Origin of the sequence: Tamlana crocina (genome assembly GCA_040429635.1) — a bacterium.
GTDB classification, from domain to species: Bacteria; Bacteroidota; Bacteroidia; order Flavobacteriales; family Flavobacteriaceae; genus Flavisericum; species Flavisericum crocinum.
This window is the reverse complement of the sequence record CP158972.1, coordinates 3568871-3626541: the sequence shown is the minus strand read 5'-3', so window position 1 is coordinate 3626541 and position 57671 is coordinate 3568871. Positions and strand designations below refer to the sequence as shown.

Annotated in this window: 43 protein-coding genes (2 of these 43 running past the window's edge); 23 read left to right on the top strand and 20 right to left on the bottom strand. The window is 39.2% G+C overall.

Features of this window, described 5'->3' with window-relative positions:
- Positions 1-280, top strand: partial view of a LuxR C-terminal-related transcriptional regulator gene (locus ABI125_15780; protein ID XCF06166.1) — the 3' end only. Its footprint begins 494 nt before the window's first position; only the last 280 of its 774 coding nucleotides appear in the window; its start codon lies off the left edge, out of view; its stop codon occupies positions 278-280.
- 140 nt (positions 281-420) lie between these two features.
- On the opposite strand, the gene murF is transcribed toward ABI125_15780, so the two are convergent.
- Positions 421-1701 (bottom strand): UDP-N-acetylmuramoyl-tripeptide--D-alanyl-D-alanine ligase, encoded by a 1281-nt coding sequence (gene murF / locus ABI125_15775; protein XCF06165.1) that lies wholly within the window; start codon positions 1699-1701, stop codon positions 421-423.
- Between the two features lie 90 nt (positions 1702-1791).
- Positions 1792-3477, bottom strand: coding sequence for a gliding motility lipoprotein GldJ (gldJ, locus tag ABI125_15770; GenBank protein XCF07918.1), 1686 nt, complete (start codon positions 3475-3477; stop codon positions 1792-1794).
- A gap of 262 nt (positions 3478-3739) precedes the next feature.
- On the opposite strand from gldJ, the gene porU reads away from it, so the two are divergent.
- The 10 genes from porU to ABI125_15720 all read left to right on the top strand — a co-directional run bounded on the left by porU (position 3740) and on the right by ABI125_15720 (position 19989).
- The gene (porU, locus tag ABI125_15765; GenBank protein XCF06164.1) at positions 3740-7630 is read left to right on the top strand and encodes a type IX secretion system sortase PorU; all 3891 of its coding nucleotides are present in this window, start codon (positions 3740-3742) and stop codon (positions 7628-7630) included.
- Positions 7631-7663: 33 nt separating this feature from the next.
- Positions 7664-8923, top strand: coding sequence for a type IX secretion system outer membrane channel protein PorV (gene porV, locus ABI125_15760; protein ID XCF06163.1), 1260 nt, complete (start codon positions 7664-7666; stop codon positions 8921-8923).
- A gap of 152 nt (positions 8924-9075) precedes the next feature.
- On the top strand, positions 9076-9558 hold the full coding sequence (gene cdd, locus ABI125_15755; GenBank protein XCF06162.1) for a cytidine deaminase: 483 nt from the start codon (positions 9076-9078) through the stop codon (positions 9556-9558).
- A gap of 207 nt (positions 9559-9765) precedes the next feature.
- A complete protein-coding gene (pdhA, locus tag ABI125_15750; GenBank protein ID XCF06161.1) occupies positions 9766-10764 on the top strand; it encodes a pyruvate dehydrogenase (acetyl-transferring) E1 component subunit alpha in 999 nt (332 codons plus the stop codon).
- Positions 10765-10767: 3 nt separating this feature from the next.
- On the top strand, positions 10768-12405 hold the full coding sequence (locus ABI125_15745) for a 2-oxo acid dehydrogenase subunit E2 (protein ID XCF06160.1): 1638 nt from the start codon (positions 10768-10770) through the stop codon (positions 12403-12405).
- An 87-nt stretch (positions 12406-12492) separates the two neighbouring features.
- On the top strand, positions 12493-13473 hold the full coding sequence (locus ABI125_15740; protein XCF06159.1) for a M20/M25/M40 family metallo-hydrolase: 981 nt from the start codon (positions 12493-12495) through the stop codon (positions 13471-13473).
- Positions 13466-14149: an SDR family oxidoreductase gene (locus tag ABI125_15735; GenBank protein ID XCF06158.1), complete on the top strand. Its 684-nt coding sequence runs from the start codon at positions 13466-13468 to the stop codon at positions 14147-14149. Before ABI125_15740 ends, ABI125_15735 begins: the two co-directional genes overlap by 8 nt.
- Before the next feature lie 243 nt (positions 14150-14392).
- Positions 14393-17047 carry a gliding motility-associated C-terminal domain-containing protein gene (locus tag ABI125_15730; protein XCF06157.1) on the top strand — a complete coding sequence of 885 codons (2655 nt, stop codon included), beginning with the start codon at positions 14393-14395 and terminating at the stop codon, positions 17045-17047.
- A 10-nt stretch (positions 17048-17057) separates the two neighbouring features.
- The gene (locus ABI125_15725) at positions 17058-17969 is read left to right on the top strand and encodes a type IX secretion system membrane protein PorP/SprF (GenBank protein ID XCF06156.1); all 912 of its coding nucleotides are present in this window, start codon (positions 17058-17060) and stop codon (positions 17967-17969) included.
- Position 17970: 1 nt separating this feature from the next.
- A complete protein-coding gene (locus tag ABI125_15720) occupies positions 17971-19989 on the top strand; it encodes an OmpA family protein (GenBank protein ID XCF06155.1) in 2019 nt (672 codons plus the stop codon).
- 30 nt (positions 19990-20019) lie between these two features.
- Here ABI125_15720 and ABI125_15715 read toward each other — a convergent pair whose 3' ends face one another.
- On the bottom strand, positions 20020-20664 hold the full coding sequence (locus ABI125_15715; protein XCF06154.1) for a DUF1801 domain-containing protein: 645 nt from the start codon (positions 20662-20664) through the stop codon (positions 20020-20022).
- 210 nt (positions 20665-20874) lie between these two features.
- Here ABI125_15715 and ABI125_15710 point away from each other — a divergent pair, with 210 nt between their 5' ends.
- The 3 genes from ABI125_15710 to ABI125_15700 are packed head-to-tail and all read left to right on the top strand — an operon-like array spanning position 20875 to position 24086.
- The gene (locus ABI125_15710; GenBank protein ID XCF06153.1) at positions 20875-21468 is read left to right on the top strand and encodes a SprT-like domain-containing protein; all 594 of its coding nucleotides are present in this window, start codon (positions 20875-20877) and stop codon (positions 21466-21468) included.
- A gap of 59 nt (positions 21469-21527) precedes the next feature.
- Positions 21528-22607, top strand: coding sequence for a mannose-1-phosphate guanylyltransferase (locus ABI125_15705; GenBank protein ID XCF06152.1), 1080 nt, complete (start codon positions 21528-21530; stop codon positions 22605-22607).
- 3 nt (positions 22608-22610) lie between these two features.
- Complete coding sequence (locus ABI125_15700) at positions 22611-24086, top strand: DUF389 domain-containing protein (GenBank protein XCF06151.1); 1476 nt, start codon at positions 22611-22613, stop codon at positions 24084-24086.
- A gap of 6 nt (positions 24087-24092) precedes the next feature.
- On the opposite strand, the gene ABI125_15695 is transcribed toward ABI125_15700, so the two are convergent.
- Together ABI125_15695 and ABI125_15690 are read right to left on the bottom strand one after the other, a co-directional pair.
- Complete coding sequence (locus ABI125_15695) at positions 24093-24863, bottom strand: ATP-binding cassette domain-containing protein (protein ID XCF06150.1); 771 nt, start codon at positions 24861-24863, stop codon at positions 24093-24095.
- Complete coding sequence (locus ABI125_15690; GenBank protein XCF06149.1) at positions 24863-25600, bottom strand: ABC transporter permease; 738 nt, start codon at positions 25598-25600, stop codon at positions 24863-24865. Before ABI125_15690 ends, ABI125_15695 begins: the two co-directional genes overlap by 1 nt.
- A gap of 106 nt (positions 25601-25706) precedes the next feature.
- On the opposite strand from ABI125_15690, the gene pafA reads away from it, so the two are divergent.
- Positions 25707-27362: an alkaline phosphatase PafA gene (gene pafA, locus ABI125_15685; protein XCF06148.1), complete on the top strand. Its 1656-nt coding sequence runs from the start codon at positions 25707-25709 to the stop codon at positions 27360-27362.
- Entirely contained in the window at positions 27362-28168 is an 807-nt protein-coding gene (locus ABI125_15680; GenBank protein ID XCF06147.1) for a DNA/RNA non-specific endonuclease, read from the top strand. Before pafA ends, ABI125_15680 begins: the two co-directional genes overlap by 1 nt.
- Positions 28169-28290: 122 nt before the next feature.
- On the opposite strand, the gene ABI125_15675 is transcribed toward ABI125_15680, so the two are convergent.
- Together ABI125_15675 and ABI125_15670 are read right to left on the bottom strand one after the other, a co-directional pair.
- Positions 28291-29139 carry a glycosyltransferase family 2 protein gene (locus ABI125_15675; GenBank protein XCF06146.1) on the bottom strand — a complete coding sequence of 283 codons (849 nt, stop codon included), beginning with the start codon at positions 29137-29139 and terminating at the stop codon, positions 28291-28293.
- Positions 29136-29915, bottom strand: coding sequence for an FkbM family methyltransferase (locus tag ABI125_15670; GenBank protein ID XCF06145.1), 780 nt, complete (start codon positions 29913-29915; stop codon positions 29136-29138). The genes ABI125_15675 and ABI125_15670 overlap by 4 nt, the downstream gene beginning before the upstream one ends.
- A 214-nt stretch (positions 29916-30129) precedes the next feature.
- Here ABI125_15670 and ABI125_15665 point away from each other — a divergent pair, with 214 nt between their 5' ends.
- Entirely contained in the window at positions 30130-32469 is a 2340-nt protein-coding gene (locus ABI125_15665) for a T9SS type B sorting domain-containing protein (GenBank protein ID XCF06144.1), read from the top strand.
- A gap of 2 nt (positions 32470-32471) precedes the next feature.
- Here the strand turns inward: ABI125_15665 and ABI125_15660 are convergent, their stop codons facing one another.
- Both ABI125_15660 and gcvP read right to left on the bottom strand, forming a co-directional pair.
- Complete coding sequence (locus ABI125_15660; GenBank protein ID XCF06143.1) at positions 32472-33530, bottom strand: ketoacyl-ACP synthase III; 1059 nt, start codon at positions 33528-33530, stop codon at positions 32472-32474.
- A gap of 101 nt (positions 33531-33631) precedes the next feature.
- Positions 33632-36481, bottom strand: coding sequence for an aminomethyl-transferring glycine dehydrogenase (gene gcvP / locus ABI125_15655; protein XCF06142.1), 2850 nt, complete (start codon positions 36479-36481; stop codon positions 33632-33634).
- A gap of 20 nt (positions 36482-36501) precedes the next feature.
- Between gcvP and ABI125_15650 the strand changes: the two genes are divergently transcribed.
- Positions 36502-37437, top strand: a complete 936-nt coding sequence (locus ABI125_15650; GenBank protein ID XCF06141.1) for a hypothetical protein — start codon at positions 36502-36504, stop codon at positions 37435-37437.
- Here ABI125_15650 and ABI125_15645 read toward each other — a convergent pair.
- The 5 genes from ABI125_15645 to ABI125_15625 all read right to left on the bottom strand — a co-directional run bounded on the left by ABI125_15645 (position 37434) and on the right by ABI125_15625 (position 42230).
- Positions 37434-37649, bottom strand: a complete 216-nt coding sequence (locus ABI125_15645; GenBank protein ID XCF06140.1) for a hypothetical protein — start codon at positions 37647-37649, stop codon at positions 37434-37436. The genes ABI125_15650 and ABI125_15645 overlap by 4 nt on opposite strands.
- A gap of 50 nt (positions 37650-37699) precedes the next feature.
- Positions 37700-38254, bottom strand: coding sequence for a sigma-70 family RNA polymerase sigma factor (locus tag ABI125_15640; GenBank protein XCF07917.1), 555 nt, complete (start codon positions 38252-38254; stop codon positions 37700-37702).
- A gap of 33 nt (positions 38255-38287) precedes the next feature.
- On the bottom strand, positions 38288-40351 hold the full coding sequence (locus ABI125_15635) for a M3 family metallopeptidase (protein ID XCF06139.1): 2064 nt from the start codon (positions 40349-40351) through the stop codon (positions 38288-38290).
- A gap of 157 nt (positions 40352-40508) precedes the next feature.
- Complete coding sequence (purE, locus tag ABI125_15630; protein ID XCF06138.1) at positions 40509-40988, bottom strand: 5-(carboxyamino)imidazole ribonucleotide mutase; 480 nt, start codon at positions 40986-40988, stop codon at positions 40509-40511.
- Between the two features lie 87 nt (positions 40989-41075).
- A complete protein-coding gene (locus ABI125_15625; GenBank protein XCF06137.1) occupies positions 41076-42230 on the bottom strand; it encodes a 5-(carboxyamino)imidazole ribonucleotide synthase in 1155 nt (384 codons plus the stop codon).
- A 140-nt stretch (positions 42231-42370) separates the two neighbouring features.
- Between ABI125_15625 and ABI125_15620 the strand changes: the two genes are divergently transcribed.
- The 3 genes from ABI125_15620 (at position 42371) to ABI125_15610 (ending at position 45291) form a co-directional block, all read left to right on the top strand.
- A complete protein-coding gene (locus tag ABI125_15620) occupies positions 42371-43480 on the top strand; it encodes an adenylate kinase (GenBank protein ID XCF06136.1) in 1110 nt (369 codons plus the stop codon).
- Positions 43481-43565: 85 nt separating this feature from the next.
- On the top strand, positions 43566-44564 hold the full coding sequence (gene obgE, locus ABI125_15615; GenBank protein ID XCF06135.1) for a GTPase ObgE: 999 nt from the start codon (positions 43566-43568) through the stop codon (positions 44562-44564).
- Positions 44557-45291, top strand: coding sequence for an ion transporter (locus tag ABI125_15610; protein ID XCF06134.1), 735 nt, complete (start codon positions 44557-44559; stop codon positions 45289-45291). Before obgE ends, ABI125_15610 begins: the two co-directional genes overlap by 8 nt.
- 269 nt (positions 45292-45560) lie before the next feature.
- On the opposite strand, the gene ABI125_15605 is transcribed toward ABI125_15610, so the two are convergent.
- Genes ABI125_15605 through radC form a run of 4 tightly spaced genes read right to left on the bottom strand, consistent with a single transcriptional unit; the run spans position 45561 to position 49187 of the window.
- Positions 45561-46418, bottom strand: coding sequence for a hypothetical protein (locus tag ABI125_15605; GenBank protein ID XCF06133.1), 858 nt, complete (start codon positions 46416-46418; stop codon positions 45561-45563).
- Between the two features lie 29 nt (positions 46419-46447).
- Complete coding sequence (locus tag ABI125_15600) at positions 46448-47140, bottom strand: YjjG family noncanonical pyrimidine nucleotidase (protein ID XCF06132.1); 693 nt, start codon at positions 47138-47140, stop codon at positions 46448-46450.
- Positions 47130-48431, bottom strand: coding sequence for a polysaccharide deacetylase family protein (locus tag ABI125_15595; protein XCF06131.1), 1302 nt, complete (start codon positions 48429-48431; stop codon positions 47130-47132). The genes ABI125_15600 and ABI125_15595 overlap by 11 nt, the downstream gene beginning before the upstream one ends.
- Positions 48432-48488: 57 nt before the next feature.
- On the bottom strand, positions 48489-49187 hold the full coding sequence (gene radC, locus ABI125_15590) for a DNA repair protein RadC (GenBank protein ID XCF06130.1): 699 nt from the start codon (positions 49185-49187) through the stop codon (positions 48489-48491).
- Between the two features lie 86 nt (positions 49188-49273).
- Here radC and ABI125_15585 point away from each other — a divergent pair, with 86 nt between their 5' ends.
- Positions 49274-49639 (top strand): DUF2200 domain-containing protein, encoded by a 366-nt coding sequence (locus ABI125_15585; protein XCF06129.1) that lies wholly within the window; start codon positions 49274-49276, stop codon positions 49637-49639.
- A 119-nt stretch (positions 49640-49758) separates the two neighbouring features.
- Here ABI125_15585 and ABI125_15580 read toward each other — a convergent pair whose 3' ends face one another.
- Positions 49759-51114 (bottom strand): Mur ligase family protein, encoded by a 1356-nt coding sequence (locus tag ABI125_15580; GenBank protein XCF06128.1) that lies wholly within the window; start codon positions 51112-51114, stop codon positions 49759-49761.
- Positions 51115-51182: 68 nt separating this feature from the next.
- Positions 51183-51923, bottom strand: a complete 741-nt coding sequence (locus ABI125_15575) for a tetratricopeptide repeat protein (protein ID XCF06127.1) — start codon at positions 51921-51923, stop codon at positions 51183-51185.
- Between the two features lie 256 nt (positions 51924-52179).
- On the opposite strand from ABI125_15575, the gene ABI125_15570 reads away from it, so the two are divergent.
- A protein-coding gene (locus tag ABI125_15570; protein XCF06126.1) for an MG2 domain-containing protein crosses the window boundary here: on the top strand, positions 52180-57671 show its 5' portion. The gene runs 643 nt beyond the window's last position; only the first 5492 of its 6135 coding nucleotides appear in the window; the start codon lies at positions 52180-52182; its stop codon lies off the right edge, out of view.

Genomic DNA, 57671 nt, shown 5'->3' with positions numbered 1-57671 from the left:
AACAGCATCTGCTAAGTTGCTAAACAGCAAAAATGAATACGAAACAGTGTATTATAGCAACCTTTCGCAAAAACTTCTGTCGGATGGAGTAAGTCATAGAGAGCGCGACATTATCCGGTTGTTGGCGTTGAATTATTCCAGTAAACAAATTGCTGAAAAACTTGGCATAAGCCCCAATACGGTTGATACGCACCGAAGAAATATTTTAAAGAAACTGAATATTTCATCTACGGGTGAATTGGTAGGCATGCTAAAATCCAACAAAACGTTTTTATTCTGATAAAAATACTCAAATTGAGTATTGCCTCCTGTTCAATATTTGCGGATCTTTGTTCTGCTATTAATTAATTTCTTAGGGAGATTATTTTCTGAAGTGTCTTAAAAAGTGAACCCGCTTTTTGGGGCACTTTTTCCTTTAGGTTAAATAATATCCAAAACCCGCTCCAAAGCCATCCCGCGAGAACCTTTAATTAAAATTGTACCGTTTTTAATTTGTGAAATACTGAAATCAGATTCAAAATCTGAAAAGGATTTGTACTGTTTTGCTTTTTTGGAATCGATGGCGGATTTATAAAAATTCTCACCCACAAAGAAAATAGAATCAATATCCATTGAAACAGCTAAATCCGCAATGTTTTGGTGTTCTTGTTTGGCTTCGTTGCCCAATTCAAACATATCGCCCAAAATGGCTATTTTGTAGCCTTCTTGTTTTTCAAAATTGTTCAATGCGGCGGTCATGCTGGTCGGGTTGGCATTGTAGGCATCTAAAATAATTTTATTTGTACCTTTTACAATAATTTGAGAACGGTTATTGGATGGGATATAATTTTCAATCGCTTTTTTTATCAGTTGATCTTCCACTTTAAAATAATGGCCAATGGCAATGGCAGCAGATATATTATTAAAATTGTAATCGCCAATAAGTTTGCTTGCTATATCCAAGTCGTTAAAAGTGGATTTTACAAAAGGTTGGGCGTTTTTGAATTCAATAGTGACGTCAGAAATGTCGTTTAAATGTCCAAAAGAAAATATCGAGGCCTTTTTGGTTTTTTCAACTTGTATGGCATCATTGGCATTCACAAAAATGGTTTTGTGGTTCGCGATAAGATAATTATACATTTCACTCTTGCCTTTTATAACTCCATCAACGCCCCCAAAACCTTCTAAATGGGCTTTGCCGAAATTAGTGATGTAGCCATAGTCCGGTTGGGCAATGCTGCATAAAAACTCAATTTCTTTTTGATGATTGGCGCCCATTTCAACAATACCTATTTCAGTATCCTTGGTCATAGAAAGTAAGGTTAACGGAACGCCAATATGGTTGTTTAAATTACCTATGGTGGCCGTAGTCTTGAATTTTTGTGAAAGTACCGCGTTTATCAGTTCTTTGGTGGTGGTTTTGCCGTTACTTCCCGTCAAGGCAATAATAGGAATGTTCAAAAACGCTCTGTGGAATGAAGCCAATTGTTGTAGTGTTTCCAAGACATTGTCGACTAAAACCGTTTTTTCTGAAGAAAGGAATTCTTCTTCATCAATGATAGCGTAAGCAGCGCCAAGTTCCAATGCTTTTTCTGCGTAACTGTTACCATTAAAGTTTTCGCCTTTTAGGGCAAAAAACATATCGTTGGGTTTTATTTTCCGTGTATCGGTATTGGCGGCGTTGCAGTTTAAAAATAGGCGGTGGATTGCTTTTATTTCCAATGATGATGCGGTTTTATTTGTGGATTTAAATGTATAAAAAAAGTCCTGATACATCATCAGGACTTTTTGGTATATTTTAAAAAACTTGGTTTAGTTTTTCTTTTTGTTGGTCATTTTACTTTTTGAACCTACACGAGACATCGCGCATCTAAACCCGATATAATCGGTAGCCATATCTTGTGGGAAGTAGCGTCTTTGAGCTGGGTCTAACCAGTATTCTCTGTCTTTCCAAGAACCACCTTTGTAAACTCTTACCTCGTCGTTAATCAATGATGTTCTGTTGTTGCTTTGGTCGTACTCTCTCACAATGTTTCCAAGCGAATCTCTTGTGATTCTGTGCTTTGGAGAGTTGTACATGCCCCTAGTTTCAGATGAAGCACCATCAGCACCTTCATCATCATTAAAACTTTGATAGCCTCGTGATGAACGCTTATCGCCATCTCTAAAGTTGATTTGGTTACTTCTGTCGAAATTGGTTCTTAAGTACGTCTCGTTTTCATCGATAGCCACTTGCTTGATTTCTCCAGGTAAGTTTCTGGCAATTACTTTTCCGTTAGAAAGTGTGTCGTAAACAATATCGTCGGCAGTTACCACTTTAACTGTGCCATCTTCGTTTAAGGCGTTTTTGGTGTAAACGTTTCCGCGGTAGTAGTTGAAATCGTTAAACTCGTCATCAACAATTGGTCTGTAAACATCGGCAACCCACTCGGCTACGTTTCCAGCCATGTCGTATAAACCGTAATCGTTTGGTTCGTATGATTTCACGGCATTGGTAATGTCGGCACCATCGTCAGACCATCCAGCGATTCCGCCGTAATCACCTTTTCCTTGCTTGAAGTTGGCTAATTGGTCTCCACGGTATTTACGTGAACCATTACGGGTGTACTGTCCTTCCCATGGGTATTTTTTACGACCACGGTACAAGTTGTAGCTTCTTATTTCGCTTAATCCTAAAGCGGCGTATTCCCATTCGGTTTCGGTTGGGAGTCTGTATTTTGGTGGGATAACACCTGTTGAGCGTGTAGCATAAACACCAGATTCGTTACCGTCAGCATCCACTCGTATGTTTCTATTTCCTCGTTCTGGTCTTGTGATTTCTTCGTTACCTCCAAAAGCTTCGGTAGGTGCATTAATGTAAGTATCGGTACTAAAAGTTTGATCAGCATCCACTTCTAAGTGTGAATCGCGTTTTAGATACCCTTCCAATTGCAGTGCTCTCTGAGCTACTTGATCAGATCTCCAATTCGCAAATTCTACAGCCTGAATCCAGCTAACTCCAACTACAGGATACTCACCATAGGCAGGGTGACGCAAGTAATTTTCTGTCATAACTTCGTTATAGCCTAAACGGTTTCTCCAAACTAAAGTGTCTGGTAAAGCACCGGTATAAATGGCTTTGTACATGTCTTCAGAAGGTGGGTAAACACGCTTAAGATAATCTAAATACTCCACATACATCATGTTGGTAACTTCAGTTTCGTCCATGTAAAAAGACTGTACATGCTGTTGGGTGGGGCTGTTATTCCAATCGTGCATCACGTCGTCCTGTACACGACCTTTGGTAAACGTTCCACCTTCAATAAATACCAGTCCTGGTGAAGTTTCCTGTTCTTTAAAGTCTGTGTTATATTGAAAACCGCCTTCCCTTTTATTGATATCCCATCCGGTTGCCCTGGAAGTGTTTTTGGAGCTCGATGATTTTTTACAACCAGTTGCAGTAACTGTTAGCGCAACAACTAACAGAAATTTTAACGCTACTACTTTTTTCATATCCATACTTTTAAGTAAGCTAATATTGTTTTGGTGGTGCAATATAATAATTAAAGCCAATAACGCAAGCTATTTTTTGCATTTTAACCAAAAAAATGTGTATTTCACCCTGTTTTTTAAACCTTACGTCGATGTTTTTGTCGTTTTCCGACAGTGTTTTGTGTTGTATTAACGCTCGTATTACAAATTTATTATTGTATTTTTGGTCTAGTTTACCAAATTGTTGGTTTTTTGATAATAACAGGGCTTTATTGGCGTTAATTTAGCAATGAAAAAGAAAATACTACTTACGCTGTTGTTGGTTCCGATTGTAACCTTTGCGCAACAGAAAAATTATAAAATAACTTGGAAAGGGGCGCAAAGTCTCTCTGTAGGAGAGATTATCGTTGAGGTGCCCGCTTTTGATGAGGCTAATTTCGTTTTCGATTTTAACGACGGATTGCAGTTTGTCGATCAATGGAATGAAAAAACAACGGTTGACGAAAATTCGGTAAGCCTAACCAATGTGTCGTATCAACCCATTTCAAAGAGTGAACTGAATGATGTAGATGTTGCCACAATTCCAAGTACTTTAAAGTATAGTCTGAAAAATTCAAAAGCACGAGATAAAAATCACATTTCGTTTCGTTTAACGCCTATTGTTAAAGATGAAAACGGACAGTTTAAAAAAGTGCTGTCTTTTCAATTAAATTATAAAACAGGTAGAAGCAGTAGTGTGCAAAACCGCAGATTGGCGAGTAAGTCTTCGGCTGTAGCCTCCATTTCAAATTCGGTGTTGAATTCGGGCGAATGGTATCGGTTTTACATCGATACCACGGGTGTTTTCAGATTGTCAAAAAGCTTTTTACAGCGTTTAGGGGTAAATGTGAATAGTGTGGATCCGCGTAATATAAAGTTGTTTGGGCATGGCGGCCGTATGGCGCCCCATTCTAATACCGTTTCTTATCCGTTTGATGTGCCCGAAAATGCGATTAAATTTATTGGCGAGGAAGATGGCGTTTTTAACGATAGCGATTATATTTTATTTTATGGAGAAGGGCCAAAAGGCTATAACAGCGATAGCCGAACACACATAAATTGCTATACCGATAAGACCTATTATTATATCAATGTTGGGGCGGGAAATGGAAAGCGTATTCAGGCATTCGCCCAACCTACGGCCACGGCGGATATGGTGATAGATACTTTTGAAGATTATCAATTTCATGAAATAGACGAGTATAATTTGGTGTCGTTGGGTAGGCGTTGGTTTGGAGACCGCTTTGATGTAGAAAGTAAAAAAGCCTTCGATTTTGATTTTCCAGATTTGGTTACCGATGAATCCATAAGATTGAGCGTGGTTGCTGCAGCCACGGGAAGTGTAGGTAGCGCCATGAACGTTAGGGTAAACGGCAACAACCAAGTGGCATTGGCGTTTTCTGGGGTGAGTAGTCCAACCTATGCGAGTGGAGCGACTTTCAATGGGAATGTTAATGTCACTTCACCAAGTGTTTCTGTGGAATTGGAATTTGATAACCGTGGAAATCCCAGTACTTTGGGGTATTTGGACTATGTGTCGGTTGAAGGCACGAGGCGTTTAAATTTCAATGGCAAGCAATTTAAGTTTAAAAACAGTGCCGTGGCATTGGCTTCGGGTGTTGCCCAGTACAATATTGCCAATGCGGAGAATCTTTCGGAAATTTGGGATATTACCGATATTTATAATGTTTCAAATTTTGTGAATACCGATAACAGTTCTTCCTTAAGTTTTAAATCCGCAATGGGAAGTTTAAAAACTTATGTGGCTTTGTCGCCTTCTGATTATTTCACCCCACAATTCGATAGGACCACTACGGTGGCCAACCAAAATATAAAAGGCACGGTATTTCAGAACAGTCAAGGGCAATTTCAGGATGTAGATTATTTAATTGTCGCTCCCGACAATATGCTGAACCACGCCGAACGTTTGGCACAAATAAACCGAAATCAGTACGGTTTAAACGTAAAGGTGTTCAGTCTTACCGAAATTTACAACGAATTTAGTTCTGGAAACCCTGATATTGCTGCCATCCGAAATATGGTGAAATATGTTTACGATAATGCCAGTTCGCCAGAAAACAGAGTGAAATATCTGTGTTTGTTTGGCGATGCTTCTTTTGACTATAAAGACCGAATTCCGAATAATACCAACGTGGTGCCGTCGTGGTATTCCTATAATAGTTTCAGTTTAGCCAGTTCGTTTGTTTCGGACGATTTTTACGGAATGATGGATGAAAATGAGGGCATGATGGGGACTTCAGAAGGACTCGATATCGCCGTAGGAAGAATATTGGCCGATACCCCACAGCGCGCCCAGCAATTGCTAGATAAGATAGAGTCGTATCACGCGAAGGACGCTTTAGGAAGCTGGCGCAATAATTTTGTGGTCATATCAGACGATGTAGACCAAGATTGGGAAGGCTTGCTTCAGGAAACTACCGATGAAATCGGGAATCTGGTTACCGAATCAAAGCCTTTTATGAATGTGGTTAAAATACATTCCGATGCATTTAAACAGGAATTTTCGGCAGGTGGAGAACGGTATCCGGCAGTAACCACCGAAATCGCGAATGCCGTTGATAACGGGGCTTTGGTGGTTAATTACTTTGGTCACGGCGGAGAGGACGGGTTGGCCGAAGAACGTATTTTGCTCAAGCCCGATATCGAAGGGTTTCGCAATTTTGGTAAATTAAACTGTTTTGTTACGGTAACCTGTGAGTTTACAAGGTTCGATAATCCTTTTAGGGAGACGGCCGGCGAATTCACCTATTGGAACGAAAGAGCGGGAGCTATTGGTTTGATTACTACCACGCGACAAATTTTTGTGAGTTTTGCCATTAATTTTAATAGCATTTTGGGGCAATATTTGTTTTCTTATAGTGATAATGATGCTTACGGCGATTACGAGTACCCCTCGATGGCCGAAGCGCTAAGGTTGGCAAAAAGTGACCCCGCGGTTTCAGGTTCCAGTCAAAAACGCTTAATATTTTTTATTGGCGATCCAGCCATGAAATTGGCGTTTCCGCAGCCAAGTATTCGGCTAACCGAAATAAACGATGTGCCCATCGCGCAAGCCACCGATACTTTAAAAGCCTTGAGCTATGTTAAGCTAGCGGGAGAAGTTACCGACCTTTCGGGTAATTTGCTTTCCGAATACAACGGTACGCTTTCAACCACCATTTACGATAAAGATATTGAGCGCCAAACCTTAGCGAATGATGGAACTACATTAAACGGTGAGCTTATAAAACTCGATTTTAAAACGTTGGGTGAAATTATTTTTAGAGGGCAGGCTTCGGTGAAAAACGGACAATTTGAGTTCGATTTTGTAGTACCAAAAGACATCGGCATTCCGGTCGGTTTCGGTAAGGTGAGCTTTTATGCCAAAAATCAAGAGTTGACGCAAGACCGCTCTGGCGCAAGCGTTAATACCGTGAAAATTGGCGGACTGAATGAAAATGCAGAAGAAGACAATATAGGGCCGATGATTACCCTTTACATGAACGACGAAAGTTTTGTTTCCGGTGGAATTACTAACGAGTCCCCCACCTTATTGGCTAAGCTGGAAGACGCCAACGGCATAAATACGGCCAGTGGCATTGGGCACGACATTGTGGCTATTTTAGATGGCGATGAAACCAACCCCATTATTTTAAATGATTATTACCAAACTGAAGTGGACGATTACACAAAAGGTCTCGTTAATTTTCCAATGCGCGATTTAGAACCCGGTTTACACACCTTAACCCTCAAGGCTTGGGATGTTTACAATAATTCGGCAACTTCCGAAATTCAATTCATCGTATTCGATAAAGATGAGGATTTGGTGATTAATAATGTGCTAAACTACCCCAATCCGTTTGTAAATTATACAGAATTTTGGTTCAATCACAATAGTTCAGAGCCTTTAGACGTTTCTATACAGATATTCACCGTTTCCGGGAAATTGGTGAGAACCCTAAACGGACAAACCTCGGGTGGGGCCATTACCAATAGCTCCCTGTCCCGCGATTTGGTGTGGGACGGTCGCGACGATTTTGGCGATAAAATAGGAAAAGGCGTTTATGTTTACAAATTGCGGGTAAGCTCCAATGTGCTGAACAAAACCGTTGAAAAAATTGAAAAACTTGTAATACTCTAAAAAAAATTATATTTGCTAACTAAAAATGAATTCATGAAGAATAGATTATTGCTATTATTAGCATTTGCTTTTGCCCTAAAAACCAATGCGCAAACCACAATAAGACCCAGTGATGATAGAAGAGTTGTTTCTTCAGGCTTGCCTTTTGTTACAATTGCGGCAGATGCTAGAGCAGCCAGTATGGGCGATATGGGTGTGGCCACTAGCGTTGATGCCTTTTCACAACAATGGAACTCATCAAAATATGTGTTTTCAGAAACCAAATCGGGAGTAGGGGTAAGCTACACGCCTTATTTAAGTAAGCTGGTGAACGATATCTTTTTAGGAAACCTAACTTATTTCAATCGCTTGGATGAACGTAGTGCTTTTGCGGCTAGTTTTAGATACTTTTCGCTTGGAGATATTGAATTTATTTCAGAAGCTCAAGCGCAACAGCCAGAATTTCTGCCAATTATTGAAAGGCCAAATGAATTGACCATTGATGCATCTTATGCTTTGCGTTTATCCGATCAATTCGCGATGTCGGTAGCTATGCGCTATTTACGTTCTGACTTAAGATTGAATAATGCCGAAGATAGCGATGCGAAAGCGGCCAATACTTTTGGAGTGGATATTTCGGGGTATTACCAAAGTGAAGAGCAAGCTTATTCAGACTATAATGGAAGATGGCGTGGAGGTTTTGCCATCCAAAACATTGGCCCTAAATTTAAATACGATGAAGGAGGGGAAGATAGCTTTCAGCCTACTACTTTAAGATTGGGAGGAGGTTTCGATTTTATTTTTGACGATTACAATAAAGTTTCTGTTACAGCAGAAATAGCAAAAATGCTTATACCAACGCCACCGCTTTATGGAGATGAATATAATTACACAGATAACAACAATAATGGCACATACGAAGAAGATGTTGATGATTTAGGAACTCTTGTTGAAGAAAATGCTGTTATCTTAGAAGGAAATAATCCGGCAGATGTTAATTTCCTGTCAGGGATATTCCAGTCTTTCGGTGACGCACCGGGCGGCTTTAGTGAAGAATTAAAAGAGTTTACTTGGGCTTTGGGTGCTGAATATACCTATCAAGATTCTTTCGCCTTCCGTGGTGGTTATTTCAACGAAAGCGAAGAAAAAGGTGCCAGAAAGTTTTTAGCGTTGGGTGCCGGGTTTAAGGCCAACGTGGTAAATATCGATTTGTCGTATCTGTTCTCGGCTTCAAAAGTGCAAAGTCCGTTAGAAGGTACATTGCGTTTTTCACTGACGTTCAATATTGGGGCTGGAGAGTATTATGAATACTAGAGACTATTGTCGTGCTGAATTGTCATCCTGAGCGGAGTCGAAGGGTTATTTCAGCATCTCAATATGTACAGTTAGATGCAAAAAAAACTATGGCTTCGGCGATAGTTTTTTTGTTTAACAGAGTTTGTTATTTTTACTGAATACACGCCTATATGAAAGAAATAAAAATAGAAACGATACTAAGGCTTTTTGATGATTTGGAAGAACTGCCTTTTGAGGTATTCCAACTCATGCAAAGTGCCACTGAAGCCAGAGCAAGGGCCTATGCGCCTTATTCCAATTTTAGTGTAGGGGCCGCCATTCTGCTCGATAATGGTGAAGTGGTTACGGGAAACAACCAAGAAAATGCGTCTTACCCCTCAGGACTATGTGCCGAGCGTACGGCAATTTACGCGGCTGGAGCACAGTACCCCGATGCTAAAATCTTAAAAATAGCTATTTGTGCGGGCTCAAAAACCAATGTAACCCAAACGCCCATTCCGCCTTGTGGCGCCTGCAGGCAGGCCATTTCAGAATACGAAATTAAACAGGATGCACCCATCGAAATTTATTTTATGGGAGAAACGGGGCAGATTGCCCAATCCCATTCCCTAAAAAACCTCTTGCCTTTTATGTTCGACAAGTCTGTGCTTTAGGCTGTTTTACGTAGTTTTAGTGTTTGCTTAATCGATTGAAATTTTGAATAAATCTACAATAGCTTAAAAATTATTGTTAAATATTTAAAGAAGAAAGGAAGAAGTAAAATATTTGCATTTTTTTTACTTTAATGAAATTGGGTTTTTCCAATACGGCACAATGTGTTACTTTTGTATTTCGCTTATAAAAAATTATAAAAGTATTCCATGCAAAAAATCACAAAAGAGGTTTACCTCAAATGGTATGAAGACATGTTATTCTGGAGAAAGTTTGAAGACAAGCTAGCTGCAGTATATATTCAACAAAAAGTAAGAGGATTTCTTCACTTGTACAATGGTCAGGAAGCAGTATTGGCAGGAGCCTTACACGCCATGGATTTGACCAAAGATAAAATGATAACCGCCTACCGTAACCACGTACAGCCTATAGGAATGGGTGTGGATCCAAAACGCGTTATGGCCGAATTGTATGGAAAAGGCACAGGTACTTCACAAGGTTTGGGAGGATCGATGCACATCTTCTCAAAAGAGCACCGTTTTTATGGTGGTCATGGTATTGTTGGTGGACAAATTCCTTTAGGAGCAGGTATTGCTTTTGGCGATAAGTACCACGGTAGCGATGCCGTTACTTTATGTTGTTTTGGTGATGGTGCTGCCCGTCAAGGGTCGCTTCACGAAGCGTTTAACTTGGCTATGCTTTGGAAATTGCCAGTAGTATTTGTTTGTGAAAATAACGGGTACGCTATGGGAACTTCTGTGGAAAGAACGGCCAATCACACCGAAATCTGGAAATTAGGTTTGGGCTACGATATGCCTTGTGGTCCGGTTGATGGCATGAATCCTATTAAAGTGGCTGAAGCATTTGATGAAGCCATCCAAAGAGGACGTCGTGGTGAAGGCCCAACATTCTTGGAACTTAAAACATACCGTTATAGAGGTCACTCTATGAGTGATGCCCAGCATTACAGAACAAAAGAAGAGGTAGAGGAATACAAGAAAATAGACCCGATAACTCAGGTTAAGGACGTTATTCTTGAAAAGAAATACGCTACCGAAGACCAAATAAAAGAAATAGATAAGCGAGTAAAGGCACGCGTTTCAGAATGCGAAAAATTTGCAGAAGAATCACCTTGGCCAGAGAAAAGTGTGATGTATGATGCTGTTTACGAGCAAGAAGATTATCCATTTATTCAACACAAAATATAAGCTATGGCAATAGTAGTAAATATGCCGCGTTTAAGCGATACCATGGAAGAAGGTACCGTTGCGGCTTGGTTAAAAAAAGTAGGAGATAAAGTAGAGGAAGGCGATATTTTAGCTGAAATTGAAACCGATAAAGCCACTATGGAGTTCGAATCTTTTAACGAAGGAACGTTGCTTCATATTGGGGTTCAAGAAGGAGAAACCACAAAAGTAGATGAGCTTTTAGCCATTATTGGTGAAGAAGGTGAAGATATTTCTGGTTTGTTGAATGGTGGAGGTGCTTCCACGGAAGCAAAAGAAGAAACCACTGAAAGTGCTGTCACTCCGAGCGCAGTCGAGGAGTCTCAACCAACTGAAACTCCAGCACAGGAATTGCCTGAAGGCGTTATTGTAGTTACCATGCCGCGTTTAAGCGATACCATGGAAGAAGGAACGGTGGCCACTTGGTTGAAAAAAGTAGGTGACAAAGTAGAGGAAGGCGATATTTTGGCTGAAATCGAAACCGATAAAGCCACTATGGAATTCGAATCGTTCCAATCGGGTACCTTATTGGAAATTGGGTTGCAGGAAGGCGAATCGGCAAAAGTAGATTCTTTATTGGCAATCATTGGCCCAGAAGGAACCGATGTTTCTGGCGTAGCTGCTAATTTTTCTGCTGGACCTGTTAAGAAGGAAGATGCTCCAAAACAAGAAGCGCCTAAAAAAGAAGCACCGAAAGCGTCAGCTTCTAAATCTGAATCAAAATCCAGTGCGCCAAAACCAACGCCTGTTACAGAAAACGGACGCGTGTTTGTGTCGCCATTAGCGAAGAAATTAGCCGACGAAAAAGGCATTAACTTAACAAAGGTTCAAGGGTCTGGTGAAAACGGACGTATCGTAAAGCGCGATATTGAAAATTATGAGCCAGCAGCAGCCGTTGCTGAAAGTTCAGCTGCAGTTTCAAGTTTTGCCATTGCAGGTGAAGAAAAAACTGAAGAAGTTAAAAATTCTAATATGCGTAAGGCAATTGCTAAATCTTTAGGTAATTCTAAATTTAGTGCGCCACATTTCTACTTAAATATTGAAGTAGATATGGATAACGCTATGGCTTCGCGTAAAACCATAAACGAGATTCCAGATACCAAAGTATCTTTTAACGATATGGTGGTTAAGGCTTGTGCTATGGCATTGGTAAAACATCCACAAGTCAATACAACTTGGAGTGATAATGTGACTAAATTCCATAGTCATATTCATGTTGGAGTTGCTGTTGCGGTAGACGACGGTTTGGTGGTGCCAGTAATCAAGCACACTAATTCGTTAAGCTTAACCCAAATCGGTGCTTCGGTACGTGATTTAGCGGGTAAGGCTAGAAACAAGAAAATAAAGCCAGACGAAATGACAGGCAGTACCTTTACGGTTTCTAACTTAGGTATGTTCGGTATTGAAAGTTTTACATCAATTATTAATCAACCTAACTCTGCGATTTTATCAGTTGGAGCTATTGTTCAAAAACCAGTGGTTAAAAACGGACAAATTGTAGTTGGTAATACCATGATGTTGACTTTGGCTTGCGACCACCGTACGGTTGACGGTGCAGTGGGTGCACAGTTTTTACAAACATTGAAAACATTTATTGAGAATCCTGTAACTATGATAGCATAGTTGTAACTCAACTCAATTTATAATACAAAAACCTGTTTCATTCATTTGAGACAGGTTTTTTTTATCTTTAGTTTTTAAAATTTCAATATGAATAAAATTTTAGTTTTTTCTGCCGCTCTGTTATTGTTGGGCTGTGGTTCCCAAAAACGGATTTCTGAGGTAAATACTTCAGAAGACAGTAATGAAAATACAGTGGTTAAATTGCCGAAGACTGATATGAAATCGGCTTTGGAATATCTAGCTTCCGATGCATTAAAAGGCAGGCAAACTGGAACGGTAGGGTTAGAGTCGGCCGCGCAATTCATCGAAAGGGTTTTCAAAAAGCATCAAGTTCAGCCTTATTTTGAAACGTATCGCGACAGCTTTAAAGTAAAAACGTTAGATGGGTATAATATTGTGGGATACATTGAAGGTAATGACCCAGAACTGAAAAATGAATTTGTTATTCTCGGTGCCCATTACGACCATATTGGCATTGTGGAAGCCGTTGATGGTGATAATATTGCCAATGGCGCCAACGACGACGCTTCGGGTACAGTGGCGGTGCTTGAGTGGGCCAAATACTTTGCTAAAACTAAAAACAATAAGCGCAGTATATTGTTTACACTTTATGACGCCGAAGAAATGGGGTTAAAAGGTTCAGAACATTTAGCCGAAAGACTCAAAAATGAAAATTTGGATTTATACACCATGATTAATTTTGAAATGGTGGGAGTGCCTCGAGCTAAGAGTAAAACTTTAGCTTATATAACGGGTTTTGAACTGACCAATATGGCTGAAAAGCTAAATGAATATGCACAGGAAAAGGTTGTTGGCTTTTTGCCACAAGCCAAGCAGTATAATTTGTTTAAGCGCTCTGATAACTATCCGTTTTACAACGCTTTTAAAATTCCCGCACAAGCCATTTCAACCTTCGATTTTACCAATTTTGAATATTACCACCACGTTGATGACGAGGCCGATAAAATGGATTTAGTACATATGCAGAACTTTATAAACAAAATGATTCCGGCGTTAGAAGGAATGATTAACGCGCCAACCAAAGAAATAAAAATGAGCAATGAGTAAAAACATCATTATAACAGGAACAAGCAGAGGTATTGGGTTTGAGTTGGTAAAATTATTTTCTGATGCTGGTCATCAGGTTTTGGCGCTTTCCAGAAATGATAAGCCCATTCTTGATTTGGGTTTGAAAAACACCACTTGTTTTTCCTTTGATTTGGCGGATGCAAAAGACTATTCAAAAGTTGAAAAGTTTATAAAAGAAAATTGGCAACAAGTTGATGTATTGATAAATAACGCGGGAATGTTGGTTAATAAACCGTTTTCAGAAATAAGCATGCAAGATTTTGAGGCCGTTTACAAAACCAACGTTTACGGGGTTGCCGAATTAACCCGTGTGGTACTACCTTTTATGAAAGAAGATAGCCATGTGGTAACCATTAGTTCTATGGGAGGGGTTCAGGGCAGTATGAAGTTTCCGGGCTTGGCCGCCTACAGTTCCAGTAAAGCCGCGGTAATCACTTTAACCGAATTATTGGCCGAGGAATATAAGGAATCAGGAATATCATTTAATGTATTGGCTTTGGGCGCGGTACAGACCGAAATGCTCGAGGAAGCCTTTCCGGGCTACCAAGCACCAACCACTGCCCAAGAAATGGCAGAATATATCTTTAATTTCTCACTAACGGGACAAAAATATTACAACGGTAAATTGTTGCAGGTTTCTAATTCTACGCCTTAATCTTTATAGAGTACAATTGTATGTTTAATGTAAAATATACGGTCAGTACACCCCGAAAAACAATTGTTGGTCAAAAAATCAATAGAAAAATAGTTTTTCTTATATGTAAGAATTAATCTTGTAAAAAAATAATCGTACAACACATTGAAGAAATTTTCTTTCGTAATTCTGTCCTTTTTTCTGTTTCAGTGTTTTTTTGTTGAGGCTCAGTGCAATGAATCGGAAACGATTACAATTTGCGACATGACAACAGTAGATAACAATGCCGATGGAAATCCAGATGGTATTATAAATCTGTATACCGAATTTAACAACCTTAGCGGTAACTCTTACAACACAAGTACCGGAACTTGGTTTGATCCAGATTATAATTTTGCAATCGATGAAGCTACCGGTAATTTGTACTTGTGGGATTTAGATAATGCTTCGGAAGCTATAAATGATTATCAATTTCAATTAATAGATTCAAATTCATCTTGTCCAAATGGTATTATTGCTACTGTGAACGTGATTTTAGGTCAGTTTGAAGGTAAGCCATTGCCGCCACAGGGGCCTAACGATGCTAATGTGACTATTTGTGAAGCCACATTATCTAGCTTCGATTTATTTCAGGTTTTTGAGTCGCAGCCCTCTCCGCATAAAAATGGAGTATGGGCCTTTGTTGGTAATATGGGGGATCCATCAAATTTTAAAGGACTGTCTCAGGATGGAAAATTTAGAGCAGAAATCCCATACGAGCCTTATGGCGATTTAATAGAATTTGATGTTTTTGAGTTTACTTATACCGTTCCTGGAATTGCACCATGTAGCCCACAAAAAGTTTCAAGGTTCAAGGTGGAAGTAATCAGAGACGTATCTGCTGGAACGGGTTCTAGCTTCCAAATTTGTGAAGCCGATATATTGTCCGGAGTTTGGGACGACGATATTGATTTAAGAGACGATAGGTTTTTACAAGATGAAGACGTGGAAGGGCTTTGGTCAAGCAGAACAGACCCAACGGGGCAAATTTCAGGACCGTCAGATTCTTCAATAAATATCAGGGAGGTTTATGATAATTTAAAAGCCTCTAATCCACAATTTTCGTGTGAAACCTTTACTTATGAATACACAGTAGAAGCCAGATCGTCCTTGTTTGATTGTGGCGATAAAGTAACCTCGATAACATTCACCTTTTCCGAGCCTATAAAGGCTTTTAGCCAAAATCAGGCTCTGGAAGTTTGTGCTGATGGTACACAACCCAATCAAATTAATTTGTACGACCAACTGGTATTCAGCACAGAAAATGGCGTACTGTACGATTATCCTAATAGCGAATGTACCAATTGGCAGTTAATTTCTGGCCCGTCTTCTTTGGGCTTAGTAAGTAATACAGGTAGCTTATGCGAACTGTCTTCGGCTGATGACCATTATACCGCCATGGGTACTATTAATACTTCAAACTTAACTAATGCCGATGCCGGAACTTATGTGTTCAGATACACGGTGGCCCCGGAATATGTGTGTGCAGAAAGTGCGTGCAGCGGCTATTCGGCAAACGTTACCCTGATTGTACAACCTAATAATTATGCAGGAGACGATACCATAGGTTTAGAGTTTTGTGAAACAGACCCGGTTGTTCAGTCTCCATTGGATTTATTTAGTTTATTAAATACTACTGCCGACAATGGCCCAATTTATAAAGGCGATATGGGAGTTTGGCGCGACTTAAACAGTGGCACTGTTATTACCAATCCGGTTTCGTTGCCAAATATTAACCATAACCAGACTTTCGATTATATTTATGAAACCACCACCGAAAATGGTTGTGTGGATTCCGCCCAGCTGTCTTTTACCGTTATTGAAAGCTACCAAGCGGGAGCTAACAACACTATTGATGTTTGTAGCAATAACTCCCCGTTTAGTTTATTGGAAGCCCTCAATGGAAATCCGAACCAAAACGGAACATGGTCGGGACCAAACGGTTTTGTGTCATCAGACCCTAATGTGGTTTTTGATCCCTCGACATTTAGTGGCGGTGCCTACACTTATACGGTGCCCGATAATGTAAATACAGCTGGAGTTGTAATGTGTTCTGGGAGTTCGGCCACGGTTACGGTTACCAGTTATCAAAGTCCGAATGCCGGGAGTTCGGGTGTTTTTAATGCTTGTAAATCGGATGGGGTTCTTAATTTGGTGGATTATTTGGATGCTTCGGCCGATACAGGCGGAACGTTTAACGACTTAAGTGCAACAGGCTTTTTAACTGGAAATTTATTGGATGTCTCTCAATTATCATCAGGCCGATATAGTTTTCAGTACGAAATACAAGGCCATGCCTCATGTAATTTGTCAACAGCTTTAATAACATTAATTGTAGCCGAAGTAGAGCCTCCTGAGGTAGAAAATCAACAGTTTTGTGCCTCTGAAGGGCCTACGGTAAACGATTTAGTGGCTACAAATGGCATTAGCTTTAATTGGTACGATTCGGTGTCTTCAACAGAGCCGCTTCCATTAAGTACGGCTTTGCAAAATGAAGTTGATTACTTTGTGTCAGCCTTAGATTCCAATGGATGCGAATCATCAAAAGTACCCGTAAAAGTTAGTATTCTTCCAGTAGGTCATAGCCAATGTGCCCCTTGTTTAAAAGATGGCATTTCACCCAATGGAGACGGACAAAATGATGTTTTTGATTTGTGCAGTTTGCCTGTAACTTATCCCAATTTTAGTATTGAAATAATAAACAGATACGGCTCGGTTGTGTATCGAGGAAATGAAAGCACACCGTTGTTTAACGGGAAGTCTAACGTGCCGTTAACTATGGGAAATCAATTGCCTTCGGGCGTTTATTTTTATGTGTTTGATCCCAAAGACGGACAGACCAAGCCTTTTCAAGGCAATTTTTATTTAAGCAGTGAATAACAGTATAGGCATGAAAATTAAAGTATTTATAGTAATGGTTTTATGCGGTTGGTCTGCTTATGCACAACAGGAAGCGCATTACTCGCAATATATGTACAATATGAGTATGGTTAACCCAGCTTATATGATAAACAGTCCCCATATTATTGAAGTAGGAAGCTTGTACAGAACGCAATGGGTAGGCATAGAAGGTGCGCCAAAAACGGCAAATGTTTTCGCGAACTTGCCTTTAAATAGTAACATGGAATTAAGTGTTAACTACTTAAACGATAATATTGGAGGTAAAATAAATATAAGTGAGAATGTTTTTAATGTAGATTTCGCTTATAAAATAAAACTGAAAGCGGATTTAAACCTCTCCTTTGGATTGAAAACAGGTATCGATCATTTAAATTTTAGTGCTATTGGTAGTAATGTTATTTCCGACCCTGTTTCTGGTAATACCAGTAAAACAGTTCTTAATATCGGCACCGGAGCCTTTTTGTTTGGCAATAATTTTTATGCGGGAATGTCATCTCCCAATTTAATACCAAGCGATTTAAGTATTGACGACGAAACCGTTTATAACGATAACATACACGTGTTTTTAATTGGGGGCTATGTTTTTGATTTAGGATCGGATTTAAAGTTAAAACCATCTACTGTTGTAAAATATGTTGGTGGAGCTCCTTTGTCGTTCGATGTGGCAACAAACGTTCTGTATCAAGATAGATTTGAATTGGGGCTGTCTTACCGATATCAGGACGCTATTGCTGCTTTAGCATCTATTTACATTACACCCAGTTTAAAATTGGGCTATGCTTACGATTTTAATACCAGTAAACTAAAAACCTTCAATAACGGGAGTCACGAAATCATATTGCTTTACCGCTTTGATGTGTTGGGGCTTAGTAAAACATATTCATCGCCAAGATTCTATTAATATGATTAAAAATATTACATTTTTTATAATGGCTGTTGCTGCAATACAACTGGGGGTTGCACAAAAAACGCGGGCCGATAGGTTTTTTGAAAAAGGCGATTATATAAATGCCGCCAAGTATTATGAAGATGAAATTAAAAAAGTGCCCAATAAACATCAATTAGAGCAGCTTTCAATATCCTATTACAACACGTTTCAGTATAGAGAAGCTTTAAGATATTTAAAACTACTGACAAAAGGACGTTTTCCTGAAAAGGATAAAACTTATGCCAACCATTTCAATTTTAAATTGTACCACCTGTTATCTGCTTTAGGGGATTATGAAACGGGGCTAAGCTATTTGGAGTTGCATTATAAGAATTTGGGCAACACTTTAAATATAGAAGAAGCGATTAAGGAAGTTGAAGATTTTAAACTGAAAACACCAGATTATACGGTTAAGAAAGTACACTTTAATTCTGAAGCTTCAGATTTTGGAGCTATTAAATTGGGGGATTCCATATACTTTACATCCGATAGAAATACCAATAAGATTTTTGAAAAAACCTATAAATGGACCCACCAGCCTTTTTTGGATATTTATGCTGTTCGGGTTGATGACAAAAATGTGGCACTAAGTGAGGTTAGACCTCTAAATGAAAATATAAACTCCAAGTTTCATGAGGGAAATTTTTGTTTCACTAGCGACGGTAATACCATGTATATTTCCAGGAGTAACTTGGTTGAGGGTAAAAAGCAGTTTAATGATGAAGGTAGCAACAATATCCATATTTATAAATCTACCAAAGAAAATGGCGTATGGAGCAAACCAGAAAAACTGTTTTTTAATGAGAATGGCTATTCTTATCAGCATCCTGCGTTAAGTCCCGATGGCAAAAGGTTGTACTTTTCATCAAATAGACCAGGAGGTTTTGGAAGTTTCGATATTTATTATGTAGAAATTAAAGGAGAGCATCTGGGCGATCCCGTTAATTTAGGGGCAACCATCAATACAAAAAATCGAGAGCACTTTCCTTTTATATCCTCAGAAGGCCACTTATTTTTTGCTTCAAACGGACATTTAGGCTTGGGCATGTTAGATAATTTTGTTTCCGAATTTGTTGAAAATGATTTTACGAAACCTATAAATCTAGGGGTTCCCATCAACTCAAGGTATGACGATTTTAATCTGAATTATTACAGTGAAACAGAAGGTTTCTTTTCATCAAATCGAAATCGGAGAAGCGACGATATTTTTCAGTTCATTCAAAAAGGAGAAATTTTCATAAGAGAATACATCAACACATTCGAAATTCGCGATGTTGCCACCAAAGCCTTTGTAGCAAACGCAAATGTAGAGTTGCTAGACAAACACGGGAAGCAATTGTACACTAATAGTTTAGATACTTTGGCCACTTTCAATAAGAATTTGTTGGCGGGTCATTATATTTTAAAAGCAACGGCTGAAGGCTATTATAGTAAACAGGAAAATCTACAGGTTATAGAGGCTCAGGACCAAAAACACGTATTGTATCTAAAACAAGAACCGCCCGTTATAGTCAATCCCGTGGAAGCTATTATTGCTGAAAAGCAGATTGATGAACAAATGGAAAAAGAAGACCCAAAACGTTTTGCTTTGTTGACTGATGCCGATGGGCCTCCCGTAATAGAAAAAGACGGCAAACTGTTTTTTCAGTTAGAGCCCATTTACTTCGATTTTGACATGTGGAATATTAGGGCCGATTCTAAAAAAATATTGGACGAACTGGCCGCCAAATTAGAGCGATACCCAGATGTCCATTTAAAAATAAGTGCCCATACCGATAGCCGAGGCACTGTGCGCTACAATCAACTATTATCGGAAAGACGTGCAGAGTCCACCAGAAATTATTTGGCTTTAGAAGGTTTTATAAACGCGCGTCGTATAAAGTTTGAAGGTTTTGGAGAGTTGGAGCCTATTGTGCCGTGCCCAATGTTAAACTGTACAGATGAAGAACACCAATTAAACAGGCGTAGCGAATTTGAAATTATTGAATACTAGAAATCGTTGAGTTTTGCTGTCAAATTGAGGTCACTTCTTCCTTCCCTGATATTTATCATGCAAACCCTCGCCGTTTAAAATTTTACCCGTACATTTTTCAATTCGGGAAATTCGGGTTTTAGATTGTTTAGGTGCTGAAAAGTAAAGAACGTAACCGCGTTGTCGTCCGGGCGTTAAGGATTCAAATGCAGATTTTAACGTTGGGTCATCTTCAAATTTTTGTTCCAGTTCCTCGGGTAGCGGTTCGGGATTCTGTTTGAATTCAATTTTCAAGCCTGCTTTTTCGGCTTCGATGGCTTCAAAAATGTAGGCTTTGATGTGGCTTTCCAGAGATTTGATTTTATCGGTGTCGGTAAACTTAATTAAGCGGGCAGCTTGCGAGTTTTCTCCCGGCTTTTCCAGAATGTTTTTCTCATCGCGTAATAAAGCGCCTTTAAAGAAACTAACAGCACAATGGTTTTTAAAAGCACAAAGCATCAATACATTTTTTTCGTTGTATGTGTAGGTGGGCATGCCCCATTTGCAATCTTCGGTGAGTCCGCATTGTAAAACCAGTTTTCTCAACAGTTCCAATTCCGTAATCCATGTGTGTACTTTGCAGTCTGGGGTGCCGCCGAGAGAGCATCTTCCGCAGCCTGCTTCAAAATATTGCTCTACCGTTCGGGTCATTTCCATAGGTTTGGTTTTTCGTATGCTTTAAACGAATTTCAACATTTTTTACAACAATATCAAATTTGTGTTTGAAGGAAATTATTATTTCTGATAAGAAAGAAATCACAACACAGAATTTTGCGGCGGTAGTTTCAGGGCCAATTAAAATAAAGTATTTGTTAAGGCGTATTCTATTGTAGTGGGTTTAAGAAAATTCTTTTTATTTTAGCAGTAATGCAAGAACGACTTCAAAATTACATTCCGCCAAAAGCGTTGCCCAGAATTTTAGGTTTATTGGAGCATGAGCATTTATCGGTTAAAATTAAGAAAGAACGCAAAACCAGGCATGGCGACTATATGCGTTTGCCCAATGGCAAGCACCAAATAACCATAAATTCAAATCTTAACCCATATCGTTTTTTAATCACTTTAGTGCATGAAGTAGCGCATTTTGAAGCTTATAACAATTACGGAAAGTCTATAAAGCCACATGGAGCTGAATGGAAAAAAACGTTTCAGCATTTAATGTTGCCGTTTTTAAATCCGGAAGTGTTTCCTTTGGAATTATTACCGCTTTTGGCAAAGCATTTTAAAAATCCGCGGGCATCGAGCGACACCGATGTGCCTTTAGCCTTAGCCTTAAAGCAATTTGACGAACCTAACGATAAATCGTATGTTTTTGAAGTACCTTTAGGGCAAGAGTTTAAACTCTATAACGGAAAGGTGTTTAAAAAAGGGAACAAGCGTGTAAAGCGCTTTGAGTGTGTTGAGGTTAAAACAGGTAGGTTGTACTTGTTTAACCCCAATGCCGAAGTCGAAATCATTTAATAATGAAGCACGCATTATTGGCGTAAAGCTGATGTGTGTTTCAGATAAATAAAATACTTATGAACAAAAACTATTATGCCATATTAATGGCCGGAGGAGTAGGGTCGAGATTTTGGCCTGTGAGTACGCAAGATTTTCCTAAACAATTCCACGATATGCTGGGCACGGGCGATACTTTGATACAGAAAACATTCCACCGCTTGGCAGATTTAATACCCAAAGAAAATATTTATATTTTAACCAACGAGCGCTATAATGATTTGGTGTTGGAACAACTTCCCGAAGTCACCCAGAAACAAGTGGTTTTAGAGCCTGCCATGCGTAACACAGCGCCCTGTATTTTGTACGCTTCCTTAAAAATTCAAAAGGAAAACCCAGATGCAGTAATGATTGTGGCGCCCAGCGACCATTGGATTGAAGACGAACAAGCCTTTTCGAAAAACGTAAAACAGGCATTCGATTTTTGCCAGGAAAATGATGCTTTGATGACCTTGGGCATTCAGCCCACGTTTCCGAACACAGGTTATGGTTATATTGAATTTGATAAATCGGCTTCCGAAGATATTAAATCGGTAAACCAGTTTAGGGAAAAACCGGATTACGACACCGCAAAGGAGTTTATTGCCAAAGGGAATTTTCTGTGGAATGCAGGCATTTTCATGTGGAGCGTAAAAAGTGTGGTTGAAGCTTTTAAAGGTAATCAACCCAGTTTGTATGCTCATTTTGAAGCGGGGATTTCAGCATATAATACCGAAGCCGAAGCCGCTTTTATTGAAGAAAACTACCCGAAAGCAGAAAACATTTCGGTAGATTATGCCATTATGGAAAAATCGAACAATGTGTATGTGATTGCTGCAGATTTCGATTGGAACGATTTGGGTACTTGGGGAAGCCTTTATGATAAATTGGATAAAAGTGAAAACGGCAATGCGGTGGTTAACGCTAGAACACTGGTTGAAGATGCCACCGGAAATATGATAAGCACCCCAAAAGATAAAATTGTGGTAATTGACGGTATTCAGGATTATATTATTGTTGATAAAGACGAAGTTTTGCTTATCTTTCCTAAGTCCAAAGAACAAGATATTAAGCAAACACTCCAAAAAGTAAAGGACAAGTTTGGTGAGCAATACGGCTAGAATATGAGCGAAGAAAGCAAATTCAATTTCTCTGAAGAAGAAGAGAAAAAGAAAGTAAACGTTGAGCAGTCTAAAGAAGAAATAAAAAAAGAGGCTCAAGGTTTGGCGGCAAGCGTTAGTAAGTTTTTAAAAGAACTTTTAGATTTTAGGGACGATACCGATAGAGATGCCACTATAAAGGCTATAAAGGCCGATATTTCCTTTAAAGGCGCAACAGCTTGGATTTTGGTCTGTTCTATTTTTGTGGCTTCCATAGGCTTAAATGCCAACTCTACCGCTGTGGTTATTGGTGCCATGTTAATTTCGCCGTTAATGGGACCTATTTTGGGTGTTGGGCTCTCTATAGCCATAAACGATATTGATACTCTAAAACGGTCGTTGGTCAATTTGGCCATTATGATCGTGCTCAGTTTAATTACTGCTTTTTTATTCTTTTGGCTCTTTCCGCTTAGCGAAGAAACCTCCGAACTTTTAGGGAGAACCCGTCCTGACATTCGGGATGTGCTCATAGCCTTTTTTGGCGGATTGGCGCTCATTATCGCACGTACCAAAAAAGGCACCATCGCTTCGGTTATTTTTGGTGTGGCCATTGCCACAGCTTTAATGCCGCCCTTGTGTACTGCCGGATACGGTCTTGCAGAAGGCAATCTGCTTTATTTCGGCGGAGCCATGTACTTGTTTACCATCAACACCATTTTTATTGCTCTGGCTACGTTTTTAGTTTTAAAACTACTACGGTTTCCTATGTTGCGGTATGCCAACTCGCAAAAACGCCGTTTTATTTCGAGGGTAGCTACAGCTTTGGCGGTGGTAGTGATGATTCCCGCAATATGGACGTTTATTAATGTACTTACTGAAAGCCGCTACCAAAGAGATTACAACAATTTTATAAAAAATGAAGTAGAATCGAACGAAAACTTGTGGCTTCAAAGGCATAGTATGAATATGGATACTCAAACCATATCACTTTATTTTAATGGGGAGCTTAACGATGCTACTATCAGCGATTTGGAAAACGAGCTGGAAGATTACGAAAACATTCAATATTTTAAACTGAATATTTCGGGGAATAAAAACAGAAGTTCCGATAAAATTTTAGAGCTTTACGATAAAGCCACCATTGAAATTGAACAAAAAGATTACGTTATTAACGGGCTTAAGGAAGAAATTGAAACCCTTAAAAATAATGTAGTGAGTTTGAATGACCAATTGGAAGACAAAGCTAAAAAGGCAAACGTAGTATTGTATTCAACCGTGGCGAAAGATGCCAAAATTAAATTTTCAGATTTAACTTATTTCGGAATGGCCAAAATGCTGGAATCTACAGATTTTATTAAAGTAGATACGATTGACGTGGTTAGCGTAAAATGGAACACGAAACTTAAAGATAGCGTTAAAAATAAAAGGGAAGCAGAACTGAAAACCTGGCTAAAAACTGTTCTTAAAACAGATAAACTAAAGCTGCTTAAAGAAAAGTAGAGTGGTTTATTGGAGGTCTTCTTCCAAGTACATTTTACGTACTTTTTTAAACAATTCTGAAGAGTAAACAAAATTGGTAACGGCTTCGTTGTCGGTTTTAAAAATGTTCTCGTTAGAGCCTTCCCATTCTTTGAGACCATGCTTTAGAAATACGATTTTTTCACCAATTTCCATTACCGAATTCATATCGTGTGAATTAATTACGGTGGTTATCTGGTATTCGTCGGTAATTTCTTGAATAAGGTTGTCGATAACCATTGATGTTTTTGGGTCGAGTCCAGAATTGGGTTCGTCACAAAACAAATATTTGGGCTTGTTTACAATGGCACGTGCAATGGCCACCCGTTTTTGCATACCACCAGAGGCCTCACTGGGCATTTTTTTATGGGCGCCTTCCAAATTAACACGCTTTAAAACAAAATCGGCTCTATCCTGCATTTCGCTTTTGCTCTGTTTGGTAAACATTTTTAAAGGGAACATGACATTTTCTTCTATGGTCATGGAGTCGAAAAGAGCACTACCCTGAAAAACCATGCCTATTTCGGCACGTAGGTTACGTTTTTCATCTTCAGAGAGTTTCGAAAAAATCTTTCCGTCGTAGGCAATACTGCCTTGCTCATAATTAAAGAGACCCAATAGGCATTTCAAAAATACCGTTTTTCCAGAGCCACTTTGCCCAATAATCAAGTTGGTTTTTCCTTTTTCAAAAGTGGTACTAATACCTTTTAAAATATGGGCATCGCCAAACGATTTATGTAAATCCTTAACTTCTATCATTAGCCTAGCAGCATATCGGTTAACAAATAATTCAATAAAATAATAACCACCGAAGTCCAAACGAAAGCTGTGGTACTCGCTTTTCCTACTTCAAGTGCCCCGCCTTTCATATAATAGCCGTAAAATGCAGGCACAGTGGCCAAAATAATGGCGAACACAAAGGTTTTTATAAAGGCATAAATAACATGAAAGGTCTCAAAATCGGTTTGAATTCCAGTAATGTAATCTTCTACCGTGGAATAGCCTCCAAAAACGCAGGCAGCCATACCACCTAATATGCCCAAAAACATACCAATGGCAATGGCAAACGGGTAAAGCATTAAGGCTATGGTTTTAGGAAACACCAGATAATTTAACGAATTTATGCCCATAACTTCCAGTGCATCAATTTGTTCGGTAACACGCATGGTGCCAATGCTGGAGGTGATAAACGACCCTACTTTTCCAGCCATAATAATCGAGGTAAAAGTAGGAGCAAACTCTAAAATTATAGATTGTCGGGTAGCAAAACCTACCAAATACCTTGGGATTAAAGGGTTGTCAATGTTTAAAGCAGTTTGAATGGTAATTACCCCGCCCACAAAAAACGAAATGAATGCAATTATACCCAACGACCCGATGATGAGGTCGTCAATATCTTTAAGAATTAATGAACGCATCACCGGCCATTTGGTGGGCTTGCGAAACATTTCAATAATCATTAAAAAATAAGACCCTATATTTTGAAGGTAAGTCATAAGTAAATTTGTTGTGCTAAAGTAAAAAAAAGTTAGGGGTATTTAACTTTAATTTTAAATTATGATGTTTTTAAAACTGTATTTTTGGCCAAAATTGAAGAAAAAAATGAAAAATATAATACTTGGTATCCTTTTAATGTCAGTGGCATTTTCTTCGAGTTCGCAAAGTATTTCCGTTTTGGATAAAACCGAAAGTAAGCTTTCCAGACCTAAACTTGTAGTTGGGATTGTGGTTGATCAAATGCGTTACGATTACCTAACCCGTTTCTATAATAAATACGGCGATGGAGGTTTTAAACGTATGATGGCCGAGGGCTTTAATTGTAAGAACAACCATTACAATTATATTCCAACTAAAACGGGGCCGGGGCATGCATCGGTTCATACGGGTACTACTCCAAAATACCATGGTATAATGAGCAACGATTGGTATGATAAAGCAACCAAATCGATGGTATACTGCGCCGGAGATGATAACGTAAATTCTGTAGGTACATCCAAGCACGAAGGAAAGATGTCGCCACATCGTATGTTAACAACCACCTTTGCTGATGAAAACAGATTGTTTACACAAATGCGTGGAAAAACTATAGGTGTTTCCATTAAGGATAGAGGAGCTGTTTTGCCAGCCGGACACACTGGTAATGCCGCCTATTGGTTTCGAGGGAAATCTGAAGGCAAGTTTATTTCAAGTACCTATTACATGCAGGAGTTACCAAAATGGGTGCAAGATTTTAACGCATCCAAAACCGTGCAATCTTATTTAAAGCCATGGAATACCTTGTATGATATATCCACCTATGAAGAAAGTGGAAGTGATTTAAATGATTTTGAAGGTACATTTATTGGGAAAGAAAACGCCACCTTTCCGTACGATTTAAAAAAATTAAATAGAATTAACGGAGGCTTCGACATTATAAAAACCACGCCTTACGGTAATAGTATAGTAACCGATTTTGCCATGGCGGCCGTTAAATGCGAGCAACTTGGGGAGGATGAAATAACCGATGTTTTGGCGGTGAGCTATTCAAGCACCGATTATATCGGCCATAAATTTGGTGTAAATTCCAAAGAAGTTCAAGATACTTACCTGCGTTTAGATTTGGAGCTGGAACGCTTTTTCAATTTTTTGGATGAAACTGTTGGAAAGGGAGAATACACTGTATTTTTAACAGCCGATCACGCTGCGGTTGAAGTGCCGGCCTATTTAAAATCTGTGAAAATTCCAGCGGGTTATTTGGATAATAATCAGCGTAAAAAAGATTTTAACAACTTTTTAGTTGAAACCTATGGCACCAGTGACATTTTAGAAAACGTTAGTAACGATCAGATATTTTTGAACTGGGATAAAGTAAGAGAATTGGGGCTGAATTTAAAAGAAGTACAAGAGGCCATTGTTTACGAACAATTAAGTTACCTTAATGTTTACAAGGCTTATACAGCCAGTACTATGAGCTCGGTAAATTTTGTTGATGGTATTGAAGCACTTTTACAAAAAGGCTTTAACCAAAAGCGCTCTGGAGATGTGCTGTTGGTTAACGATCCTGCTTTTATTTCCTATGGTCGCACAGGATCCACTCATGGTTCTGGCATGAACTACGATACCCACGTGCCCTTATTGTTTTTTGGAAAGGGCATAAAAAACGGACACACTTTTCAAAAAACTGAAATTACTGATATTGCTCCAACCATGTCGGCACTTTTAGGCTCCAGTTTCCCTAATGGGGCTATTGGGCAGCCTTTGGAATTTGTATTTGAATAATGAGTAAGAGGACAATATATTCGGTTGTGGCGATTCTAATTGTTATTGGAATTTATGGCTATGAACACTTTTTAAAGGAAGAAGAAAAAGCCGAAGCGATTTCTGACGGAAAAGATGCTAAAGCCGAAACTAATGAATATTTTATACCCAGCAGTACCACAGGGCAGGTAGTGCATCACGAAGGCTATTCGTTATCTTATAGCGAAACCCACGAACAGGCCGAATGGGTTGCTTACGAATTGAAAAAATCGCACCTTTCTAGCACCAACCATAAACGCCCGTATTTTGAAATTGACGAAGCTGTAAAAACCGGTGCGGCGCACTGGCGCAATTATAAAAACTCGGGATATGACCGCGGACATTTATGCCCAGCAGGCGATAGGCGTTACTCTAAACAAGCCCACGATGAAACGTTTTTAACCAGTAATATTAGTCCGCAAGAACATCAGTTCAATTCAGGTATTTGGAATACTTTGGAGCAAAAAGTGCGTTATTGGGCCAGTAAATATGATGGCGTTTTTGTGGTGACAGGAGGGGTTTTGAGAGATGGATTGGAAACCATTGGAGAAGAACAAGTTTCAGTGCCCAAGCAATTTTACAAAGTGCTTATTGATGCGAACAACGGTAACCCCAAAATGATTGCTTTTTTAATGCCGCACCAAGATTCTAAAAAACCGCTTTACGAGTTTGTAGTATCGGTAGATTCTATTGAAAAACTCACAGGGATTGATTTTTTTCCTCAATTGAAAGATGCCATTGAAAATAAATTGGAAGCTTCAAGCAGTTATAAAGGCTGGAGTTTTTAGTTTTGTTAGAAGTCAGAAGTTAGTTGTATTTGTGTTGTCATGCTGAGCGCAGTCGAAGCATCTTCAAATTGTTGTCAAAAGATGAGGCTGTAAATTAAACTCTGTCTAAAGAAAGACTCAAATTACACCAATTTACCCAACATCCCTTTCCAACGTAAATTCCTAATAAATTTTCCTTCGTCCTCCGAAACCAAAAAGGCAATATTTTCTTTTTTGGCCTTAAAATACCCCGCCATATAATCTTTAAACAAAGCAAAGTTGCCTTTTTTGTAAGCCAGTTTTAATGCTGAAATCAAAGTAATAAAAAAACCATAGCGCATTTTGTACATGGCTTCACCTTGCAAATATTTTGACGCTTTATTATAGCTGATGCCTGTGGGCTTTAAATGTTTTACATGAAGCGAATCGTCAGTTAAAATCTCCCAGCCGTAATATTTGGCTAAAAGTTCATCAATCGTGTCCCAGCCCATGGAGGGCTTTAGTTTTCCTATTTGTAAAAAGCAGTCTTTTCTGTAGGCTTTCAGGGCACCACGAATGTGGTCTTTTCGGGTGAGGTTTTCTAAAACCCACTGGTTGTTTTTTTCAATATAACAAAATCCGGAAGCCATGCCCAGTTTGGGATTCTTCTTAAAATGAACGGACAATTTTTCTAAATAATCCTTCGGAAAAATTAAATCGGCATCAAATTTACAAATCACATCGTAGTTGGTATCTAGGGTTTCAAAACCTTTGTAAAAGGCATTGATGATTTTAGAGCCCGGCAAATGCTGGTTTGATGACTTTGAATTCACCAAAGCAATAAAAGTATGCCTTTCAGCGTAGGCTTCAACAATATCCTGTGTTTTGTCGGTTGAGTTATCGTTAACTACCACAATTTTGTTGGGCAATAGGGTTTGTTTGGCCAAGGAATCTAAAGTTAGCGCGACAGTGCTTTCTTCGTTATGGGCGGGAATGATGATGGAGAAATTCATTCTTTAACTATAAAATCTGAAATTAAATTTAATTTAGATTTTGGAACAAAAAAACAGTTTCTAATACCATTGTCAGAGTCCCTTTTTATTGTTGTGGTTCTTACTAAACCATTTTCTGTATGGTTATAAAATTCGAAGTTTAAAGAAGCAAAAAACGCATCTAATTCTTTTTCAATAGTATTGAAAAGTGTTTCACATATTACAATGGGTTCTAATTTTTCAATAATTTCTTTTCCAGAATTTAAAATGTCTATTTCCGTGCCTTCAGTGTCAATCTTGATTAAATCGATGTTTTTTAAGTTTTCAGATTTAACAAAATCGGCTAATGTTGTAGCGGTTACAGTATTCTTTACAAAATTTCTTGAAGTTGTTTTTGTGCCTGCGTTTCCCTCACCAGCTAGATCGTATTTTAAATATTTATATTTTTTGCTTTTTACCTCATAAAAATCAATTACACCAGAAGAACTGCTCAGTGCCAAATCGATAGCTTTTATGTTATTTTGAAAATTATTTAATTTGATGTTCTCATTTAAAAAATGCTTAGGGCCGATAGCCGGCTCGAAAGCATAGGCCTTAATATTGGGGTTTGATTTTGCTGCTATTAACGAATAGTAGCCAATGTTAGAACCAATGTCAAGAAAACAATTTACATTCTTTGATAGTTTTTCAAAGATTTCTGAGTATTCGAATTTTTTGTATCCGTTCCAGAATAGTAATTGGGTTAAGTAACTGGTTTGGTTGGTGGCAATTTTTATTTTCCCTGAACCTGTTTTCAAGTGCAGAATGCCTGAAGGAGGAATCTTAATTTTATTTAAAAATAAATTTTTTAACAGATAATTAATGTTTCTGATTAGAAAATTTATTTTTGAATGGTAAATTAATTTATAAATTAAATTCATGTATGTTTATTTGAATTGCAAATATATGTAGATCCTGTAAAGTGATTATGGTTATAAAATGGAAGTTTTGCTATTTTAAATTTGAATATTGATGAGGAGATTAAATATAATATTTTTGTTGATTTGCACGAAAATATTCTCGCAGAGTTTAACAGATAATTTATTGCTCCATTATACTTTTGATGGAGACACCAACGATTCAAGTGTTAATGGGAACCATGCAATTAATTTTGGAGCAACATTTGTTGATGACAGATTTGGTAACCCAAATTCAGCTATATATTTTGATGGCATTGATGACTATATTAATTTCCCAAATATTTCTGAGTTAAAACCCAATTTACCAGTTTCTTTCTCTTTTTGGATTAATTATGATAGTACAGATTTGGATGATAGAGAAGTGTTTAATACTTCTTTTGAGGAGGACAGAAATACTGGAGTTTTTTTTAATTCTCAAGCATCCACGGGAAATTATGCTATTAATTATGGAGATGGTTCAAATAGTTATGTTTCCTCTACAAGAAGAAGTTATGTCTCAAATTCTTCAATTCAAGTTAATAGTTGGCATCAAATAATCATTATCGTTAATTCTGCTAATGACATGAAGATTTATTTTGACTGTAATGAAAGTGGAGGTGTTTATTCTGGTTCAGGGGGGGCATTGCAATATTCTGATTCACCTGGTTGTATAGGTAGGCATGATAGGAATTTGGGAGTTCCTGCAAATTATTTTAAAGGGGCAATAGATGATTTTAGATATTGGGATAGAGCGCTCACTGATGAAAATATCGCTCAATTATTATCCTCAACATTTACAAGTTCAGTTTCCTTTACAAATATGTCAGGTTGTGATTCAGATGACGGTACTATAACAATATCAGATTTGGAATCCAATGTAAATTATACCATAACCTATAATTATTTAGGTTCTTTGGTGACATTAAATATTCAGTCAGATGGTACTGGAGAAATTACAATTTCAGGGTTGCTTGATGGAGTGTATGAAGAAATATTAATAACCAACGATGCAACAGGCTGTTCAAGTGATTTGGGTCAAATTACAATTGAAGCACCAAATATTGAAGCCCAAATTTCCTCAACCGACCCAACCAGTTGTAACAGTTTCGATGGGGTTATTTCAATTTCAGATTTATTGGCCTCAGAAAGTTATACCGTTTCGTACACCTTAAATAATGTTCAAGAAATAGTATCGGTAACGTCAAACACCTCGGGAGTAATTGAAATTAGTGGTTTAGAGGCAGGAGGTTACGAGTCCATTAGCATTGAAGAAGTTTCCAGTGGCTGTTCAGGAAATTTAGCCAGCCAAGTCTTGGATGCTCCCCGTCTTTCAGCTTCCCTGTCCTCAACCAACCCGTCTAGATGTGGTGTTTCAGATGGGGTAATAATCATTTCAGGATTGTTGGGTAATTCAAATTACGAGGTATCTTTTTTTAAAGATTCGGTACCGGAAAGTAGAACGCTTACATCCAATACCGATGGTGAATTACAATTGAATAATCTAGATTCTGGCGTTTTTGAAGATATTTTTATTGAGGAGCAGGCCACTACATGCTCTATAAACTTAGGGCAAATCTTTTTAGACGCCCCAGATTTCAACGTTTCAATTGTATCAATCACAGCGAGTAGGTGCGAGGATCCAGATGCACGGGTTGCAATTTCTGTGCCGTCAATGAATTCGGCATATTCGGTTTCATATACAAAGGATGCTGGCTCTGTTAAAACCACAGGTTATTTTTCGGGAGTGAACAGTGAATTGATTTTGGATGGTTTGGGTGCTGGTGTTTATGAAAATGTTGTAGTAGCCGAAGATGCTACAGGGTGCTCCGTTAATTTAGGGCAGATTACTTTAGAAACACTGAGTTTTCAAGCCGAAATCAGGAGGTCTGAATCAACAGAGTGTGATTTTCAAAAAGGAGGTTTTGTTATATCAGGCTTGGCAGTGAATTCAAATTATACAGTTTCTTTTTCAAAAGACTCGGTTATGGAAAGTATCGCTTTATCCTCGGATGGTTCTGGAGAATTGCATTTAACTGGCCTAGCATTTGGTGAGTACGATGATATTTTGGTTACCGATAATTATACGGGTTGTTCTGATGATTTGGGAGATATGAGTTTGAGTTGTGAAAGCCAAGTGCCAGAATGTTTTGAGGTAAAGCCGTTTTTTACTCCAAACGATGATGGTTACAACGATACTTGGAGCCTTGAAATAAAATCCGCTTCTTGTCTGTACGAATTGCATATTTACGATAGGTATGGCAAACTATTGAAAACACTCAACCCAGAAAATAAAGAATGGGACGGCACTTACAGAGGGGCAAATATGCCATCAACCGATTATTGGTTTATTGTAACATATAATCTGGACGGAACAAAATTAAAGTTCCAATCTCATTTTACTTTGGTAAGATAAATCTAGTATTGATACACAATAGCATTAATATGCATACCGGCACCAACACTGGCAAAAATAACAATATCGCCTTTGTTTAAACTATGACCTTCCAATTGCTTGCGCTTTACCAAATCCAACAGCGTTGGAACGGTCGCTACCGAACTGTTTCCTAATTTTTGGATGCTCATGGGCATGACACCTTCAGGAATTTCGGTTTTGTACAGTCGGTAAAAGCGCTTTAAAATGGCGTCGTCCATCTTTTCGTTGGCTTGATGGATAAAAATCTTTTTAACGTCTTTAATGTCCACGCCGCTATTGTCCAAACAGGTTTTCATCGCCTTAGGCACATTGGTAAGCGCGAATTCATAGATTTTACGCCCATCCATTTTAATATAACGGGTGTCTTGTGGCAGTTCTGGGTTGTTTGATTTTCCAAAGAACAAATAGTAAGCTTCATCGTAAGTGAAACTGGCTGTTTCGTGAGCCAAAATGCCACCGTCCTCATCGCTGGCTTCCACAATAGTGGCACCGGCGCCATCGGAAAAAATCATGGCATCTCGGTCGTGTTTATCGGTAACACGCGATAAGGTTTCGGTACCGATGACTAAGCAGCGCTTCGCCATACCCGATTTAATAAAAGCTTTGGCTTGTATAACGCCTTCCACCCAACCAGGGCATCCGAATAAAATATCGTAGGCCACACATTTTGGATTTTTAATGCGTAAACTGTGCTTTATTCTTGAGGCTAAAGAAGGTAACATATCACCCTGAATGGTGTTATGTTTAACGTCGCCAAAATTGTGTGCCGCGATAATATAATCGATAGTTTCGGGATCAATATTGGCATCTTCAATGGCTTTTTCGGCAGCAAAAAAACCTAAATCAGAAGAATTTAAATGGTCTTTAGCGTAACGACGTTCTGCAATCCCGGTAATTTCCTTAAATTTTTCAACAATAACCTCGTTAGGAGCGTTTATAGCCGAACCATCTACATTTAAAAAGGTATGGTTATGAAAGGCCGTATTTTTTTCTACGGTACTGGGTATGTAGCTGCCCGTTCCTGTGATTTTAATGTTCATAAATCAAATTGCCTTGAAACAGTTTATAGGTGCTAATATAGTTTGACCGAGCAAACATGCCAATTTGCTTCTATTAAAATTTACGATGTTCAACCTGTATTTTATGCTTCGGCGTAAGCCTCGATTGGGGTGCAAGAGCACACCAAATTGCGGTCGCCAAAGGCATCATCTACGCGGCGCACGCTAGGCCAAAATTTGTTGTTTCTAATATATTCCAAAGGAAATGCAGCTTCCTCACGCGAGTATGGGAAATTCCATTCGCTGGCTGTTACCATGCCTAAAGTGTGGGGTGCATTTTTTAAAACGTTGTTGGTATTGTTTTTTGAAATTTGGTCAATTTCCTTTTTTATGGAAATCATGGCGTCGCAAAAACGGTCTAGCTCGGCTTTGCTTTCACTTTCGGTAGGTTCAATCATCAACGTGCCAGCGACGGGGAATGACACTGTTGGAGCATGGAAACCATAATCAATCAATCGTTTTGCAATGTCGCTCACTTCGATGCCGTGGGCCTTAAACGGACGACAATCGACAATCATTTCGTGGGCGGCTCTACCACGTTCACCAGAGTATAAGGTATCGAAACTGCCTTGAAGACGTTGTTTTATATAGTTGGCATTTAAAATAGCTGTTTTGGTAGCAGCGGTTAAGCCTTCTGCACCAAGCATTTTAATATATCCGTATGAAATTAAACAAACCAAAGCCGATCCAAAAGGTGCGGCCGAAATGGCTGTAATTGCTTTTTCGCCTCCTGTTTTTACTACAGGATTGCCCGGTAAAAATGGCACCAATTGTTCGGCAACGCAAATAGGGCCTACGCCTGGGCCTCCGCCACCATGGGGGATAGCAAAGGTTTTGTGTAAATTAAGGTGGCACACATCTGCTCCAATATTTCCAGGGTTGGTTAAGCCTACTTGGGCGTTCATGTTGGCGCCGTCCATGTACACTTGTCCGCCATTATCGTGGATGATTTTTGTGATTTCCCTAATGGCCGATTCGTACACACCGTGGGTGGACGGGTAAGTCACCATCAAGCAAGAGAGGTTATCTTTGTGTAATTCGGCTTTGGCCCTTAAATCGTCAACATCGATATTGCCTTCATCGGTCGATTTGGTAACCACCACTTTCATTCCGGCCATTACCGCAGTAGCTGGGTTGGTGCCGTGCGCAGATGATGGGATTAAGCAAATGTTTCTGTGATGGTCGCCACGCGATTCGTGGTAAGCTTTGATAACCATTAAGCCTGCAAATTCACCCTGAGCACCAGAGTTAGGTTGTAGTGATGTTGCGGCAAATCCTGTTATTTCAGTTAATTGGTCTTCTAATTCTTTTAAAACTTTGGTGTAACCTTTGGCTTGTTTTAATGGAGCAAAAGGATGGATGTTGGCCCATTTGTAAATGCTTAATGGTAACATTTCTGAGGCTGCATTGAGTTTCATGGTACATGATCCCAAGGAAATCATGGAGTGGTTTAAGGCCAGGTCTTTACGCTCTAAATTTTTCATGTAGCGCATCAATTCAGTTTCAGAATGATAAAGGTTGAAAACAGGGTCGGTTAAAAAATCTGATGTTCTTTTAACGGTTTCGTCAATGCTGTTTTCGTCAGTGATATTTGAAATAACGATGGTTTCTTCATTAGCCACTTCAGCAAAAACAGAAATTAAATAGTTAAGATCTCTAATGGAAGTGGTTTCGTTAATAGAAACCGTTACCGTTTCTTTATTGGGATAATATAGGTTAACCTTCTTCTCTATGGCTACTTTTTTAATTTTCTTCGCCTTTGTTTTTATTTGAAGGGTATCAAAATAAGAGGTGTTCACTTGTTCGTAACCTAAACGTTTTAGTGCGTTCGCCAATATTACGGTGCGGTTATGTACTTTGTTAGCAATAAATTTTAGTCCTTTTGGGCCATGGTACACAGCATACATGCTCGCCATAACGGCCAATAATACTTGTGCCGTACAAATATTTGATGTGGCTTTATCGCGTTTAATATGCTGCTCACGGGTTTGCAAAGCCATACGTAAGGCTAGGTTGCCATCCATATCTTTGGTTACGCCAATAATACGTCCAGGCAGGTCGCGCTTGTAAGCTTCCTTGGTTGCAAAATAGGCAGCGTGCGGGCCGCCATAACCCATCGGGATGCCGAAACGCTGGGTAGTGCCTACTACTATATCGGCACCAAATTTTCCGGGGGCTTCCAGTTTTACCAAACTCAAAATATCTGCAGCTACGGCAACTTTTATTCTTGAATCATTGGCTTTTTTTATAAATGACTTTATATCGGTGATTTGACCGTGTTTCCCTGGGTATTGTAAAATGGCTCCGAAGAAATCTTCAGAAAAATCGAAGTTTTCTTCCTTACCTATAACCAATTCCACTCCAATAGGTGTGGCTCTAGTTTGCAGGGTAGATAAGGTTTGTGGTAAAATATGTTCGGAAACAAAAAATTTGTTAATATCTGCTTTTTTCTGGTCGCGCTCTCGCACGGCGAAGAGTAAGCTCATGGCTTCGGCTGCTGCGGTAGCCTCATCTAGAAGCGAAGCGTTGGCAATTTCCATGCCGGTTAAATCGATTACCATGGTTTGGAAGTTTAAAAGGGCTTCCAATCTGCCTTGTGCGATTTCGGCTTGATAGGGCGTGTACGCCGTGTACCAACCCGGATTTTCAAGAATGTTACGCTGAATTACAGCCGGCATAATGGTGGGATGGTATCCCAAACCGATATAAGTGGTATATGCTTTGTTCTTTTTTGAAAGTTCATGAATATGCAATAAATACTCATATTCAGTCATGGGCTCGTCCAGTTTTAACCCGTTTTTTAAACGGATATCGTCCGGAATAGTCTCGTAAATCAATTGGTCTAAACTGTCAAGACCAAGGGCGTTTAACATTTGTTTTTGTTCGGCTTCACTGGGGCCGATATGACGTAGGGCAAATGCGTTTGTATTCATGAATTTTAGGTTTTCAAAAAATGATTCGCAAAAATAAGCATTATTTAAGGCTTTTTATTGCATTAAATGGAAAGTTTTCAACCGCAAGGAAGTCTTATCAACAGTTTGATTATTTTTGTTTAATGAGGGTGTTTAAGCAACTTTTCGATTTTCACATTAATGCCAGTATCCATGTGGCTTTGGCGGTGTATGCCTTATCTTTCATAACGCTTTTTCAGTTTAAAGTCCCTTACGATGAAAATGTGTTGTGTTTTATATTCTACGCGTCAATTACTGGGTATAACTTTGTAAAGTACTTCGGGGTAGCTAAATTTCATCACAGAAGTTTGGCCAATTGGCTTAAAGCCATTCAAATATTTTCATTTTTCTGCTTTTTGTTGATGTGTTACTATGCTTGGCAATTAAAACAAAACACGTTGTTGTGTATTGGCGTTTTTGGGCTGATAACTTTTTTTTACGCTATTCCGTTTTTGCCCAAGCATTTTTTTCTGGACAAGCAGCAAAACTTAAGGAGCGTAAGCGGACTCAAAATCTACTTGATTGCCCTGGTTTGGAGCGGGGTAACCGTGTTTTTGCCGTTAATAAACAATGAATATCCAATAAACTGGGACGTGATTGTTACCGCCATTCAGCGTTTTGTTTTTGTGGTGGTTTTGATGCTGCCGTTTGAAATTAGGGATTTGGCTTATGATAGTTTAAAACTCAGTACCGTGCCACAAAAAATAGGAATTGCTGCGACTAAACTATTGGGGTCGGCATTGCTGTTAATCATGTTTTTTATGGAGTTTTTAAAAGATGAAACTTCCACGTTAAGGATTTTAGTTTTGGCATTGGTTTCCGTGGTGACGGGCTGGTTTGTGGTGTGCTCTAAAACAGGAAGAAATAAATATTATACAGCATTTTGGGTTGAAGGACTGCCCGTTTTTTGGTTGCTGCTGTGGCTTTTAATGGTTTAGACTGATTGTTCTTCCATAGCCTTTTTTAATTCCTTTTTCATGTTTTCTTTACAGGCTTCGTCTAGGCAGTTTAATTTTGAGCTTTTAACAGCTTTGGTCAATTTGCCGTTATTTTTAGTGTATTTGCGGCAGGCTTTACAGTAAACTAGGTGAAGGTTCAGAACTATTTTTTCCCAAAATGTAGCTTCACAATACTGTGCTTTGTCGCACATTATATTTACCTTTTCGCAAGGCATAAACACCTTAATTTTTGCACACATAATTAAAACCAATTTTCTTTTAGACATTCGGCGAGAGCTGTACGTGCCCTGTGGATGATTACCCAAAGGTTAGACGGTGTAATATTCAGTTCATTACAAATCGCTTCAGTATCGTGACCCAAAATGGTTTTCATTTTAAAAACCTCGGCTTGTTTTTTGGGCAGCATATCCAAGCAATTGTATATGGCATCTCCAAGTTCTTCATTTTCAAGGGTGTCTTGAGCGGTTTTGTCGAAGGGGTCACCTACGCGTTCTTCCAGCCAGTCGCCATCGGACTCATCTCCAGAGTTATAGTTCATTCTAACTTCTGCTTGGCCTTTGTTGGAATTTATCTTTCTGTAGTAATCTATAATTTTTCGTTTTAAAATGGAAATGAGCCAAGTACGTTCGCTGGCTTCCCCTTTGAAGTTTTTCATAGATTTAAGCCCAGCCAAAAAGGTGTCCTGCACCAAATCTTGCGCAATTTCTCTATCGCTTACACGGGAAATGGTGTAGTTGAACAAGTAGTCGGAATATAAATCGATCCACTTGTTGGGATTTATCTGGTTGTTGGGCATAAATAGTTTTTTATTCAAATTTAAGCAAAAAAACTACTTCTCGATTAATCCAGCCCTTCTTAATAATGCTTCGGGTTGAGGCGCTTTTCCGCGGAAGCGTTTGTAAAGCGTCATAGGGTCTTCCGAACCGCCTTGCGACAACACATTATCTTTGAATTTTTGAGCAACGGTTTCGCTGAAAATACCTTCTTCCTTAAACATTTCGAAAGCATCGGCATCGAGTACTTCAGCCCATTTATAACTGTAATAACCCGATGAATAACCACCTTGAAAAATATGTGAAAACGAGGTGCTCATACAGTTTTCGGCAACATCTGGATATAATTTGGTGCTTTCAAACGCTTTGTTTTCAAAGTCTTTTACCGAGAATGATTTTGAAGATTCATCATCGTGCTTGCACTGAGCGAAGTCGAAGTGCCAACTCATATCCAACAGCCCAAAACTTAATTGGCGTAACGTTTGCATGCCTTCGTGAAACGTAGCGGAAGCTTTAATTTTTTCAATGAGTTCCATGGGGATCACTTCCCCCGTTTCGTAGTGCGTGGCAAACAGTTCCAAAGCTTCTTTTTCGTAGCACCAGTTTTCTAAAACCTGACTGGGCAACTCCACAAAATCCCAAAACACGCTAGTGCCCGATAAGCTGGGGTAAGTGGTGTTAGCCAACATACCATGAAGGGCGTGCCCAAATTCATGGAACAAGGTAGTCACCTCGTTAAAAGTTAAAAGCGAAGGCTTGGTTTTTGTTGGTTTGGTGAAATTGCATACTATTGAAATATGCGGACGGCTATTTTCGCCATCTTTAACATATTGCGGTTTGTACACCGTCATCCAAGCACCGTTCCGTTTTCCGGGTCTAGGGAAAAAATCGGCGTATAAAATAGATATGTAATTACCATCACGATCGGTTACCTTGTAGGTTAAAACTTCGTCGTGGTATTTATCTATATCGTTCATTTCTTCAAAATGCAATCCGTAAAGCTTGTTGGAAACGGTAAATACCCCATCGATAACATTTTCAAGCTTAAAGTAAGGTTTCAGTTTTTCGTCATCCAAATCGAAAAGCTTCTGTTTTAGCTTTTCAGAATAGTATGCACCATCCCATTTTTGAAGTTGGTCTATGCCGTCTAATTCCTTAGCGAACTGTTCAAGATTTTTAAATTCCCGTTCGGCTGCTGGCTTAGCTTTTTCCAATAATTCATTCAAGAATTTTTCAACGGTTTCCGGTGTTTTGGCCATGCGTTCTTCCAAAACAAAATGGGTGTGGGTTTTGTAGCCCAATAAATAGGCACGTTCGTGCCGTAGTTTGGCTAGGTTCAATACATTGTCCTGATTATCCAATTCGTCGTTATGGAATCCTTTTGCTCCAAATGCTATGGCGAGTTTTTTTCGCAGTTCGCGGTTATCGGCATAAGTCATAAACGGAATGTAGCTAGGGTAATCCAATGTGATTAACCAGCCCTCTTTACCTTTCGCTTCAGCGGTTTGTGCGGCAGCTTCTTTAGCACCTTCGGGCAATCCGGCCAAGTCCGTTTCATTGCTAATATGCAATTCAAACTTATTGGTTTCGGCGAGTACGTTTTCGCCAAACTTTAATTTAAGTTGACTTAGTTTTTTGTCGATTTCACGCAATTTTAGCTTTTTGTCTTCAGGTAAATTGGCACCGTTCCGCGAAAAGCTTTTGTATTTTTTATCGAGCAGCGTTTTCTGCTCAATAGTTAATACAAGTTGTTCTTTTTGATCGTAAACGGCTTTTACACGCTTGAACAAGTCTTCGTTTAAAGTGATGTCGTTACTGAACTCGGAAAGCAAAGGCGAAACTTCCTGTGCTATTTTTTGAATCTCCTCGTTGGTTTCAGCAGAATTCAAATTAAAAAAAATGCTAGAAATGCGATCTAATTGTTCTCCCGAAAAATCCAGTGCTTCAATGGTGTTTTTGAAGGTGGGTGCTTCGGTGTTGTTTACAATGGCATCTATCTCGTTTTTAGCGATTTCGATAGCTTCTTTTATCGTGGGAAGAAAATCTGAATTTTCGATTTTCGAAAAAGGAGCGGTATTATATTTTGTATTAAACGGAGTAATTAGCGATTTCTTTATCATTTTTGTAATGAATGTGTTAAAAATTAATTTTACTATGTATGCATAATAAAATTTTTAATACTTTTGCAACCGACAATAAGGAAGAGTGACTAACTCATGAGATTATTTGTTAATAGCTGGAAAGCCCTGAACATTAGTTCGGGGCTTTTTTTTATTGCTATAAGTCTTTGGCCGATTCGTGAACCTTAATTTTAAGTCCTTCTTTGTAAGCTACTATTTTGTCGAGCACACATTTGTCGCTCGCACCAATTATTTGTGCTGCTAAAATGCCGGCATTTTTTGCGCCGTTAAGTGCCACGGTTGCCACGGGAACGCCTCCCGGCATTTGTAAAATGGATAATACAGAATCCCAACCGTCGATGGAATTGCTGCTTTTTACAGGCACGCCAATAACGGGCAGGGGTGATAAAGAAGCAATCATGCCTGGTAAATGTGCAGCACCACCGGCACCGGCCACAATTACGGAAAAACCACGAGTGTGCGCATTTTGACCGTAATCGAAAAGTTTTTCGGGGGTACGGTGTGCCGAAACAATATCGACTTCTACTTCAATATCAAATCCTTTTAAAATATCTATGGCATCTTGCATAACGGGAAGGTCGCTTTTGCTTCCCATAATAACTCCTACTTTACTCATATATTTCAATTTTTAAAATTCCAAAAAAACAAAAATTTAAAATAGAAATAAACTCTGTTGTGGAATTTAGTGTTTGCTTTTTGTGATTTATTTACTGATCACTTTTATTGTTTTCTTTACGTCTTCGGCCACTTTTCTAGCTTGACTTAAATCTTCATTAACAATGGTAACATGACCCATTTTTCGGAACGGTCGGGTTTGTTTTTTGCCATAAATGTGTGGGGTAACCCCATCCATTTTCATGATGCTTTCTATGTTTTGGTACACTACGTTTCCAGTGTAGCCCTCGGCACCGACAAGGTTCACCATAACACCGCCCACTTTGCTGTCGGTTCTCCCCAAAGGTAAATCTAAAATGGCCCGAACATGTTGCTCGAATTGTGAAGTATAACTAGCCTCAATGGTTTGGTGCCCCGAGTTGTGGGGGCGTGGCGCAACTTCGTTGATTAAAATTTGGTCGTCTTGGGTTTGGAACATCTCTACAGCCAACAAACCAACATGGTTGAACGCCTTTGAAACGTTTAAGGCTACTTCTTGCGCTTTTCTGGCAACCGTTTCGTCAATTCGTGCCGGGCAAATAACGTATTCCACTTGGTTGGCTTCGGGGTGGAATTCCATTTCTACAACCGGATAGGTTTTGATGTCGCCCGATGCGTTTCTGGCAACAATTACGGCCAACTCGTTTTTAAAAGGCACTAAGTTTTCGGCAATACATTCGCCTTTTGGCAAACCTTCCAAATCTGAAAGTTTACGAACCACTTTAACACCGTTGCCGTCGTAACCAAATTGTGCCGCCTTCCAAACAAATGGCAATTGGAGTCCACCGTTTTCAACGGCATCTTCAATTTCAGAAAGGTAGGCAAAACGGGTAAATGGTGCCGTTGGCAAATCGTTGTCAACATAAAACAATTTTTGCTTCGCTTTATTTTGAATGGTACGTAGTGTTTTTGAAGCTGGATATACTTTTACGCCTTCTTTTTCAAGGGCTTCCAGAGCATCAACGTTTACGTTTTCAATTTCAATAGTCAATACATCTACTTGTTTTCCGAAGTTGTAAACGGCATCAAAATCCATTAAATTGCCCAAATGGAATTCATCGCATGCAATTTTACATGGTGCATCTTCGCTCGCTTCTAACACACAAGTGTAAATATCAAATTTTCTGGTATTGTAAAGCAGCATTTTTCCAAGTTGTCCGCCACCTAAAATACCGAGTTTAAAATCTGAAGAAAAGTAATTCATTTTGAAAAAAATTTAGCTAAAACCTTGAAATTCTTCCGCAAAAATACACTTAAATCTTAAATTAGTTCCCAAAACATAAATCAAAAAATGGTTATTGGTCAATCTATTGATTATCTTTGCCACTTTCAAAAATAGTAACCGTGATTAAGCTACACGACAAATATTTTAAACCGTTTATTTCGGCGAAGCAAATTGATGAAGCGTTGCAGCGAATGGCTAACGATATAGCCAAAGATGTGGGCGACGAGGTTCCTGTGTTTGTGGGCATTTTGAATGGGTCGTTTATGCTAACGAGCGATTTTGTGAAAAAATACCCGAATACCTGCGAAGTAACCTTTATAAAATTGGCATCGTACGAAGGTTTAAAATCTTCTGAAGACATCCAAAGATTGATAGGGTTGACCCAAGATTTAACAGGGCGCACCGTTATTATTTTAGAAGATATTATCGATTCTGGCAAAACACTGGCCGAGGTACACCGCATTTTCAAAAACGAAAAGGTGAAATCGTTAAAAATAGCCACGCTGTTTTACAAGCCCGAAGCCTATAAAAAAGACTTTAAATTGCACTATGTGGGTATTGAAATTCCCGATAAATTCATTGTGGGCTACGGATTGGACTACGATGGTTTGGGGCGCAACCTCACAGAAGTGTATCAAATTAAACAAACACAACATATGACAAACTTAGTATTATTTGGCCCTCCGGGAGCAGGGAAGGGAACGCAAGCAGAATTTTTAAAGGAAAAGTACAATTTGGTGCATATTTCTACCGGCGATGTTTTTAGGTTCAATATCAAAAACGAAACCGCTTTGGGGATGTTGGCTAAATCATACATCGATAAAGGTGAGCTCGTTCCAGACCAAGTAACTATTGATATGTTGAATGCTGAAGTAGAAAAAAACACGGATGCCAAAGGGTTTATTTTTGACGGTTTTCCACGTACCAATGCGCAGGCCGAAGCTTTAGATAAGTTGATGGACAGTAAAGATTCGCAAATTAATGCGATGATTGCTTTGGAGGTTGAAGACGAAATTTTGGTAAAGCGCCTTATTGGAAGAGGAAAAACCAGCGGAAGAGCTGATGATGCCGATGAATCTATCATTAGAAACCGAATCAAGGAATACTACGATAAAACTGCCATTTTAAAGGATTACTATTCTGCACAGAGTAAATATTACGGCGTTAACGGCGTAGGCAGTATAGAAGATATTACCGAGCGATTGAGCAAGGTGATTGACAATTTGTAATTCATTCCCGCGAAGGCGGGAATCTCATCATTTTTATTTGAGATTTAATTAAAAAGATTCCCGCTTTCGCGGGAGTGATAGAATCATGACAGAAGGAAATTTTGTTGACTACGTAAAAATGTATGTGGCTTCCGGAAACGGAGGTAAAGGCTCAGCTCACTTACACCGCGAAAAATATATTGCCAAAGGCGGGCCCGACGGCGGTGACGGTGGTCGTGGGGGACACGTTATTATCCGTGGCAACTCCAACCTTTGGACACTTTTTCATTTAAAGTTTAAAAAACACGTTCGTGCAGGCCACGGCGAGCACGGTAGTAGTAACCGAAGCTTCGGTGCTGATGGTGAAGACGCTTATATCGATGTACCATTGGGAACGGTGGTTCGCGATACAGAAACCAATCAAATTCTGTTTGAAATTACCGAAGACGGTGAAGAAAAAATACTGGCCGAAGGCGGTAAAGGCGGATTGGGGAACTGGCATTTTAAAAGTTCTACCAACCAAACGCCGCGATATGCCCAACCGGGATTACCCATGGAAGAAAAGTATATTACCATGGAGCTCAAAGTGTTGGCCGATGTGGGCTTGGTGGGCTTCCCCAATGCGGGGAAATCGACTTTGCTTTCGGTGGTGACTTCGGCAAAACCAAAAATTGCCGACTACGAATTCACCACGCTAAAACCTAATTTAGGGATTGTAAAATACCGTGATTTCCAAACTTTTGTAATGGCCGATATCCCTGGGATTATTGAGGGCGCTGCTGAAGGAAAAGGACTTGGGCATTACTTTTTACGTCATATTGAACGGAATTCTATTTTACTGTTTTTAATTCCTGCGGATGCCGACGATATTAAAAAGCAGTACGATATTCTGTTGGATGAATTGCGCCGCTACAACCCCGAAATGTTGGATAAAGAACGCATTATCGCCATATCAAAAAGTGATATGTTGGACGAGGAGCTAAAGGCCGAACTTAAAGCGGAACTGGACGACGAATTGCCCATTCCGTATTTGTTTATTTCATCGGTGGCCCAAAAAGGGATTACCGAACTAAAAGACCAGCTCTGGAAAATGTTGAATGCCTAAAACCGTTGGCGTTTTGAAGCAGTACCTTAAAAGCATAGTTGAAATTAACGACAATAAAAGAAGTAGATATTTTGCTTTTTTTATTCAAGGTTTAATTCTGCTTTCCATTGTTACGTTTTCCGTTGAAACCATTCCCGATTTAAAACCTCAAACTCGAATGCTGCTCAGAGTCATTGAGTGGTTTAGCGTTATTGTTTTTACAGCGGAATACCTACTGAGAATTTATGTGGCCGATAGCAAACCCAAGTTCATTTTTAGTTTTTTTGGCATCATCGACCTGTTGGCTATTTTGCCTTTTTATTTGTCGTTTGGATTGGATTTAAGGTCGTTACGGGCATTGCGTTTTTTACGTTTATTCCGAATATTGAAATTGGTGCGTTATAACAACGCCATGAACCATTTTACACGCGCGATTAAATCGGCCAAAGAGGAAATTTTACTTTTTATATTCATCACCCTGATTTTAATATACTTTTCGGCCGTTGGTATTTACTATTTTGAAAACGAAGCACAGCCCGAGCATTTTTCGTCAATTTTTGATAGTTTATGGTGGGCGGTAATTACATTAACAACAGTTGGATATGGCGACGTTTACCCAATTACCGTGGGCGGAAAAGTGTTTACCTTTTTTATCCTGATGATTGGTTTGGGCATTGTTGCCATACCTACCGGAATTATTTCTTCCGCCTTAACAAAATCGGTTGATAAGAACGAGGAAAGCAGATAGTTCTAATTTTCTAAAGATACGTGAATAATAGGTAAGAAATTTTCGTAAGTTAGAGTGGATTTCACAATTGAAACGAGTGGAATTTGTATCGAAAACAAGAAAGTTCTATCAAAAATATATTTCTCGATAGTTCTGCTGAGCGCAGCCTAAGTCCAAAAATTCTTTCAGAATTTCACTCGAAATGACGCATTTGGTCTTAAGCATTATTTACTTTGAAAATGGTTGTTGGAAAAAAACACCCCTGTGATCCCCTCAAGGGGACAATTCCCTTAAAACTTAATGTTTAGTTCCTGCTGTTTTACGCCTTCGTCGGTGTTGTATTCGTAAACCCAATTGTCGCCCGATTTGTAGATTACAGCATCTTCACCTTCAACCAAAAATAAATTTTCGCGTCCTGTTTTTTTGATTTTATAAACCACTTTCGGAGTCCGGTCTACCAACTGAAAGCCGTTTTCAATTTCTTGGGCATATAAAACTATTGGACCGTTTGAGGTTGCTTCAGGCTTCACCTTTGGAACTTTTGAAATGGGAGTTTCAGTTTTCGGAACTTCGGCGAGAGTTTCGGTCTGTTCAGTTGTAGCTTCTTTTTCTTTTTTTAAATTTTCAATTTCTTGTTTGAGTTGCGCAATTTCTGAAGCTGTTTCATTTTTTGCGGTGGTATTTACGGATACAGTAGCTACATTATTTTCGTTGGGCTCGTATTTATAATCCAGGGCTTCAACCGATTCAAAAGCATCCCTTAACGCCAAGTTGTAAGCGCTTTTGTAGTCTTTCTCCCTGCTTTCGCCTACTTTTGAGGTGAACACCGTTTTTCCGTTGCAGTCTTTAAGTTCTATGGTCAGTTTTGTTTTGAACAATCCTGTATCTTTTGAAACATCAGAGTTTAACGCCAAACAACGGTTTCTGGCTAAATCTTCAGGGTAATCAGAGCCTTCCATTAAAGCCTCAAAACCATATTTTTCGAATAAAAATTCGGTTAAGGCATTGAGTTGGTATTGGTTGTTTTCCTTTAAAAAATCGTACCTGTTTGGCACAATCACGTATTTGTATTCGTTGAGTGAAGCTTGTGAAAATACTGTGGTTGCCACGAAGCAAGCCATTAAAAATGTAAAAAACTTGGTGTTCATTTTATGTTTAAATGATTTAAAAGTACAACTTACAAATATTTCTTTAATTGTATGAGGTTATTGATTTTTTTAACGCCGTTTTGTGTTGGGCAATGGTTGCCCAAGTCAAAATGCACCACGTCCATGCCAATGTTTATGGCGCCTAAAATATCGGCCTCATAATTGTCGCCAACCATAATGCTGTTTTGTGCGGTGGTTTGCGCCAATTGCAGTGCGTAGTTGAAAATTTTTGGGTTTGGCTTTTTTACGCCCGCAATTTCGGAGTTGGTGATGGTTTTAAAATAAGTGTGGATTTTAGATTTGTTCAGTTTGGTGTTCTGTACTTCGTCAAACCCATTGGTGATGATGTGCAAATGGTATTTTGCACTTAGGTAATCCAAGATTTCAAAAGTGTTTTCAAACAGATAATTGAAATTGGTGAGATGCGTGATATAGTCTTTCGATAATTTACGGATGAGTGCCTCTTCCGCAGAAAATCCAACGGCCAAAAACGTGTCGTTTAAACGGGAAAAGCGTAGGGCTTCTTTTTCAATTTGTTCCTCGCGGTAAAGTTTCCAATATTTTAGGTTGATGGGTTCGTAATGCAATAAAAAGGCATCGACATCCAAATTGAGTTTATTGATTTCAAAAATCTTTTTAAAGGTTAAGGCCGAATTTTTATCGAAATCCCACAGCGTATGGTCCAAATCGAAAAATATGTCTGTTATGCGGTTAGTTTTCATTTGCTGAATCCAGTATGATGTTAAACAATTCCTTGAATCCACTCCAACGGTTGTGGTCGCTAAACGTATAATTATGGAAAACGGGAACAAACATGCCGTTAACTTGTTTAACTTCATTGATGATACTGTTTAAAACTTGCCTTTTGTCAAGCAACGATCGGTGTTTTAAAAGGGCATAGTCCATTACATGGTACGGCACTATTTTTAGTGGCGTTTGCACTTCGTAGTCCAAATCGAAAAACAAAAACGGCGTGCACGATCCAGCCCTAAAGCCAATTTGGTCCACATAACCCATGGTGTAATCTTCCTTTATTTCAAGTGAAATGAGATTTCGGTACGATTCGGGCAAATTAAGTTTTGAAAACGACTGCCGGGAAGCACCCAAACTCGTATTGATAATCTCTTCCATTCTCAATTTTTCCTTCTTTAATATGGACAGATTTTCTATGGCAAAAAAGGAAGCCTTGAGCCCCACCAAACCATAATCGCCTACGTGTTTTATCAGCGAAACGTACTTTTTCTTGTTGGGGTTGATGCCTTTATCGTAAGTGGTATAATCGCCAATTAAAAAGAAAAATAAAAATTTAAACGGACTGTTTTTTTGCCGGTTGATGATGTATTTGAAGGTGTCGTAAGGGTCGTGCATAAAACCTAAAATCACCAAAAACCGAGTATAAATGCTTTTTAATCTCAGGTTTAAAAGGTCCTTAATAATACCGCCCCAGGTACGCATAATGCCTTTCAGTTTGTATTTGTAGGCACTGGGCACATCGATGATGGGTTTTATGCTGTAAACCTTTGTTGGAAATTCAAAATCCGGAAACTGCTTTTGTAGTGCCGCTTTGAATTTATACACCCAGATATCCACAACGGGCTGATGTAAAAAGCCTTCTTTGAAAGCCAAACTTTCGGTTGCCGTAAAACGTCCGTATTCATCCTTCATGTGCGGAAGATACTCCTCGTAACGGGATAGCAGGTAAAATGAAGCTGAAAAAATATCGAACGGGATGGTGCTCTTTTCACCCACATAAAAGAAGCATTTGGTGTTTTCCCAGTCATGGATATGGATTTCTATATCATTAATGCCCTGCTCAAACAAAATATCGTGACTCTTTACAAAAAATTCATTACCCAGCTGTTTGGTGGTGTACGACATTTTTAGGCTGTCATGGGCAATAAAAGCCTCAATTTGGGTGGTGAAGTTTACCTCTATACCCAAAATACGTTTGCAAATGTGCCTGAACACATATTTTAAACGGGGCGATATTTTATGAGTGTAAACTAGTAACATAATCCCTCTCTGTCCTTCGGACATCTCTCCAAAAGGGAGAGAATTTTGTTGATAAAATTACAAAATCCCATCATCGGCAAAACTAAAATAGGCTTTTTCGGTAACAACTAAATGGTCCAAAACCTTTATGTCTAAACTTTGTGCGGCCAGTTTCAATTTTTGGGTGATTTCTTTGTCGGCCTCGCTCGGTTTTAAAGTTCCCGATGGGTGGTTATGCACCAAGATCAAGCCTGTGGCACCAACTTCCAAAGCATTTTTCATCACCAATCGCACATCTACTAAAGTACCCGTCATGCCTCCTTTGCTCAATTGGTTTTTTTGAATCACTTTATTGGAGTTGTTCAAATAAACAATCCAAAATTCTTCGTGCTCCAGCTCGCCAATAATGGGCTGCATGAGTTCAAAAACATCGGTGCTGGAGGTTATTTTTTTCTTTTGAAGAGCCTCTTCGCCGCGCCGTCGTCGTCCCAATTCCAACGCTGCCGCAATAGTAATGGCTTTGGCCTCGCCAATACCTTTAAAATCCATAAGTTGCTTGATGGAAAGTTTTCCCAACTGGCTTAAATTATTGTCAACGGTTGATAAAATCCGTTTGCACAAGGCTACGGCGCTTTCGTCTCTATTTCCCGAACCAATTAAAATAGCCACTAACTCGGCATCGCTCAAGGCGGCTCGGCCTTTGTAGAGTAGTTTTTCGCGGGGCTGGTCGTCCTGACTCCAGTTTTTTATTGAAAAGGATGGCTTTTTTTCTGTCACGCTTTAAATATAAATATTGTAAATTACAGAAGCAATAAAAATTAAAATCTAACCTTTCGGAATTAGCCATATTCGATTAAAGTATTATGAAAGCTAGCCCAGAACATAACGCCCGAATAGCAAAAATGACCTTTGCATCGGTTTACCCACATTACGTTACAAAAGTTGAAAAAAAGGGTAGAACAAAAGAAGAATTGCACCAAGTCATGGAATGGCTTACTGGGTTTAACCATGAAAAAATAAAGGAATTGATTGATGAAAAAGTGACTTTTGAAACTTTTTTTGAGAAAGCCAAACTAAACCCGAATGCACATTTTATAAAAGGGGTTATTTGTGGTTACCGTATTGAAGAAATTGAAAACCAACTGACCCGAAACGTACGGTATTTGGATAAGTTGGTGGACGAATTGGCCAAAGGCAAGAAAATGGAAAAGATTTTACGGACTGGGTAATAAATCCCAAAATGTTAGAATAAAACCTCGGTTTCAACTTCCCTTTGTGCAGGCTGCTTCATCCGCAATAGTAAGGTTAATTAGTGGTGAGATGCTGAAACAAGTTCAGCATGACAAGATTAATGGATTAACTTTTTAACTTCACCAAAATCCAAACCGCCATAATTGCCCGAACTCATTAACAAAAGTGATTTGTTTTCGAAATTCTGTTCAAAAAGGAAATTCTTGAAATCGTCTGGGTTGGTATAAATGATTAAATCGTCCCGCTGAAAAGCGTCGGCAATTTGTTCCTGCGTTACTTTTTCAAGTTTTTTAATCTCAACGGCATGCGGACTGTAAAATACCACAGCTACATCGGCAGCATCTAGTGCGCCTTTATATTCTTTTAAAAATTCGGCATTTAAGCTGCTGTAAGTGTGGAGTTCTAAACAAGCAACTAAGGTTCGGTTGCTGTATTGCTCCTTTACAGCTTTTGTGGTCGCTTCCACTTTGCTGGGCGAATGGGCAAAATCTTTGTAGGCGACACTGTTTTTGCTTTCGGCAATTTTTTCCAAACGTTTGCTCGCCCCTTTAAATGTGGCAATGGCTTCGTAAAAATCGTCTTCGTCAATGCCCATGTGCTGACAAATCCATTTGGCTCCAGCCAAATTATTCAGGTTGTGAGCTCCAAAAACCTCAATTGGTAATGGGCCTTCAGGAGTTTCCAAAAGAGTTTCGCCGTTTTCAACGGTGTGTTCGGGCGTGTGGTAAGGTATTTTTCTAATCGTGTTTTCACTGGCTTCAACCACACGTTTTACTTCAGGGTCTTCTTCGTTGTAATTGATGCTTCCGCCGCTAACAATCGAATCGACAAACATGCTGAACTGTTGCACGTAATTCTCATACGTGGGGAATACGTTAATATGGTCCCAAGCGATACCGCTCAACAAAGCAATATTGGGTTTATACAAATGGAATTTTGGTCGTCTGTCAATGGGCGAACTTAAATACTCGTCGCCTTCCAAAACGATAAAGTCATTTTCTTCGGTAAGTTTTACCATCACATCAAAACCTTCCAATTGGGCGCCCACCATATAATCCACATCGCGGTTGTGATAGTGCATTACGTGTAAAATCATGGAAGTGATGGTGGTTTTTCCGTGGCTGCCGCCAATCACCACACGGGTTTTTCCTTTTGATTGTTCGTACAAAAATTCAGGATACGAGTAAATTTTAAGTCCTAAGTCCTGGGCTTTTAATAATTCAGGATTGTCGGCCTTGGCATGCATACCCAAAACAATAGCGTCTAAATTTCGGGTGATTTTTTCAGGAAACCAACCAAAAGTTTCAGGTAAAAGTCCTTGGGCTTCCAAGCGTGATTTTGAAGGTTCAAAAATGGTATCGTCGCTGCCGGTTACGTGGTATCCTTTGTTGTGTAAAGCGAGCGCCAAGTTGTGCATGGCCGCCCCACCAATGGCTATAAAATGTACGTTCATAGAATGTTTTGTATGCCGTAAATATAAGGATTGATTGGTTTTCGGACTTCAATAACGTCTTTAAAATTTTACTGAAGTTTATCCTCTAAAGCTTCAATTTGTTTCAGTAAACTTTCCTTTTGATGTTTTTGGTAGGCTTCGTTTAGATTTGTAATTGCCTTTTGGGGTTGGTCTTGGGCGAGATAAAACTGAGTGAGCTTATCGTAACACACCAACGAACCACCTGTTTTTACGGCCATTTTATAATGTTTTTCGGCGAGTTCGGGTTCGTCGTCATATTCATATATATAGCCCTTTGACAAATAGCCATCTACTTTCGATAGGGCTTCCAATTCGTTGGCAAATTTCAGGGCCTTACTTTTGCTACCGCCTAAAATTCCGGGCAGTTGCATGTAGAGTTCTACCAAAGCCCAGCGAGCGCCCATGTGGTTTGGGTCTAATTCTGCCGCGGTTAAAAAGGCTTCTTTTACATCACCAATAAACCCGATGGATTTCATTTTGTTTTCTAGGGCTTTCATGCCCAAGGCGCCGCCGTACTTATAGTGGTAGTTAGCGTTTTTGGGGTCGGCTTCAACCAATTTGTTGTATTCTTCTATGGCAGCATCCCATTTTTTTTGATGGCTGTAGGCATCACCCAACAACTCTATGGCTTGTAAATTTTTTGGGTTGTCTTTTAAAACTTCGGAAACTTGTTTTTCTGCCAATTTAAATTGTTTGTTTTCAAAGAGTAACGGAACGCGCTCCAAACTGGTTTGCCCCAAAACATAAAAGGGGAATAATATGAGTAGTGGTAAAAACTTATAAATCATTGTTTTCAATTGAAAAATCAAAGTTAGTTTCTAATCTTTGGGTTTTGGTTGGCGTGCCATAAAAATAATAATTATTGTGACAATAATTTAATCCATCTCATTTTTACCTCACTCAAAAAATAGCTAAATTCCCTCAACAAAAAGTACGGTTGGCTCAAAGGCTGTAGGTTTGGTACAGCTTTTGAAACTAATTTTAATGCAAATATGGATTGATTTCCGTTGAATGAAAACGTGAAAACCATTAAATCTGTAATACATGAAACGTTTATTACCTTTATTTATGATATTGTTTTTTGCTCAATTTTTAACCGCACAAACCAACGATTATAACGACTTGTGGACCAAAGTGGAGCAATTGGAAGGCGAAGGTTTGCCAAAATCGGCTTTAAAAGTGGTTGAGAAAATTTCAGAAAAGGCTACCAAAGAATACAACTCACCGCAGCTAATCAAGACCATGCTTTTTAAAAGCAAATTCGCCTTGGTTTTGGAAGAGGATGCGCAATTGAACATCGTTAATGACTTCAGAAAACAGATTGAAATCAGCGAATTCCCTACAAAAAATGTTTTAGAAAGCATATTGGCCAATATGTTTTGGCAATATTTCAACCAAAACAGGTATCAGTTTTACAGCCGAACCAAGACTTCTGAAAAAGTAGACCCTTCGACAAGTTCAGGACAGGCTTCTGATTTTAGAACTTGGGATTTACAGACGCTTTTTGATGAAATCCACCTTCATTTTCAAAATTCATTACAGAACGGGTTAATGCTGCAGCAGGAACCACTGAGCAAGTTCAGTGTTTTACTGGAAGAAGTGAAAGGTTCGAAAACATTTAGGCCAACGTTGTTCGATTTTTTAAACCACCAAGCCCTCGATTTTTATAAAACCAACGAAAGCCACATCACCAAACCGGCCTATAAATTTGAAATTGATAATCCGGATTTTTTGGGCGATGCCCGAGCGTTTTCAGAGTTGAAAATAACTTCGAAAGACTCCAAGTCTTTGCAGCTTAATGCGCTGAAAATTTTTCAGGATGTCATCCATTTTCATTTAAAAGATAAAACGCCTTTTGCATTGGCCGATGCCGATATTCAAAGATTGAAGTTTGTAAACGAACACGCTACTTTTGTAGATAAAGAAGCCTTGTTGCTAAGTGCCTTAAAAACGGAAAGCGAGCGCTTAAAACGCCATGAAGCTTCCGGCCTGTATGATTTTGAGATTGCCTCCATTTATTTTCAGCAAAGCCAAAAATACCAACCAAAGGCAGATGAAACCTTTCGCTGGAAGGCGAGGGAAGCCCTGGAATTATGCAACAGTGTCATTTCAAAATTCCCAAAAAGTGTTGCGGCCGAAAAGTGCAAAACTCTAAAATCACAAATTGAATATACCACGCTTCAAATTACAGCCGAAGATTTTCTGCCCATTCAATCGCCATCAAAAGTGCTGGTGCGCTATAAAAACTTGGATAATCTGCAATTTAAAATCTTTTCAATTTCTGAAAATGAATTCAAAAAATTCAGCAAAACATACCGAAAGGACGAGCAGCTTAAATTTATAAAAAAGCTAAATGTTGTTGGGTCTTGGGCAAGCCAACTGAAAAATGAGGGTGATTACCAAATGCATTCCACCGAGGTTTTAATCCCGAAATTAGATAACGGCAGGTACATTGTTTTAGCCACTGTTGAAAGCGAGGAGGATGTGTTCGGTTTTACGAATATTCAAGTTACCAATTTGGCTTTGGTTGAAACTGAAGCACCACAGCATAAAATATTTCAGGTGATAGACCGGAATATGGGGGCACCCCTAGCGAACGCTAAAGTTGAGTTGACTTTTAATGAAAACAGCAATAACCGAAACACTAAAGAAAATTACTCTCCTGATGCCAACGGGCAAATTAAAATAAGAAAATCGAGAGACCGCTATCGCAATGTTGTGGCCAAGGTAAGCCATGGTAACGATACGGTCTATTTTGGCAATTATTATTTGGGTTCGGTTTATAATCGAGAGAAGGATGAAGAGAACTACAAGGCTTTTGTGTTTACTGATAGAAGTATTTATAGACCCGGGCAAACCCTATATTTTAAAGCTATTGCGATGGAGGTGGTAAACGGAAAATCTCAGGTGGTGCCGAACGAATTGGTATATGCTACATTGTACAATGTAAACGGTGAGGAAATTAAGGAACTGGAATTTAAAACCAATGCTTTTGGGTCAGTTTCGGGCGAGTTTATATTGCCCAATAACGGGTTAAATGGAGAATATCATATTGAGTTCGATGGGGTTAAAGAAGACTTTTATGCCGAATATTATTTTTCAGTAGAAGAATACAAGCGGCCCAAGTTCCAAACCCAGTTTCAACCCGTTACAGAAACTTATAAAATAAACGATTCCATAACCGTAAAAGGCACGGCTTTGGCCTATGCGGGCAGCAATATTACCGATGCCAAGGTGGTGTATCGCGTTCACCGAAAGGTGCAATATCCGCGATGGTATTTTTGGTATCGACCATGGTTTAACAGCGAGCCACAGGAAATTACCCATGGCGAAAGTATGACCAATGAAAAAGGAGAGTTCGAAATAAGCTTTAAAGCCCTTCCGGATACCAGTGTCGATAAAAGCAGTTTGCCTGTTTTTAATTATGAAATTACGGCCGATGTTACCGATGTAAACGGCGAAACCCGAAGTGCGACAACCATAGTTAATGTAGGTTATCATGCGCTGTTGGCTAAAATGGAGGTGCCGAATGTTTTGGACAAAACGAATAAAGACCACAGCATAAAGATTGAAACCAAAAACCTAAACGGGGAGTTTGTTCCCGCAACGGGCACTATAAAAATGTATAAGTTGAAAGCTCCAAATGCGGTGCTGCGTCCGCGACCATGGCCGGCTCCCGATTATAAAACGCTTTCAAAAGCCGAATTCAAAAAACTATTTCCGCACGAAGCTTATGCCGATGAGCACCAATCTGAACATTGGGAAAAAGGCGATTTGGTTTTCGAGAAAACGTTCAATACCGAAACCTCGAAAGAGGTCAACCTCGGAAAAATTAAAAAGTGGGCTTCGGGACAGTACATCATCGAACTGGAAAGCAAAGATAAGTTTGGACAATTGGTAAAAGACCAAGTAAAAACAGCTTTGTTTAGTGAAACCGATAGCACTATGGCCGATAACCAATTGTTCAGTATCACCACGAATAAAGACACTTACAATGTTGGTGACGTGACGGAAGTCACTTTGGCCTCGGCTGCCGAAAATATTTCGGTAACTCTTTCCATTGAAAAAGATGGGGAAACCGTAAAAACAGAGATTGTGACTTTAAATAACAACAAAAAGACAATCAAGATTCCTGTTGAAAAAGATGATTTGGGCGGATTTATAGTGCATTACAGTTTTGCGGCGTTCAATAGTTTTCAGTCTGGGAATGTACCTATTTCTGTGCCATACCCCAAAACCGATTTAGAAATTGAGACGCTTACGTTCAGAGACAAATTGCAACTTGGAAGCGATGAAACTTGGCAATTCAAAATAAAAGGTCCGCTAGGCGAAAAAGTAAGTGCCGAGTTATTGGCGAGCATGTACGATGCATCGTTGGACCAATTTAAACCGCATACTTGGAATTTCAATCCCATACAGCAGCCACAATATTATACCCGTAGCCATAGCCAAGCCAATCGAAGTTTCGGCACGCAAAATTTTAGGGTTTATAACAACAAAATGCGTATCAGCTATCCGCAGCAAAATTATGATCAACTGAATTGGTTTGGGTTTGTTTTTGGGAATAAAAACTTAATGATTCGAGGTGTTTCAAGTATTACGAATACATTAAGCGGAAGAGTTGCTGGAGTGCAAATTGTTGAAGATGCAGTAGAAGAAGAAACGGTTGCATTTTCTGCTTTGGATGAAGTAGTGACTGATGGTTACGGAATACAAGAGAAAAAGGATTTTGCAGGGGCTACGCTACCTCCTCCAGCATCTACCGAGGAAGGAGTGGAGAAGCCAAACTTCGACAATATTCTAATCCGTAAAAATTTACAGGAAACGGCCTTTTTCTTTCCGCAGTTGCAAACCGATGAATCGGGCAACGTCAGCTTCAGTTTTAAAACTCCAGAAGCTTTAACCCAATGGAAATTACAATTGCTGGCGCACACTAAAACTTTGGAAAGTGCCGTAACCCAATTGGAAACCGTAACCCAAAAAGAGTTGATGGTAATCCTCAACACACCCCGTTTTTTACGTAACGGTGACCAAATCACCATCAGTACAAAAATTGCAAATCTGACCGATAAATCGTTATCGGGACAAACCAAACTCATGTTAACCGATGCCATTTCTGGTGAGGAAATTAACGAAAGGCTTGTCACGTCGAACGGAGTCGAGACGTTTTCAGTTTCACCTAACGGCAACACCCAAGTCTCTTGGAATTTAAACATTCCGGAAAACGTCGATGCCGTTCAATACAAAATAGTCGCCAAAGCTGGTGATTTTAGTGATGGCGAGCAAAACGTCTTGCCTGTTTTAAGTAACCGCATGTTGGTGACCGAAACCCTACCCATGTGGGTAAAGAGTAACGAGGCCCGAACCTTTGTTTTGGATAAGTTGAAGCATGTGACTTCAAGCACACTTAACTACCATAAACTGACTTTGGAAATAACGTCTAATCCAGCGTGGTATGCCGTGCAAGCATTGCCTTATTTAATGGAGTATCCGTATGAATGCAATGAGCAAACTTTCAGCAGATATTACGCCAACGCTTTGGCGAGCCATATCGCCAATTCAAACCCGAGGATTCAGAAAGTTTTCAACCAATGGAAATCTCAAGACGCACTAATTTCTAACCTTGAAAAAAATGAGGAATTGAAGTCCATTCTCATTCAAGAAACCCCTTGGTTGCGCGATGCCCAAAGTGAAACCGAACAGAAAAAACGCATTGCCCTGTTGTTCGATTTAAACAAAATGAACAACGAATTGCAATCGGCGATCCGAAAATTGAAAAACAACCAAATGTCGTCGGGCGCTTGGTCGTGGTTCAAAGGTGGTTACGAAAATAGATACATTACACAACATATTATTGCAGGTTTTGGGCATCTTAAACAGATCAATGTCACTTCGACTACGCTCATCGACCAAAGTAAAATGATTGAAAAAGCCATCAATTACCTAGATTCAGAATTCATTCAAGAATATAAAGACATCAGAAAATACGATGTCAAAGTCGATTTAAACGAAGACCATTTAAGCTACACCCAACTACATTATCTGTACATGCGAAGTTTCTTTCCGGAGGTGAAAAAATCGAAGGAAGTGGAGGAAATTACCGAGTATTATCAAACACAAATTCAAAAATATTGGTTAAAACGTTCGTTGTACGCCAAAGGTTTGATGGCTTTGGTTTCTCACAGAAATAAGGATGCAAAAACGACTTCGAAAATTTTAAAATCATTGTTAGAAACCAGTATTACTTCCGAAGAACAGGGCATGTACTGGAAAAGCAATACCAATTCGTGGTTTTGGTACCAAGCCCCGATTGAAACCCAGGCGTTGATGGTTGAAGTGTTTTCGGAAGCTGGAGCATCAATTCATGTCTCGCTGAGCGCAGTCGAAGCGCAGAAAAAGAACCTCGAAACCATCGACAACCTAAAAATCTGGTTGCTAAAAAACAAACAGACCAATAGTTGGAAAACCACCAAAGCCACCACCGAAGCCGTTTATGCCTTATTGCTTAAAGGCAGCGATTGGTTAAGTGTAACCGA

What these genes read in the sequence shown, in the direction of transcription:
- gldJ (XCF07918.1), bottom strand. Translation starts at nt 3,477, where the DNA reads ATGGATATGAAAAAAGTAGTAGCGTTAAAATTTCTGTTAGTTGTTGCG.
- porU (XCF06164.1), top strand. Translation starts at nt 3,740, where the DNA reads ATGAAAAAGAAAATACTACTTACGCTGTTGTTGGTTCCGATTGTAACC.
- porV (XCF06163.1), top strand. Translation starts at nt 7,664, where the DNA reads ATGAAGAATAGATTATTGCTATTATTAGCATTTGCTTTTGCCCTAAAA.
- cdd (XCF06162.1), top strand. Translation starts at nt 9,076, where the DNA reads ATGAAAGAAATAAAAATAGAAACGATACTAAGGCTTTTTGATGATTTG.
- pdhA (XCF06161.1), top strand. Translation starts at nt 9,766, where the DNA reads ATGCAAAAAATCACAAAAGAGGTTTACCTCAAATGGTATGAAGACATG.
- ABI125_15745 (XCF06160.1), top strand. Translation starts at nt 10,768, where the DNA reads ATGGCAATAGTAGTAAATATGCCGCGTTTAAGCGATACCATGGAAGAA.
- ABI125_15740 (XCF06159.1), top strand. Translation starts at nt 12,493, where the DNA reads ATGAATAAAATTTTAGTTTTTTCTGCCGCTCTGTTATTGTTGGGCTGT.
- ABI125_15735 (XCF06158.1), top strand. Translation starts at nt 13,466, where the DNA reads ATGAGTAAAAACATCATTATAACAGGAACAAGCAGAGGTATTGGGTTT.
- ABI125_15730 (XCF06157.1), top strand. Translation starts at nt 14,393, where the DNA reads ATGACAACAGTAGATAACAATGCCGATGGAAATCCAGATGGTATTATA.
- ABI125_15725 (XCF06156.1), top strand. Translation starts at nt 17,058, where the DNA reads ATGAAAATTAAAGTATTTATAGTAATGGTTTTATGCGGTTGGTCTGCT.
- ABI125_15720 (XCF06155.1), top strand. Translation starts at nt 17,971, where the DNA reads ATGATTAAAAATATTACATTTTTTATAATGGCTGTTGCTGCAATACAA.
- ABI125_15715 (XCF06154.1), bottom strand. Translation starts at nt 20,664, where the DNA reads ATGGAAATGACCCGAACGGTAGAGCAATATTTTGAAGCAGGCTGCGGA.
- ABI125_15710 (XCF06153.1), top strand. Translation starts at nt 20,875, where the DNA reads ATGCAAGAACGACTTCAAAATTACATTCCGCCAAAAGCGTTGCCCAGA.
- ABI125_15705 (XCF06152.1), top strand. Translation starts at nt 21,528, where the DNA reads ATGAACAAAAACTATTATGCCATATTAATGGCCGGAGGAGTAGGGTCG.
- ABI125_15700 (XCF06151.1), top strand. Translation starts at nt 22,611, where the DNA reads ATGAGCGAAGAAAGCAAATTCAATTTCTCTGAAGAAGAAGAGAAAAAG.
- ABI125_15695 (XCF06150.1), bottom strand. Translation starts at nt 24,863, where the DNA reads ATGATAGAAGTTAAGGATTTACATAAATCGTTTGGCGATGCCCATATT.
- ABI125_15690 (XCF06149.1), bottom strand. Translation starts at nt 25,600, where the DNA reads ATGACTTACCTTCAAAATATAGGGTCTTATTTTTTAATGATTATTGAA.
- pafA (XCF06148.1), top strand. Translation starts at nt 25,707, where the DNA reads ATGAAAAATATAATACTTGGTATCCTTTTAATGTCAGTGGCATTTTCT.
- ABI125_15680 (XCF06147.1), top strand. Translation starts at nt 27,362, where the DNA reads ATGAGTAAGAGGACAATATATTCGGTTGTGGCGATTCTAATTGTTATT.
- ABI125_15675 (XCF06146.1), bottom strand. Translation starts at nt 29,139, where the DNA reads ATGAATTTCTCCATCATCATTCCCGCCCATAACGAAGAAAGCACTGTC.
- ABI125_15665 (XCF06144.1), top strand. Translation starts at nt 30,130, where the DNA reads ATGAGGAGATTAAATATAATATTTTTGTTGATTTGCACGAAAATATTC.
- ABI125_15660 (XCF06143.1), bottom strand. Translation starts at nt 33,530, where the DNA reads ATGAACATTAAAATCACAGGAACGGGCAGCTACATACCCAGTACCGTA.
- gcvP (XCF06142.1), bottom strand. Translation starts at nt 36,481, where the DNA reads ATGAATACAAACGCATTTGCCCTACGTCATATCGGCCCCAGTGAAGCC.
- ABI125_15650 (XCF06141.1), top strand. Translation starts at nt 36,502, where the DNA reads ATGATTCGCAAAAATAAGCATTATTTAAGGCTTTTTATTGCATTAAAT.
- ABI125_15645 (XCF06140.1), bottom strand. Translation starts at nt 37,649, where the DNA reads ATGTGCGACAAAGCACAGTATTGTGAAGCTACATTTTGGGAAAAAATA.
- ABI125_15640 (XCF07917.1), bottom strand. Translation starts at nt 38,254, where the DNA reads ATGCCCAACAACCAGATAAATCCCAACAAGTGGATCGATTTATATTCC.
- ABI125_15635 (XCF06139.1), bottom strand. Translation starts at nt 40,351, where the DNA reads ATGATAAAGAAATCGCTAATTACTCCGTTTAATACAAAATATAATACC.
- purE (XCF06138.1), bottom strand. Translation starts at nt 40,988, where the DNA reads ATGAGTAAAGTAGGAGTTATTATGGGAAGCAAAAGCGACCTTCCCGTT.
- ABI125_15625 (XCF06137.1), bottom strand. Translation starts at nt 42,230, where the DNA reads ATGAATTACTTTTCTTCAGATTTTAAACTCGGTATTTTAGGTGGCGGA.
- obgE (XCF06135.1), top strand. Translation starts at nt 43,566, where the DNA reads ATGACAGAAGGAAATTTTGTTGACTACGTAAAAATGTATGTGGCTTCC.
- ABI125_15610 (XCF06134.1), top strand. Translation starts at nt 44,557, where the DNA reads ATGCCTAAAACCGTTGGCGTTTTGAAGCAGTACCTTAAAAGCATAGTT.
- ABI125_15605 (XCF06133.1), bottom strand. Translation starts at nt 46,418, where the DNA reads ATGAACACCAAGTTTTTTACATTTTTAATGGCTTGCTTCGTGGCAACC.
- ABI125_15600 (XCF06132.1), bottom strand. Translation starts at nt 47,140, where the DNA reads ATGAAAACTAACCGCATAACAGACATATTTTTCGATTTGGACCATACG.
- ABI125_15595 (XCF06131.1), bottom strand. Translation starts at nt 48,431, where the DNA reads ATGTTACTAGTTTACACTCATAAAATATCGCCCCGTTTAAAATATGTG.
- ABI125_15585 (XCF06129.1), top strand. Translation starts at nt 49,274, where the DNA reads ATGAAAGCTAGCCCAGAACATAACGCCCGAATAGCAAAAATGACCTTT.
- ABI125_15580 (XCF06128.1), bottom strand. Translation starts at nt 51,114, where the DNA reads ATGAACGTACATTTTATAGCCATTGGTGGGGCGGCCATGCACAACTTG.
- ABI125_15575 (XCF06127.1), bottom strand. Translation starts at nt 51,923, where the DNA reads ATGATTTATAAGTTTTTACCACTACTCATATTATTCCCCTTTTATGTT.